Raw genomic sequence first — 46,082 nt, forward strand, 5'->3', positions numbered from 1 at the left:
CCTAGATGAGTGATTCCGTGAAGGTGGTGTGAGGCGGGTCGGTGTCACCGCGTGGGAGGAGGGTGTTCAAGATCAATGTGTGACGAAAGAACTGAACACCCTCCTGACCGCACTCTACGTGCTCATCGATGACCATGTCGTGCCGCCCCGCACCGGGCGTGGCCGCCGACCAGTGTTGACCGACAGTGAGCTGATCACCCTGGCCGTGGCCCAGGTGCTGCAACGTCACCACAGTGAACGCCGCTGGATCCGCCACATCCGGACCAACCCCGCATGGCGGGAGATGTTCCCCGCGATGCTCACCCAGTCCGGCTACCACAAACGCCTGAAAACAGCGCAACCATTGCTGTGCAAGGCGATCATGACCCTGGCCGCGTGCTGCCCGTCGTGGTTCGACGACCTGTGGATCACCGACGCCACCCCCGTGCCCTGCGGCATGTCCCGGGAAACGGTGAAACGCTCCGACCTGGCCGGACACGCCGGCTACGGCTACTGCGCGTCACACTCCCGGTGGTACTGGGGCCTCAAGCTCTACCTCGTCTGCGCCGGCGACGGGATGCCGATCATGTGGTGCCTGGCCACCCCGAAACTCGGCGAACGCGAAGTCCTCGCCGCCCTGCTCGAACGCGACCACCACCTCATCCGCGAAGGCCAAATCCTGCTGGCGGACAAAGGATTCGCCGGGAAAGCCTTCAAGAACCCGACCGAAGCCATGGGGCTTGACCTGCTGCGCCCCGACCGCAAGGACGAGACCTACCGCAACGGCAACCTCGGCGGCATCCGCCAACGCATCGAATCGGTCAACCAGACCCTCAAAGGCCAACTCGACCTCGAAGCACACGGCGGACGCACCCCCGCAGGGGTGTTCACCCGCATCGCCCAACGCCTGCTCGCCATGGCCACCGCCATCTGGCACAACTGGAACACCGGCCTGACCAGCAAACGATCACTGACCACCTACGACCACTAACACCAACTTCACGGAATCACTCATCTAGGTCTGCCTCGGTGCCTGGTCGGACCTCGATGTTCGAGCGGGGGGTGGTGGCGAGAGCGGCCAGGGGGATGACGGCTTCCTCGCGGATGCCCGCGCGCTCCCAGCCGCGCTTGCGGTAGGGGGCGGTGACGTACGGGTAGAGCGCGGAGATGGACACGCCCTGCTCGCGCATGGCGATCAGGGAGGCGTCGAGCATCGCGCCCGCCGCCCCGCGCCCACGGGCGTGCGGGGCCACGGCGACGCTGGCGATGCCGCCCATCGGGACCGCGTTGCCGCCGAAGAACTGCCGGTAGTGCCAGGTGTTGGTGAAGCCGACGAGCGCGCCGTCCAGCTCGGCCACCACCGCCGAGAAGCCCTCCAGGTCGTCGGCCCAGGACGTGTCGACCTCGCGGGGGCCGCCGAAGGCCAGCCGCCGCAGCCGGTAGGCGTCGGCGGCGTCCTCGGTGCGGAAGGGGCGGACGGTCACCACGTGAAGAACCCTTGACCGCTCTTGCGGCCCAGTTCGCCCTTCGCGACCTTGTCGCGCAGCAGTCGCGGCGGGGTGAAGCGGTCGCCGAGCTCGCGCGTCAGGTGTTCGGCGATCGACAGCCGCACGTCCAGGCCGACCAGGTCGGTCAGCCGCAGCGGGCCCATCGGCCAGCCGTAGCCCAGCCGCATCCCGGTGTCGATGTGCTCCGGCGACGCCACGCCCTCCTCGACCATGCGGATGGCCTCGAGCCCGACCGCGACGCCGAGGCGGCTGGTGGCGAAGCCGGGGGAGTCGCGCACCTCGATGACGGTCTTGCCCAGCGCCTCGGCCCAGCCGCGCACCCGCGCGAGCCGTTCGGCGGGCAGCCCGGCGTGGTGCACCAGCTCGACGAGCGCCTGCACCGGCACGGGGTTGAAGAAGTGCATGCCGAGCACGCGCTCGCCGGGCAGCCCCCCGGCCAGCGCGGTGATCGACAGCGACGAGGTGTTCGACGCCAGCACCGCGTCCGGGCACGCCTTCGCGACCTCGCCCAGCACCCGCTGCTTGAGCGCGATGTCCTCGGGCACGGCCTCGATGACCAGGCCCGTGTCGGCGGGCAGGTCCGCCAGGTCCACGACGGTGGTGAGCCTGCCGAGCAGGTCGGCCGCGGTGGCGCCCTCGGGCAGCTTGCCCCGGTCCTGCGCCTTGCCGACGCTGGCCGCGACCGCCGCGCGCCCGGTCTCGGCCCGCGCCGCGTCCGCCTCGGCCAGCACCACCGCGCTGCCCGCGGCGAGGAAGACGTGCGCGATGCCCGCGCCCATCGTGCCCCCGCCGATCACCGCGACCCGCGGTGGAACCGCCAGCTCGTCACTCACCGCTGAGTCCTCCTCCGTTGGCTGCGCACCTTCTTAGCAGCAGCCGCGCCGGGAGGCCGTGTGAGTATTGCGGCATGCGGATCATCCTGCTGCGCCACGGCGAGAGCCTGGGCAACGTCGACGAGCTCGCCTACTGCCGAACCCCCGACCACGCCCTGCCGCTGACGCCGCTGGGCGAGGAGCAGGCCGTCGCCGCGGGCGAGGTGGTGCGCGGGCTGCTCGGGTCGGAGCCGGTGGCCGCGTACGTCAGCCCGTACCGCAGGGCCGTGCGCACCTTCGAGCTGCTCGGGCTGGACTCGGTCACCCGGTACGTGCCCGAGCCGCGGGTGCGCGAGCAGGACTGGGGCAACCTGCAGGACCCGACCGAGCAGGCGGAGCAGAAGAAGCTGCGCCACGAGTACGGGCACTTCTTCTACCGGCTGCCGCACGGCGAGTCCGGCGCGGACGTCGACGACCGGGTGGCCAGCTTCCTGGCCGAGCTGCGGGACCGGGTGGCCCGCGAACCGGGCCACCCGGACACCGTGCTGATCGTCTCGCACGGGCTGACCACCCGGCTGCTGTGCCGCCGGGCCTTCTCCTGGTCGATCGACCTGTTCGAGTCGCTGTCGAACCCGGTGCACTGCGACATCCGGGTCCTCACCGCCACCGGCGACCAGTGGTCGCTCGACAGGCCGTTCGAGCAGTGGCGCGCCTCGCCCGACGGGACGACCCAGGCGCGACCGCGGGACCGTCAGAGGTAGCCGCGCTTGTAGGCCGCCACCAGCCGCCGGGGCACCATGAGCTGCTTGCCCTCGACCGTCCGCACCGGGACCAGGTCGGGCACGGCGGCCTTCCACTGGGCCCGGCGGCTGCGGGTGTTGGACCGCGAGGTCTTGCGCTTGGGGACGGCCATCAGCGCTTCCTCCCGTACCGCTGGTAGAACCGCTCGACCCGGCCCGCGGTGTCCATGACCCGCTGGTTGCCGGTCCAGAACGGGTGCGAGTCCGACGTCACGTCGACCACGATCAGCGGGTAGGCGTTGCCGTCCTCCCACTGCACGGTCCGCTCGGAGTTCGCCGTCGAGCGGGTGAGGAACTGCTTGCCCGTCGACTGGTCCTGGAAGACCACGGGGCGGTAGTCGGGGTGGATTCCTGGTTTCACATCTGCTCCCGGTCTGGTCGTCGGTGGCTCGTACGTCACCTGTAACGACAACCATTGCCAATTTCTTCCCGCCGAGGCTACCCTCCTGTCGACCGTTGTTGAAAACGATTACCACTGTCAAGGAGGTCACATGTCGGCGATCTGCCAGGTCACCGGCCGGACTCCCGGCTTCGGCAACCGGGTATCGCACTCGAACCGGCGCACCAAGCGGCGGTTCGACCCGAACATCCAGAGCCGCCGCTACTGGCTGGCCTCGGAGCGGCGGTGGATCACCCTGCGGGTGTCCACCAAGGGCATCAAGGCCATCGACAAGAACGGCGTCGAGTCCGTCGTGGCGCGGCTGCGCAGGCAGGGGGTGCGGCTCTGATGGCCCGCAACGACATCCGCCCGATCGTCAAGCTGCGCTCCACCGCGGGCACCGGCTTCACCTACGTCACCCGCAAGAACCGGCGCAACGACCCCGACCGCTTGGTGCTGCGCAAGTTCGACCCGGTGGCGCGCGAGCACGTCGACTTCCGCGAGGAGCGCTGATGGCCAAGAAGTCCAAGATCGCCGCCAACGAGCGCAGGAAGGTCGTCGTCGCCCGGCACGCCGAGCGCCGCGCCGAGCTCAAGGAGCTGATCCGCAAGCCGTCCACCCCGGACGACCAGCGCGAGGCCGCCGTGCGCGAGCTGCGGCGGATGCCCCGCGACGCCAGTGCGACCCGGGTGCGCAACCGCGACGTCGTCGACGGCCGCCCGCGCGCCTACTACCGGGCGTTCGGGCTCTCCAGGGTGCGGCTGCGCGAGATGGCCCACCGCGGCGAGCTGCCCGGCGTGTCGAAGTCGAGCTGGTGACCGCCGTGCCCAACCCCTCCGCGAGGCGGCTGCCCGGCAAGCGCAAGCGCAACCCGCTCAAGCTGGGCGAGGTCGTCGACTACAAGGACGTCGAGCGGCTGCGCACCTTCATCTCCGACCGGGGCAAGATCCGCGCCCGCCGGGTCACCGGGCTCTCCCCGCGCCAGCAGCGCCAGGTGGCCACCGCCATCCGCAACGCGCGGGAGATGGCCCTGCTGCCGTACCCGCGTCCCGGCCGGACGTGAACGCCGCGCTCGGGCGGGACGCCCTTCTCCCGCCCGAGCAGGCGGAAGGCACTACTCCGAACGGGTCACGACGGTACGGCCTTGTAGCCTGCGCGCGACTGTGTTGCATAGCACGAACCGGCCTCGTGGGCGGTGTTCGGGGCGGTGGGGCGGACGGTGTTGGATCGGGGCGGTTGGGCGCGCGACGGCGCGGGGCGGCGTGGCGTCGGGCCAGGTGGGACTGGTCCCGCGCCGGACGAGGACGCCGCGGCCGAGGCGCTGCGGGTCGACCGCGAGGTGCGGATGCTCATCGACGCGGGCCGCACCGAGGCCGCCAACGCCCTGTTCGACCAGCTCGTGTCCAAGGTCCCGCCCAATCTCGCCCCCTGGACCAGGGCCGCGGTGCTCACCCGGCGCGCGGTCGCGGCGTGGCGGCTGCGGCGCATCCCGCTGGCGCTGGAACTGGCCGCCGAGGGCTGGAGCGACATCGACGTCGAGCACCCGCGCGGGTCGTTCGCCGCGGACACCCTGGGCAGGCTCGGCTACCTGCTCGAGGGCATCGGCCACCGGCGCGCCTCGCTGGAGATCACCCGGCTCGCGGTCGCGGTGGCCCGCTCCGGCGACGACGTCGAGGTGCTCGCGCACGCCCTGCAGAACCTGGGCGGCACGCTGAACTTCCGCGCCTGCGACCTGCCCGCCGACGACGCCGAGGTGGTGTTCCGCGAGGCGCGCGAACTGCTCACCGAGGGCTTGGCGCTGGCCCCCGACGAGCGCATCCACCTGGCGCTGACCGCCGCCCTCGGCGCCTCGCTGGCAGGCCTCGACGACCTGGCGCAGGCTGAGCGCACCGCCCGGCGCACCCTGGAGGTGGGCGGTGCGGAGGACAACCGGTGGGCCATGTCGGTGGCGCACTGGGTGCTCGCCACCGTCCGCCGCAAGCAGGGCCTGCTCGCCCAGGCCGTCGAGTTCGGCCGGGCCGCGGTGGACGACGCCGAGGCGGTCCAGGACCCGTCGCTGGTGCAGCGCTACTCCCAGGACCTCGCCGACACCTGCCACGCCCACGGCGACACCGAGGGCGAGGCCGACGCGCTGCGCCGCAACATCGGCGCCCGCCGCACCGCCCAGGAGACCCTGCAGGAGGGCCTGGCCCAGGCCCTCGACCAGCGACGGCTGGCCATCCGCGCCCAGCGGCTGGCCACCGCGGCCCAGGAGGCGGCCGAGCGCGACCCGCTCACCGGCCTGGCCAACCGCCTCGGCCTGGAACGCGCCGCGCCGCACATGCTCAACCACGCCAAGTCCGCCGCACGCACCCCCTGGCTCATCCTCATCGACGTCGACTGGTTCAAGGCCGTCAACGACGCCGCGGGCCACGCCGCCGGGGACGCCGCCCTCCGCGAGATCGCCACCGTCCTGCGCGCCGAGTGCCGCGTCGGCGACCTCATCGCCCGGTGGGCAGGCGACGAGTTCGTCGTCCTGCTGACCCACCCGACCCAGGAGGACCTGGTCATCGGCCCCACGGTCGCCGAACGCATCCGCGCCGCAGTGGACTCGCACGACTGGACCTCGGTGCTCGGCGCGGTCCAGCACCCCACGGTCAGCGTCGGCGTCGCGACCGGGCGGCTGGCCTTCGAGCGCCTGTTCGCGAGCGCTGACCACGCCCTGTACGAGGCCAAGCGCAAGGGGCGCAACCGGGTTGAGCACTACGGGGCCTGACGGGCCGCTGCGGGCTGGGGATCGCCGCGGAGTTGTCCACAGGCATGATCGACTTCGGGGTCAAGACGGGGTTTCGCCGGTAGGATGGGCTGAGGGGCCGCCCCCAGTGGAGTGGTGGGGTTTGGTGTCGCGCGGGGTGCTGCGGCGTGGGGGTGCTCTGGCGTTGGGGTGGGCAGGCTGGGATTGGTGGCGCGGGGCGGTGATCGCGCGTTACGGGGTTGGGCGGCGTTTGCTGGTGATCAGGCCTGTTGTGGCGGCGACCAGCCAGACCACGCCGAGGGCGATGAGCAGGCCGGTGGCGTAGTCGCGGTCGTGCAGGCCCGGGTTGGTGGGTACCCCGAAGGGGTGCCACAGCAGGGGGATCGCGAGCAGGACCAGTACCGCTGTCGCCGCGGCCGCGGCTTTGACCGCTGTGTGCCAGGCCGGTGGCAGCACGCGGGTCAGGAGCAGGGCGGTTCCGCCGACGATGGGGGCGACCACGGCGTCGTGCAGGACCGGGCCGCCGACGAAGATGGCCAGGCTTTGCCAGGTGTCGCGCCAGGAGGCGGTGGCGAAGTCGACGGCCAGCCAGCTGCCCCAGGCCAGGGCGGCCAGGCCGAGTGCGAACAGGGCGGCCCTCATGCGATCACCTCGATCCGGGTGACCCACTTGGTCTGCAGGACGCCGGGCCTGCTGGGTGCGATGACCCGGCACGGGTAGCCGTGGTCGGGGCTGAGCTGTTCGCCCGCCACCCGCAGGGCCAGCAGCGTTCGCTCGTCGCGCGTGTGGGTGCCGGGCAGGACGCTCCTGCTGTACAGGCCCGCCTTCTCCAGCGACGTCACGCGCACGTCCGCGCCGGGCTCGGCGCCGCAGCGGCGCAGCAGTTCGGCCACCCGCACCCCGCCCCACTGCGCCGACGCGCTCCACCCCTCGACGCAGGCGATGGGCAGCTCCTCGGTGGCCTGCGGCAGCGCGGCCAGCTCGTCCAGGGTGAACGTGCTGGTCCGGTCCCCGGCGACGACCTCCAGCCGCCACCCGTCCGGGACCTCGATGCCCGCCGCGGCCGCCGTCCGGTTCACCGGGAGGTCCGCGGTGGAGCGGTGGGCGAGGACCGAGACCCGGCGCAGCAGCGGGATCGTCGCCCCCGCCGTGGCCACGAACGCCACGCCCGCGGTGAGCGCGGTGGTGCGCAGGAAGCGCCTGCGATCGGGGTTCGGGGCCGCGGGCTCGTAAGCGCGCTTGATGATCGGCAGCTTCACCGCCACGTGCACCAGGACCGAGCCGATGGCGATCCACGCGACGGCGTAGTGCGCGGTCGGGAAGTAGAAGCCCCACAGGTAGTTCTGGGCGATGTTGAACAGCCCGGTGAACAGCTCGAAGAACGCCGCCCCGATCAGCACCAGGATCGACAGGCGTTCCAACCCGTGCAACGCCGACCGCACCGCGGGCCGCTCGAACAGCTTCGGGTAGACGCTCCACAGCTTGGCCAGCAGCAACGGGATCGCCACGATGCCGGAGAGCACGTGCGTGCCCTGGGTGACCCGGTAGAGCCAGGCCGGGCCGCTCGGCCAGGCGAACCACGGCTGCGGGTGCTGGATCAGGTGGCTGAGCAGACCGGTGAGGAAGCACAGCCCGAAGGCGATGCCCAGCCAGCTACCCACCCGGGCGGCGACCCGCTCGTGGTGCGCCGCTGAGGCGAAACGGGGCATGCGCTCAGACCGCCAGCGCGGCCACGGCGCGGGCGAACCGGCCGCCGGGGTGTCGCGCGGCGACGCGCAGCGCGTCCCCCATGGTGTCCACATCGTACAGCATGGGCAGCTCCCGCAGGCGCACGCCCGCGTCGGCCAGCGCCGCGACGGTCAGGTCGCCGGTGTCGGCCCGCGACATCGGGACCGTGGCCAGCGCCTTGGCCTGCCTCGGGTCGCGCAGGCCCAGTCCCCACCAGCCGCCGTCGAACGCCCGGCCGAGCGCGCCGTCGCTGTCGCGCAGCGCGTCGAGCGCCTCGGTGAGCAGCTCGGGGCTGACCTGGGGGGTGTCCATGCCGATCTGGAACACGGCCTCGTCGGGGAAGGCGTCGGCGAGGTCGGCGTGCGCGCTCGCCAGCCGCTCGGCGAACCCGTTGCCGTGCTGGTCGAACACCGTGCACCCGGTGAGCAGGTCCATGACCTCCGCGCCGCGCTGGGCGCGGCGCAGGTCGCCGGTCATCGCCACGACCGGGTGCGCGCCGGGGGTGGCCAGCACGGCGTCGAGCGTGTCCAGCAGCGCCGCCGCGGCGATGTCCGCGGCCTGCTCCTCGGTGGCGGGTGGGGTCAGCCGGGTCTTCGCCAACCCGGGCACCGGGGCCTTCGCCACCACCAGCAGGCAGGTCATCGCGGTCCTCTCGTCTCGCGCAGCACGCGCAGCATGTCGCGGATCGCGCGCGCGGTCCCCTTGACCGACCCCGAGACCTTCGAGCGCGTGCCCTGCGTCCTCGGCCGGTAGGCCACCGGCGCCTCCCGCACGACCCAGTCCGCCTGCGCGGCGCGGATCAGCAGTTCCAGCGGGTACCCGAAAGCGCGGTCGGCCACCCCCAGGTCGAGCAGGTCGGCGCGCCGCACCGCCCGCGCCGGGGCGATGTCGGTGACGGGCAGCCCGCGCCCGCGCAGCAGGGCCGCCAGCACGGCGTTGCCCGCCCGCGCGTGCCACGGCCAAGCGCCCCGGCCGACCGGCACCCGCTTGCCGACGGCCAGCCGTGCCCGGCCCGCGACCACCTCGGCCACGAGCTTGGGCAGCTCCCGGGGGTCGAGCGAGCCGTCCGCGTCGAGGAAGCAGACGATCTCGGCGGTGGCGTGCTCGAGGCCGGTGTGCACCGCCGCGCCGTAGCCCTTGCGCGGCTCCACGACGACCTTCGCGCCGTGCGCCGCCGCGACCTCGGGCGAGCCGTCGGTGGACCCGTTGTCGACGACGATCGCCCGGTAGCCCTCCGGCAGCGCCGTCAGCACCCCGGGCAGCGCCAGCGCTTCATCGAGGCACGGCAGCACGACATCGACCCCACCGGCGTCCATGTGGCCAAAGTATGCCCGTTCGGCGTTCTCGGCTTGACGGGGTGCCGTCGTCACCCGGGTGTGCGGCGGCGGCGGTAGGTTGCCGGGCATGGTCGCTGATCCACCCGCCCCCGCCGAATCCAGCACAGCCGCACCGGCGCGGGCCGTCCGGGCGGACGTGCTGGCGGCGGTGGCGGCCCTCGCGCTCGTGGGACTGGCCGCCTGGGTCGGGTTCGCGTGGGACCTGCGGCTCTACGGGTCCGAGCACTTCCCCGGGGCCCCGGACACCTTCGGCGAGTGGCCGGTCCTCGCGGAGTGGTTGCCGCACCTGGGGATCGGGACGCCGATGGCCGTCCTGGTCGCCGTCGCCGGGGTGACCTGGGGGCCGTCGCTGGCCGCCCGGCTGCCGTGGCGGTGGGCGCTGGGCGCGGGCTACGCGCTGGCCGTCGCGTGGACGTTCTCGCTGGCGCTCATCGACGGCTGGACGCGGGGCATCGCCACCCAGTTGACCTCGCAGGACGAGTACCTGGCCGCGGTCCCGGGGATCACCGACATCCCGGCGATGCTGGACTCGTTCGCCCGCCGCATCCTCGACTACCAGCCGGACTCGTGGATCACCCACGTCGCCGGGCACCCGCCCGCCATCACCGTCCTGTTCGTCTGGTTGGACCGGATCGGCCTCGGCGGCGGGGCGGTGGCCGGGGTGCTGTGCATCCTCGTCGGGGCGCTCGTGGCCGTCGCCGTCCCCGCGACCCTGGCCGTGCTGGGGGACCGGGAGCGGGCCCGCGCGGCGCTGCCGTTCGTCGCGCTGTTCCCCGGCGCCATCTGGATGGGCGTCTCAGCCGACGCGCTGTTCGCGGGGGTGACCGCGTCCGGCGTGGCGCTGCTGGCCTTCGGCGCCACCCGTTCGCGCTGGTGGGCGTGCCTAGCCGGCGGTGTTCTGCTGGGGTACGGCATCTTCCTGTCCTACGGGCTGATACTCATGGGTGTCGTCGCGCTGGCCGCCGTGCTGGCGGCGCGAAGCTGGAGGGCGCTGGCGTGGGCGCTCCCGGGGGCGGTGGCCGTGGCACTGGTCTTCCTGGCCGCCGGGTTCTGGTGGCTCGACGGCTACCACCTGGTCGTCGAGCGGTACTACCAGGGCATCGCGTCCGCGCGCCCCTACGGCTACTGGGTGTGGGCGGACCTGGCGTGCCTGGTGCTCGTGCTGGGGCCCGCCACCGCCGCCGGGCTGCGCCGCGCCACCGTCTCCGGGTTCCTGCGGCCGTGGCCGTCGGCGACGGTGGCGATGGCGCGGGCCGGGGTGCTGGCGGTGATCGCCGCCGACCTGTCCGGGCTGTCCAAGTCCGAGGTCGAGCGGATCTGGCTGCCGTTCGCGGTGTGGGTGGTGGCCGCCTGCGCCCTGCTGCCCGCCAAGTCGCACCGGTGGTGGCTGGCCGCCCAGGCCGCGCTGGCGCTGGCGGTCAACCACCTGTTCTTGACCAACTGGTAGGTCAGGCCCGCGGCGGCTCCCGCAGCGGGGCGGTCGCGAACTCCTCGACCCCGGCCTCGAAGCCCACCTGCGCCTCGAACCCCAGCACCTCCCGCGCCGCGGCGGGGTCGGCCACGACGTGGCGCACGTCGGCCGGGCGCGCCCCGCCGACGATCCTGGGCCGCGGCCCGGCGCACGCCCTGGCCAGCTCCCTGGCCATGTCGCCGACGGTGTGCGGGGTGCCGGAGCAGATGTTGACCGGCGTCAGCGCCCCCTCGGTCCCGGCCCGCTCGCAGGCCAGCACGTTGGCCAGGGCCACATCGGCGACGTGGACGAAGTCGCGCCGCTGGTTGCCGTCCTCGAGCACCGTCGGCGCCTCGCCCCGTTCCAGCGCCGACCGGAACAGCGACGCCACCCCGGCGTAGGGGGTGTCGCGGGGCATCCGGGGGCCGTAGATGTTGTGGTAGCGCAGCGCCCACACGTGCCCGCCGGTCTGCCGCGCCCACGCCGAGGCCAGGTGCTCCTGCGCCGCCTTGGTCGCCGCGTAGGTGCTGCGCGGGTCGATCGGCGCGTCCTCGGGCACCAGCTCCGAGACCAGCGCCGCCCCGCACACCGGGCACGGCGGCTCGAACTCCCCGGCGTCGACCGCCGCCTGCCGCCGCGGCCCCGGCCGCACGATCCCGTGCTCGGGGCAGGAGTACCGCCCCTCCCCGTAGACGACCATCGAGGAGGCCAGCACCAGCCTGCCCAGCCCCGCCTCGTGCATGGCCGCGAGCAGGACGGCGGTCCCGTAGTCGTTGTGGCTGGCGTAGACGGGCGCGTCCGACGGGTCGACCCCGTGCCCGACCACCGCCGCCTGGTGGCACACGACGTCCACCCGGTCCAGCAGCGGCCGCAGCACGTCGACCTCGCGCACGTCGCCGACCACCAGCTCGTGCTCACCCACCCACGCCGGAACCCCACCGTGCGCCTGCGGCAGCAGGTTGTCCAGCAGCACCACGTCGTGGCCCCGCTCACGCGCCAGGTCGGCCACGTGCGACCCGACGAACCCGGCTCCCCCGGTGATCAACACTCGCATGCCCGCAGACGCTATGCCCACGCCCGCCATCGCGCTAGACGGGTGAACCTGCCACCCCGCGACCGCCCCAGGGCGGCTAGGTTGGTGCCATGGAACGCAACGCGCAGCGGCTGGGTCGGGCTCTGGTCGTGATCGTGGACGACCGGGTGGCCCACCAGGAGCACGAGGACACCGTCGGTCCCCTGGTCACCGAACTGCTGGAGGAGGCGGGCTTCATCGTCGACGGCGTGGTCCCCGTCGAGGGCGAGACCGTCGCCATCCGCAACGCGCTCAACACCGCCGTGATCGGCGGGGCCGATCTGGTGGTCACCGTGGGCGGCACCGGCGTGTCTCCGCGCGATGTCACACCGGACGCGACCCAGGGCGTGCTGGACCGGCCCATCCCGGGTATCGCGGAGGCGCTGCGGTCGTCTGGTCTTGCGGCTGGGGCTGTTGACGCTGGGGTCTCCCGGGGGTTGGTCGGGGTCTCGGGTAGCACGCTCGTGGTGAACCTGGCGGGATCGCGTTCCGCTGTTCGGGACGGTATGGCGACGTTGTCTTCGCTGGTGCCCTATGTGATCGGTGAGCTTTCGGGTCTTTAAGAGCCGGATTTTTGGCTTGGGTGGCTCGTGGGGGTGGATCGGCTTGCCCGGGCCCCTGCGGCGATCATGCGCTTGGGAGGGGAAAGGAGGGGCTGAAAAGACGCCCCTCCCACGCAGCCGGCTGAGCACATGATCGCCTCCCCCGGACAAGCCGATCCACCCCAACGAGCAGTAGACGTTGCCGGCTGGCGGTTTTCGGGGTGGGCACGCTGCCGCAAAAGCGGAGCTGGGCGGCGGTGTGGTGGGTGGGCGTGCTGCTTTGAAGCTGGTGGGTGGGTGAGCGCTGAGTTGTCAGCCGCCGTGGTGGGGTGGGCGGTTCTCCTCGTACCAGGTGTCGTCGTCCTTGGGGCGGGGGGTGGGCTCCGGGCGGTCGTCGCTGGTCGTCTCGGGGAGGACGTCGCCGAAGATCTCCTCGAGGGTGGGCCTGCGGCGGGGGTGGGGTCGGGGGTCCGGGGTGTTCATGGCCTCACTCGGTCTCGCGGCGCAGCGGGGGGAGTTGGGTGGTCTGGGCGCCGGGGGCGGTGGCGGTTTGCTGGCGCAGGAGGTCGCGGATCTCGGTGAGCAGTTCGACGTCGGTCGGCTGGGCGGGGCCGGGCTCCTCGCCGCGCCTGCGGCGCTCCTGGAGCCTCTTCATCGGGGTCACGATCAGGAAGTAGACGACGGCGGCGACGAGGACGAAGTTGATGACGGCGTTGATGACCGCGGCGAAGTCCAGGAAGGTCTTGTCGTTCGACGTGATGATCTTGAATCCGAGGCCGTCGGCGAAGTGGGTGCCGCCGACGGAGTTGATCAGGGGCTGCATCAGGTTCGAGGTGACCGTCGTGACCACGTCGGTGAAGGCGGTGCCGATGATCACGGCGATCGACAGCTCGACGACGTTGCCGCGCATCAAGAAGTCCTTGAAGCCCTTCAGAACACTCATGCTGGTCTATCCGTCCATTCTGCTCGGTGGTATCCCCGCGGCCTAGCGGAGCGTAACGGCGACTGGACCCCGCAACGTGGCCGCCGCGACCAGTCGCGCCGTCTCCGGCGGGACCGCCAGCAGGACCAGCGGCCCGGCGTCGTCCTCGTCCGGGCCCGACCGCACGGTCAGCACGACGACGTCCTCGGCCACGGCCACCGGCGGCGCGCCGGGGTCCGGCTCGGGCACGACGTCGACCCGGGCCCCCGGCCGCAGCAGTCGGGCGACCGCGGGGTCCGCCGGGCGCACCGGCACGGCGGCGCCGGGGCCGGACGCGTCCAGCAGCCGGGCACCGGTGATCGGCTCGCCCCGCGCGGCCGCGCCGGTCAACACCCGACCGGCCACCTCGGCGGGATCGGTCAGCGCGTCGTCCGGACGCAGGTCGGGCGGGGCGCGGACGACGCGGACGTCGGTCGGCGACAGTGCCGCTCCAGCCGACAACGGTACCGCGCTCACCAGGTAGGGCACGGCCTCGGTCCCGTCGGCCGGGGACAGCGCGATCAGCACCGCGGCGGCCACCAGGCACAGCGCGGCGGCCCGCCGCAGGGCTGTCCAGGGCAGGCGGGCGCGCAGCGCGGAGAAGGCGGACATGGGGGGCTCCCTACGTCGGATCGGCTTGTGCCATCGACGTTAGGGAGCCTGCGGGGGCTCGGCCAGGGGGTCGGCCGAGCTGTGGATGGATCAGGCGCTTGTGGACAACTCGGCCGCGCGCGGCTAGGAGGCCTTGGCCGGGCTGGCCGACGCCGTGCTCGTCGACGAGCCGGACGATGTCGAAGCCGACGAGCCCGATCCGGTCGACGAGGACGCGGCCGAGTCCGCCGACTTCGTGGCGGTCGAGGAGGACTCCGAAAACTTCTCGGTCTTCTCGGTCTTCACGGCCTTCTCGGACTTCGCGGCCTCGCCCGTCGCGGGCGTCGTCGAGCTCGACCGGCTGTCGTTGCGGTAGAAGCCGCTGCCCTTGAACACCACGCCGATGGAGCCATACAGCTTGCGCAGCTTGCCTGCGCACTCCGGGCACTCGGTCAGCGAGGCGTCCGAGAAAGACTGCACCGCCTCGAAGCGGTGCTCGCATGCCGTACAGGCGTACTGGTACGTGGGCACGGGCGCTATCCCTCCAACACTGGCACTCATCAGGTGAGAGTGCTAACACATGATTCTGCGACACCATCCGCCCGGCGCGCAAACATAGTGGCGGCACGTCACATCAGCCCAGCTTGAGCAGCCCTCGACCGGGGGTCAGCACCGCGGTCATCGTCACGTCGTGCTGCTCGGCGGGCAGCACGTCGAACAGCTCCGGGTCCCGCACGACCGCCACCAGGGGCGTGTCCTGCGCCGCCCCGACCAGCGACCGGTCGTAGTACCCGGCGCCGCGCCCGAGCCGGGTGCCCGACCGGTCCACCGCCAGCGCGGGCACCAGCACCACGTCGGCGATGCGCAGCGCCATCTCGCCCAGCCGCTCCCCGATCGGCTCGCGCAGCCCGTAGGGCCCCGACCGCAGGTACTCCCGGCCGTCGTACCAGGCCCAGTCCAGCGGCCCCCGGCCGCTGACGATCGGCAGCAGCACCCGCACCCCGGCCTCGGCCACCTCGTCGAGCATCTGCACCGACCCCGGCTCCGACCCGATCGGCACGTAAGCGCACAGCGTCTGCCCCCGCCGGACCACCCGCCCGCTGGTCAACTGGGCTGTGAGCTGCATCGCCTCGCTGAACCGGGTGGCCGCGGGCACGCGCCTGCGGTGCGCGAGGAGGGCGCGGCGCCATTGGTCCTTGGTCCACGCGCGCGTCGCTTCGAGATCACTCCCAGGGCCGGACACACCAGTGAGGTTAGGCTCCCTGTCCATGAGCGCGTCCACCGCATTCACCACCGCCATAGTGCCCGCAGCAGGCCTCGGGACCCGTTTCCTGCCCACCACCAAGGCCGTCCCCAAGGAGCTGCTGCCGGTCGTGGACACCCCCGGCATCGAGTACGTCGCGGCCGAGGCCGCGGAAGCCGGGGCATCACGCCTGGTCATCGTCACGTCACCGGGCAAGGAGTCGGTCGCCGACTACTTCCGCCCGCGCCCGGAGCTGGAGGCCACGCTCGAGGAACGCGGCAAGACCGCGCTGCTGGACAAGGTGCGCCGCGCCCCCGGCCTGCTCGCGGTGGAGACCGCGCTGCAGGAGAAGGCGCTCGGCCTCGGCCACGCCGTCGGCTGCGCCGAGCCCAACCTCACCGACGCCGACGAGGCCGTGGCCGTGCTGCTGCCCGACGACCTGGTCCTGCCCACCGGCGTGCTGGCCCGGATGGCCGCCGTGCGCGCGGAGAAGGGCGGCACCGTGCTGTGCGCCTTCGACATCCCCAAGTCCGAGATCTCCGCCTACGGCGTCTTCGACGTCGAGGACACCGGCGACGACGACGTCAAGAAGGTCAACGGCATGGTGGAGAAGCCGCCAGCCGACCAGGCCCCGTCGACCTTCGCCGCGGCCGGCCGCTACCTGCTCGACCGGGCGATCTTCGACGCGCTCAAGCGGATCACCCCGGGCGCGGGCGGCGAGCTGCAGCTCACCGACGCCATCGCCCTGCTGATCGCCGAGGGCCACCCCGTGCACGTGGTCGTGCACCGGGGCGGACGGCATGACCTGGGCAATCCTGGGGGTTTCCTGCGTGCCGCCGTGGACTTTGCCCTCGACCATCCGGAGTATGGGCCCAGCCTCCGCGAGTGGCTGCGCGCGCGGATCGGCTAGAGGGACACAGGACGGCACGGGGTAGGCGATGAGGTCAGTCGACGAGCAACTGAGCCGGGCGCTGGCCGCCGCGGTGCGCCCGGCGCCGGTGCGGGTGGCGATCTCCGAGGCGCAGGGTCTGCTCTGCGCGGAGGAGGTCGTCGCCGAGCGCTCGCTGCCAGGGTTCGACCAGGCCGCGGTGGACGGGTACGCGGTGCGCAGCATCGACACCCAGCCCGCCAACGGCGGGGAGGTGCAGCTACCGGTCGTCGGCGAGATCGCCTCCGGGTCCCGGCAGCCGCGCAGGCTCCAGCCCGGCCAGGCGGTCCGGGTGGCCACCGGTGCCCCGCTGCCCACCCTCGCCGACGCCGTGCTGCCGCTGGGCTTCACCGACGGCCACCACGCCAAGGTCACCGTGCACACCCCGGTCCCTTCCGCGGCCTACGTCCGGCGGACCGGGGAGGACGTGCAGACCGGCGACGTCGCGGTGCGCCGCGGCTCGATCATCGGCTCGGCCCAGGTCGGCCTGCTCGCCGCCGTCGGCCGGTCCAAGGTGCTCGTCTACCCCAGGCCCCGGGTGTCGGTGATCTCCGTCGGCGACGAGCTCGTCGACGTCGACCGCACCCCGGGCCAGGGGCAGGTCTACGACGTCAACTCCTACGCGCTGGCCGCCGCGGCCCGCGACGCGGGCGCCGAGGTCAGCCGGGTCGGCATCGTCTCCAGCGACGTCAAGCGGTTGCGCGAGGTCGTCGAGGGCAGGCTGAACCAGTCCGAGATCGTGGTGATCTCCGGCGGGGTCGGCGGCGAGCTGGCCGAGGAGGTCCGCTCGGCGATCGCCGAGCTGGGCGACGTCGACATGACCAGGGTCGCCATGCACCCCGGCTCGGTGCAGGGCTTCGGCCGCCTGGGCCAGGACGCGGTCCCGACGTTCCTGCTGCCGGGCAACCCGATGAGCGCCCTGGTGGTGTTCGAGGTCATGGTCCGCCCGCTGATCCGCGCCACCCAGGGCAAGCGCAACCCGCACCGCCGCGTCGTCGGCGCCCGGCTGCTCTCGCCGCTGACCTCGACCAAGGCCCGGCGCGGCTTCGTGCGCGGGCAGCTCCTGCGCGACGAGACCAACGGCGAGTACCTCGTGCAGCCGCTCGGCCAGTCCGGCTCGCACCTGCTGGCGTCGCTGGCCGAGGCCAACTGCCTGGTCCTGGTCGACGAGGACACCGTCGAGATCTCCGTGGGCCAGGAGGTCCAGGTCAGCTTCCTCGCGCAGCGCGGGTAGCGCGTGCCGCACACGACGGGGTGGTCTCGGCGGAGGGGGCTGGGCCGGTGGTGAGCCAGCAGGCGCTGGGCAGGCACCCGGGCTGGCCCGCCACGCTGGGGCCGGTGCGCGTGCCGTCCGGCCAGGTGGCGCTGCGCGGGCCGCGCCTGCTCGACGCCGCCGCGTGGAGCAGGGCCAGGATGCGCGACCACGCCTACCTGGAGAACTGGGAGCCCACGACCCCGGGCACCTGGGCCGAGCGCAACGGCCAGTTCGCCTGGCCCTCGCAGTGGTCGGCGCTGCGGTCGCTGGCCAGGCGCGGGATGTCGCTGCCGTTCGTGATCACCGTCGACGGCGCGCTGGCGGGCCAGCTCACCATCGGCAACGTCGTGCGCGGGGCGCTGTGCTCGGCCTGGGTGGGCTACTGGGTCACCTCCGCGCAGGCCAGGGGCGGGGTGGCCACGGCAGCGGTCGCGCTGGCTGTCGACCACTGCTTCCAGCGCGCGGGCCTGCACCGGATCGAGGCCACCGTGCGCCCGGAGAACGCGGCCAGCCTGCGGGTGCTGGAGAAGCTGGGCTTCCGGCACGAGGGCCTGTTCCGCCGCTACCTCGACGTCGCCGGGGACTGGCGCGACCACCTCTGCCTGGCGCTGACGGTCGAGGACGCGCCCAAGGGCCTGGTCAACGGACTCGTGGCGGACGGCAGGGCGACCTTGGCGTGATCTCCGGCAATAACCCGAAGTACTTGTTTAATGCGGCCCGTTACGGGGAATGGTCGACCGGCGACAACCCGAACGGGCGAGTTACTCCGGCGCGCCTCCGTCGCACGTGTGACTGTTGTGACTAACGTGGCGTACGAAGTCCTCGGAGCAAGTCAAGGGGGGTGCCGGGCATGCCGACTTCACTGATCGTGGTCGCGTTGGTGGTCGCATGGCTGGTCGTGCTCGTCCCGATGGTCGTGCGCAAGCGGCAGGAGATCGCCAGGACCGCCGACTCCACTCTCGCCTCACGTGTGGTCCGCAGCGGGTCGGCGGTCGACGCCGCGCCCGAGACCGACAGCACCCGGGAGGACCTCGCCGTGGAGCGCACCATGGACCGGATCGAACCCGAGGAAGACGGCTTCACCTACACCGACGACTTCGCCGAGGACCCGGAGGAGTTCGCCGAGTCCCGCAGGCACCGCCCCGGCCGCGGCGGCTTCGACCCGGACGCCGCCGCGCGCGCCGCCAAGGCCAAGTACTCCTTCCGGCAGCGGGTCGTGCTCTTCACGATCCTGGCCGCCCTGGTGACCCTCGTGGCCGCCCTCGTCGCCTCCCCTGTCCTGTGGATCGCCCACGGCGCGGTCGACCTCGCCTTCATCGGCTACCTCACCTACCTGCGCCGCCAGGTGCGCATCGAGGAGGAGGTGCGCCAGCGCCGCTACGCCCGCATGGTCGCTGCCGTCGCTGTCCGCCGCTCCCACGCCCACCCGGTCGAACCCGACCTCGACGACACCGAGGACATCGACGACGTCGACTTGGAGTACGAGGAGCCCCGCCGCACCCCGGTCAAGGCCGTTCCCCGCCTCGTCCACCCCGGCGCCAACGCCGTCGACCTCGACGACGAAGACCCCTGGTTCGACGAGCTGGGCGACCCCGGTCTGCTGCCGTACCGACGGGCCGTGGGGGAGTAGGCACCCGCTTGTCGTCCGTGCTCGGGGGGCTGATACGCTCTTCGAGCACGAACAAGGGGCTGTAGCGCAGTTGGTAGCGCGTCTCGTTCGCATCGAGAAGGTCAGGGGTTCGATTCCCCTCAGCTCCACAACAGGTTGACTATGTGTTCTCGAAACCCTCGCCGCGTATTGGCGGGGGTTTCGCCTCTTCTACCCCACTTCAACTTTGGGGTGACCTCAGGTAGGCAAGCGCTATTTCCGTCGTCTCGGTCGCCCAAGTGTCCCAGGACAAGCCGTCGGGCCACAGGTGGGAGGTGGCGGCGCGGTGCACGCAGGAGCCGATGATGGTTCGGGCGACCATCGCGCAGGCCTGTGGGCCGTCCGGTCGGGGGATCTCCTTGGTGCACAGGTGTGCGGCAGCGGCGAAGGCCTGCTGGATGCCGGCCAGCGCCTCCATGCCGCGTCCGCGTCCGTCCGCGCTTTGGCCGTCCAGCAGTTCTGGGAAGATTCGGCCGTGGCGCGAGAAGGTGTGTGCCAGGGCCAGGGTGAAAGCTCCTATTGTCGCTTTCAGTTCGGGTGCCGCCGAGTGGAGTGCCTCCTCGACGCTGGTTTCCAGGTGTCCGAGCAGTTGGTCTTTGACGGCGTACAGCAGCCGCTCTTTGCTTGAGAAGCGGCGGTAGATCGCCCCCACCGACACCTCCGCCCGCTCGGCGACCGCCGCGATGGTGAACCTCTCGGACCCTTGAGTGGCCAGCACGTACTCGGCGGCGGCGAGGACCTTCTGCAAGGAAGCGCGACTGCGCGCTTGTTGAGGGGGGCTGAACCCCTGCTCGACACGCTGCTGACTCACCGTTCGCACACTACCTCTGGTTCTCAAGGGGCTTGGCCGTCGCGTCGATGCGAATGGTAATATGCATTCGCATCCGATCTCAAGGCGATGGGAAGGCCGCAAGTATGGTGAGCATCGAGGTGCGAGGCGCCTACGTCGATTTCCCGATCTTCGACGCTAAGACCCGGTCGCTGAAGAAGCAGGTCCTCGGCAAGGTCGGCGGCAAGATCGGCACAGGGGCGAAGGTCCCGATCATCGAAGCCCTGCAGGACATCACCCTCAGCCTCGGTGAGGGCGACCGGGTCGGTCTGGTCGGGCACAACGGCGCGGGCAAGTCGACTCTCCTGCGGATGCTGTCGGGCATCTACGAGCCGACGCGGGGTAGCACCAGGGTGGTCGGCAAGGTCGCGCCTGTGTTCGACCTCGGCGTCGGCCTGGACCCCGAGGTCTCCGGTCGTGAGAACATCCTGATCCGGGGGTTGTTCCTGGGTATGACCCGCAAGCAGATGGAAAAACGGATGGACGACATCGCGGAGTTCACCGAGCTCGGCGACTACTTGAACCTGCCGCTGCGCACCTACTCCGCTGGGATGCGGGTGCGGCTCGCCCTCGGCGTGGTGACAACCATCGACCCCGAGATCCTGATCCTCGACGAGGGCCTCGGCGCGATTGACGCCGCTTTCCTCGCCAAAGCTCGAGAACGTCTCGTTGACCTCGCTCGACGCTCCGGCCTTCTCGTGTTCGCGTCCCACTCCGACGAGCTGCTGGCCGAGCTGTGCACCACTGCCATCTGGATGGACGAGGGCCGGATCCGGATGACCGGCTCTCTGGGCGACGTCTTGGCGCACTACAAGGGCAGGGTCATGGCGGGCAACGCTTAGGGCGTGTCCGCGACGAGAGTGGCTGCGTGCACATCCTCGACGTACCGCCCCTCCACCATGAGCTGCTGGAGCCAGGCATCTCCGTCCCCGCAGGTAAATCGGTGGAAGACGTCCCGGAAGGCGGCGCGGACGCCTGGGGCCATCCGCGCTCCGTCGCCGCACACGTACACCTTGGCGCCGCGTTCCAGCAGCGCCCACACCTCCTCGGCCTCGGCGGCGATGCGGTGTTGGACGTACAGGTGGCCGTTCTCGGGTTCCAGGCTGAACGTGGGCCGCATCGACATCCAGTTCCGCCAGGTGCAGGTAGTCCAGCTCGCGCCCGTCTTGGCTGGCAGGACATTAAGCAGCGGTACCGCCGTTCGGTGATCGGACCGTTCTGGATCACCATCAGCCAGGCGGTCATCGCGCTGGGGCTGGGTCTGTTGTATTCGCAACTGTTCAACTCGCCTGTCCAGGTGTTCCTCCCGTATGTGGCAACCGGTTTCATCTTGTGGGGGTTCATCAACGGTTGCCTCGCCGAGGGGATGGAGACGTTCATCGCCAACGAGGGGTTGATCAAGCAGCTTCCGGCCCCGTTGAGCGTGTACATGCTGCGCACGGTGTGGCGGCAGACGCTGCTGCTGGCACATAACATGATCGTTTTCGTCGGCATCGTCGCCATCTTCTTCAGCGCACTGGACATCCCCTACTCGTTGGGTGATGCCAACGGTCTCTGTGCAGGTTCCGGGTTCTGCCACCCTGGATTGAGCTGGAGTGCGCTGCTCGCTGTTCCTGGCTTCGTCCTGCTGGCGCTCAACGCGGGCTGGGTGACGTTGCTGCTGGGCATCGTCTCAGCCCGGTTCCGCGACATCCCGCAGGTGGTCAACTCACTGACCCAGTTGCTGTTCTACGCCACGCCGATCGTCTGGCCGGTGGACCAGTTGCTGATGGGCGGTGCCCGGGACAACGTCTCGTGGGCGCTCCCGATCATCCAGCTGAACCCGCTGTACCACTTCATGCAGATTGTGCGGGCACCCCTGCTCGGGCAGACGTTCACGCTGGGCAACTGGATCGTGGTCGGCTCCGTTACCGTCGTTGGCTGGGCGCTCGCAGTCGTAGCCATGCGCAACTACCGAGACCGCGTCTCATACTGGGTGTGAAGCTCGTTGATCGAGCTGCCCACTATTCGCCGGGAGGATGGGCACTCGGCGTTCAAGCGTGGCGAAGGTGGTTGCGGCGGGCTTGGGCTTGGGGGAGGCGGGGGTCGTAGCGGGGGAGGGTGTCGACGAGGGTGGCCCAGACCTCCAGGTCGGTTGCGGCGGTGGGGGTGTGGGCGTAGGCCCAGAGGTCGTCGGCGTCGGCGGTGGTGAGGAGGGTTTGGCGGGTGGCGGCCTCTAGTTCGTTGCGCTTGTCGCGGATGAGGGGGGCTTCGCTGCGGGGGAGGAGGGGGCCAGCGGTGGCGGCGGTGGTGAAGTCGCCGGTGCGGAGTTGGGTTGGGAGGTCTAGGAAGTCGGCGGTGATGGTGGCGGCTATGCGGTAGGGGCGGGTTAGGACGATGCGGTCGCCCAGGGTGGCGCGGAGGCGGTGCATCTCGGCGCGCGCGGTGGTCGGGTTGCCCGCGTCGCCGTGCAGGGCCAGGGCCAGTTGGTCGGCTGTCATGCCCTCGGGGTGCAGGGCGAGCGCGGTGAGGATTTCGGCGTGGCGGGGAGAGAGGGGCTGTTCGCGGCCGTCCACTGTGGCCATGGGGTGGGTGGCGCCGAGGAAGCGCAGGCCCAGGGTCGGCTTGCCGCGCGGGCGGGAGCCGCGTGCCATGCGCAGCAGGTAGCCCTCGTCCAGTTGCTCGACGACGGCCTCGCGGCCGTCGGGCAGCGCCAGCGCCCCCGGGCGGGCGGCGAGGCGCTCCGGCAGCGGGCCGCAGGACTCGGCGGCGATCACCCGGCCGGTCGGGGACAGCAGCGCGGCGCCGCGCAGGCCGAGCAGGTGCGGCAGGTTGCGCTGGCGCAGTTGCTCGTCGCGGGCGGTCATCCGCAGCCGGAGCTGGCCCTCGGCGAGCTGGGCGGCGGCGGTGACCAGGGCCAGGGTCGCCGGGTGGCGGGTGCGCAGCGGGCCGGTGACGTCGATGGCGCCGAGCACCGCGCCGGTGTCCGGGTCGTGCACGGGGGCCGCGGCGCAGGTCCAGGCGTGGATGGTGCGCACCAGGTGCTCGGCGGAGTGGATCTGCACCGGGCGGCCCACCGCGAGGGTCGTGCCCATCGCGTTGGTGCCCATCGCGGCCTCGCTCCACCGGGTGCCCTCGGCCAAGCCCACCTCGTCGGCCAGCTTGCACACGTCGACCTGGCCCTCGCGCCACAGGACGTTGCCGTCGGCGTCGGTGACGATCATCAGGTGCATGGCCTCGTCGGCGATGCTGACCAGGGTGGAGCGCAGCACCGGCAGCACCTCGGCGAGCGGGTGCGCCGCCCGGTGGTCGCGCAGGTCGTCCTCGGACCACACGACCGGGGGGAGGTTCGCGTCGGGGTCGACACCGCCCGCGAGCGAGCGCTCCCAGGAGGCGGACACGACCTCGCGCGGCGCGGCGGGGGCCGGGTCACCGCTGAGCACGGCCTCGCGCACGCGCGCCATGAGGTGCGCGTACTCCTGGGCGTCTGTCATCTCCTCGATGATGCGGGCAGACAGCTTGATCCGGCAACCTGCCGCGTCAGTGCAACGTGAGTGCAACGTTGCCGCTCTTAACGTGGCGGGCATCACTCCTACCAACGACGCAGGAGGCGCGCGGATGACGGTGTACGCAGCACCAGGGACCGACGGCAGCGTGATCAGCTTCGAGTCCCGGTACGACCACTACATCGGCGGGGAGTACGTGCCACCGGCGAAGGGGCAGTACTTCGAGAACCCGTCCCCGGTGAACGGGAAGGTCTTCTGCGAGGTCGCCCGCGGCACCGCCGAGGACGTCGAGAAGGCCCTCGACGCCGCGCACGGCGCCGCCCCGGCCTGGGGCCGCACCTCGGTCGCCGAGCGGGCGAACGTCCTCAACAAGATCGCCGACCGGATGGAGGAGAACCTCGAGCTCCTCTCCGTGGCCGAGAGCTGGGACAACGGCAAGGCCGTGCGCGAGTGCCTGGCCGCCGACATCCCGCTGGCCATCGACCACTTCCGCTACTTCGCGGGCGCGATCCGGGGCCAGGAGGGCGGCATCTCCGAGATCGAGGAGGGCCTGGTTGCCTACCACTTCCACGAGCCGCTGGGCGTGGTCGGGCAGATCATCCCGTGGAACTTCCCCATCCTGATGGCCGTGTGGAAGCTGGCCCCCGCGCTGGCGGCGGGCAATGCCGTCGTGCTCAAGCCCGCCGAGCAGACCCCGGCCTCGATCCACGTGCTGCTCTCGGTCATCGGCGACCTGCTGCCCGCGGGCGTGCTCAACGTCGTCAACGGCTTCGGCGTCGAGGCGGGCAAGCCGCTGGCGAGCTCGCCGCGCATCCGCAAAATCGCCTTCACGGGGGAGACGACGACCGGCCGCCTGATCATGCAGTACGCCTCCGAGAACATCATCCCGGTGACGCTTGAGCTCGGTGGCAAGAGCCCGAACATCTTCTTCGACGACGTGGCCGCCGCCGACGACGCCTTCTACGACAAGGCCCAGGAGGGCTTCACCATGTTCGCCCTCAACCAGGGCGAGGTGTGCACGTGCCCGTCGCGGGCGCTGGTGCAGTCGGGCATCTACGACCGGTTCCTGGCCGACGTGACCAGGCGCACCGAGCTGATCGTGCAGGGCAACCCGCTCGAAACGGCCACCACGATGGGCGCGCAGGCCTCCAACGACCAGCTCGAGAAGATCCTCTCCTACATCGACATCGGCAAGCAGGAGGGCGCGAAGATCCGCACCGGCGGCGCCCGCGCCGAGGTCGGCGGCGACCTCGCCGGGGGCTACTACGTGCAGCCCACGATCTTCGAGGGCGACAACAAGATGCGGATCTTCCAGGAGGAGATCTTCGGCCCGGTGGTCTCCGTCGCCCGCTTCGACGACTACGCCGACGCCATCAAGACCGCCAACGACACCCTGTACGGCCTCGGCGCCGGTGTCTGGTCCCGCGACGGCAACACCGCCTACAAGGCGGGCCGCGAGATCCAGGCCGGGCGTGTGTGGGTGAACAACTACCACGCCTACCCCGCGCACGCGGCCTTCGGCGGCTACAAGCAGTCCGGCATCGGGCGCGAGAACCACAAGATGATGCTCGACCACTACCAGCAGACCAAGAACCTGCTGGTGAGCTACTCGGACAAGGCCCTCGGGTTCTTCTGATGGTCGACCGGGTCTCCCACACCCCGGAGGCGGCCGGCCTGCTCCGCCGCCTCCGGGAGTCCCACGGGCCGCTCATGTTCCACCAGTCCGGCGGCTGCTGCGACGGCAGCGCGCCGATGTGCTACCCCGCCGGGGAGTTCAAGACCGGGGGGTCCGACGTCCTGCTCCAGGAGCTCGAGGTCGACGGGGTCGACGAGCCGGTCCCGTTCTGGATGTCGTCGTCGCAGTACCAGTACTGGAAGCACACCGCCCTCACCGTGGACGTCGTCCCCGGCCGGGGCAGCGGGTTCTCCCTCGAGGCCCCCGAAGGCGTGCGCTTCCTCATCCGGTCGCGCCTGCTGACCGACGAGGAGTACGCCGAGCTGCACGGCTGAGACCGCCCCGGTGCGGCCCGGGTCGGGGCGCACCGACCCGCCGCACCGGGGCGCCCCCTCGACCAACCCCCGCCCGGGCCCGTCGGGAATTCCCCGCCGGGTCCGTTCGTTGTGCACGGGTGACGTGCGGCGATCCCCTCCGGACCGCCGTCGCCCAACCGGAGGAGGCACCACCGTGGCAACGGTCGAACTGACCACCGACAACTTCGACGAGGTCCTGGCCGGCGGCAAGACCGTGCTGGTCGACTTCTGGGCGTCCTGGTGCGGCCCGTGCCGCCAGTTCGCGCCCGTCTTCGACGCCGCCTCCGAGCAGCACGAGGACGTCGTCTTCGGCAAGGTCGACACCGAGGCCCAGCAGCAGCTCGCCGCCGCGTTCGACGTCCAGTCGATCCCGACCGTCGTCGCCGTGCGCGAGGGCGTCGTGCTCTACGCCCAGCCCGGCGCGCTCCCGGCCGCCGCGCTGGAGGACCTGATCACCCAGGTCAAGTCGGTCGACATGGCCGAGGTGCACGCCAAGGTCGCCGAGGCGAAGGCCGCTCAGCAGGACTAGCTCCCACCACCGCGAGCCCCGCGCACCGCCCGGTGCGCGGGGCTCGCGCTCGTCCGGAGTGCGTGCTCGCGCCGGGCGATCGCTACTGTGGGTGCAGGCGCGTCGCGGGGGCGTTCTCGCGCTGCGCGGCAGCCGATCGCGTGGTGCAGTGCTGTCCGAGGTGTTCGACACCGGCTGGAGGAGCAGGCATGGCCGAGTTGACCGTGGACGTCGCTGTGGTGGGTCTCGGACCCGGCGGGGAGGCCGTCGCCACGCGGCTGGCGGGTGCCGGGCTCGCGGTGGTGGGGATCGAGTCGCGGCTGGTCGGCGGGGAGTGCCCGTACTTCGCCTGCGTGCCGACCAAGATCATGGTCCGGGCCGCCGACACGCTGGCCGAGGCCAGGCGGGCCCGTGAGCTGGCCGGGTCCGTCGAGGTGGCCCCGGACTGGTCCAAGGTGGCCGCCAGGGTTCGCGACGAGGCCACCGCCGACTGGGACGACACCGCCGCCGTCGACCGGCTCGTGGCCTCCGGCGCGACCTTCCTGCGCGGCACCGCGAAGATCACCGCCCCCGGCGAGCTGACCGTCACCGGCCCCGACGGGGTCAAGACCGTCCGCGCCACCAAGGGCATCGTGCTCAACACCGGCACCGCGCCCGCTGTCCCGCCGATCCCGGGCCTGACCGATGGTCCGGTGTGGACCAACCGGGAGGCCGTGCAGGCCACCGAGCTGCCCGAGTCGCTGGTCATCATCGGCGGTGGTCCGGTCGGCTGCGAGTTCGCCCAGGTCTTCGCCCGCTTCGGGGTGCGGGTGACGCTGCTGCAGTCGGCCGCGCGCCTGCTGCCCCGCGACGAGCCCGAGGCGGGCGACCTGCTCACCACGCTGCTGGCCGCCGAGGGTGTGACCGTGCGGACCGGCGTCACGATCACCAAGGCGACGCACGCAGGCGGCTCGGTGACCCTGGAGGTCGAGGGCGGCGAGCCGGTGACCGCGCGGAAGGTGCTGGTCGCCGCAGGCCGCAAGACCGACATGGCCGCGCTCGGCGTCGGCGCCTACGGCCTCGACGAGTCCGCCAAGGGCCCCTCGGTCGACGGCCGCATGCGCGCCGCGGACGGCCTCTGGGCGATCGGCGACATCACCGGCAAGGGCGCCTTCACCCACATGTCGATGTACCAGGCGGGCATCGCGGGCGACGACATCCTCGGCCAGGCGGGCGAGGCCGACTACCGCGCCGTCCCCCGGGTCACCTTCACCGACCCCGAGGTCGGCGCGGTCGGCCTGACCGAGGCCGAGGCGCGCGACGCGGGTCTGAACGTCCGCACCGGCATCACCGACATCTCCGCCTCCTCCCGCGGCTTCATCCACAAGCTCGGCAACCAGGGCCTGATCAAGCTCGTCGAGGACGCCGACCGCGGCGTCCTCGTCGGCGCCACGGCGATGGGCCCCGGCGGCGGCGAGGTCCTCGGCGCGCTGGCGGTGGCCGTGCACGGCGAGGTCCCGGTGGCCGCGCTGCGCGGGATGGTCTTCGCCTACCCCACCTTCCACCGCGCGATCTCCTCCGCGCTCGACGACCTGGAGAACTGACCCCTTGCTGCACGACGTCCTGGACCTGCTGATGTGCCCGCACTGCGGAGACGACCTGCTGCTCCAGGACGGCACCGTGCGCTGCCCCGCCGGGCACTCCCACGACATCGCCAAGCAGGGCTACGTGAGCCTGCTGCGCGGCGCCGCCCCGTTCACCGGCGACACCACGGCGATGGTCGAGGCCAGGGTCGCGTTCCTGGGCGCGGGCCACTTCGACCCGATCACGCGGGCCCTGGTCGCGGCGGCGGCCCCGGGGCCGGGCTGCGTGGTCGACCTCGGCGCGGGCACCGGCCACTACCTCGCCGCCGTGCTCGACGCCTTCCCCGGCCGGGAGGGCGTGGCGCTGGACGTGTCCAAGCACGCGCTGCGCCGCGCGGCCAAGGCGCACCCGCTGGTGGGCGCGGTCGTGTCCGACGTGTGGCAGCCGCTGCCGGTGCGCTCGGGAGTGGCCGGGCTGGTGATCAACGTGTTCGCCCCGCGCAACGCCGTCGAGCTGCACCGGGTGCTGCACCCGGAGGGCGCGTTGGTCGTCGTCGCGCCGACGGGGGACCACCTCGGCGAACTCGTCTCCGCGCTGGACCTGCTGACCGTCGACGCCGACAAGCAGGAGGGCATCGATGACCGGCTCGGCGAGCACTTCGCGGTCCTCGCGCGCGAGACCGTCGAGTTCCGCATGTCGTTGTCGCACAAGGACGTCGAGGCGCTCGTCGGCATGGGCCCCAGCGCCTTCCACGGCCGTGGGGCCGTGGTGGGGCTGACCGAGCCGGTCGCGGTCACCGGCTCGGTCACGGTCACCCGCTACGCCCCGCGCTGACCCGGCCTCCTGCCGGTCCGCGCGAGCAGCCGCTCCTGCGCGGTCGCGTCCTCGGCGACCGCCAGCCTGCCCGCGAACAGCGCTGACGGCCCGTAGATCGCCTCGTGCTCGGGGAACGAGCCGATGACCTCGAGCGCCGCCGCCGCGAGCCGCTCGTCCAGCACCACCTCGTGGCCGAGCGAGACCCCGACGTCCCACCCGTGCACCAGGACGTCGAAGAAGTGCACGCCCAGCGCCTGCGCGCCACTCAACTCGAACGGCCCGACGGGGAAGGGCCTGGTCAGCACGGTCTCATCGGCGAACTGAGCGTGGAGCGCGGCAGCCGAGGAGTGGAAGTCCGCGCGCGGGTCACCGGTCCCGTCGAACTCCACCCCGAGGTGCCCGAGCGTCCGCCGGTTGTTCGCCACCATGTGCTCGACCACCCCCCGCACGGTCCACTCGGTGCACGGCGAGGGCAGATCCCACTGCCCGTCCTCGATGACGTCGATGAACGCGCCCGTCGAGGCGATCGCGGCCAGGTCCAGCGTCCGGATGTCCACATGTCCTCCAGGTATACGAACGATCGGTCATATAGTTTCAGCTCGAACCGCTCCCGTCTAGGGTTGCTCCCGTGGACGGACGGCTGGCGCGCGGCGAGGAGAGCAGGCGGGCGGTGCTGGCCCGGGCTGCCGACATCGCCTCGGTCGAGGGCCTCGACGGCCTGACCATCGGCAGGCTCGCGACTGAGCTGGGCCTGAGCAAGAGCGGGATCTTCGCCCTGTTCGGGTCCAAGGAGGAGTTGCAACTCGCCGCCGTCGAGTTCGCTGAGCGGGTCTTCCTGGAGCGCGTCGTGGAGCCTGCGCTGACTGAGCCGGTGGGGGTGGCCAGGCTGCGCGCGTTGATGGCCCGGTGGCTGGACTACTCGCGGTCCAGGGTGTTCCCGGGCGGGTGCTTCTTCGCGGCGGTGTCAGCGGAGTTCGACGCGCGGGAGGGGCGGGTGCACGACGCGATCACGGATGGCCAGGTGCGGTGGGCGGCGTTGGTGGAGCGGTTGGTGGCCGATGCGGTGCGGGTGGGGGAGTTGGAGCCGTTGACGGATGTGGCGCAGGTGGCGTTCGAGTTGGACGCGGTGTGCCGGGCGGCCAATGCGCGGGCGGTGTTGACGGGGTCTGAGGTGCCGTATCGGCAGGCCCGGGCCGCTATTGACCGTTGGCTGGGCTGAGCCGCTTTCGCGCGCTCGCTTCCTCGATGAGCGATCGAGAATCTGCCGCGGGGAGAGCGCTTCCTGAAAGTGCTTCCATCTGACGGAGGTATGGCTTCGCCTTCTCGCCCTCCAAGACGCCGCGCACATCAAGGTTGGCGTACCCGGACGGATTGGACGTTGACGATTCCTGTCGCAGGCGCACGGGAGTGTCACTGCCTGTAATAGTCACTTGGACGGGTTAATGCCCATTCGGTCGCAGAGACGGCGAACGATGTCGCCCTCGGCTCCCGCGCGCACCTTCCCTGGTGTCAGCGCCACGATCTCCCGGGCGAACGTGTTGGTGCGGATCTTCTGAGGTGTCAGCGCTTCCGCCAACTCAAGTGTTCGGATGCCGCGTGCGTAGTGCTTGCGCTCGGATGCAAGGGCTCTGCTCACGTCCAGCCAGTACGTCGCTCGCCTGGACTTACTGACCGCGCGCGGCTGCCAGCCTCCGATGTGCTCAACTGCCCGGAGACCTCCACCGAGTTCCAGGCCGATGGTGACCGACCAGATTTTGACGTTCTCCCTGCCGAAGTTCGTCTGCATCCACGGACTGACATCAGGACCAATCCCTTGGGCAAGGGCTGCCGCTTCCGCCAGGTGGGTCCGTGCCTGATCGGCGTCACCGTTCACGGCCCGAGCGAGCGCGGCGGTGAGGTTCGCCAGTCCACGCGTCTCCGCCCTTGCCTGGGGGGTGTCGGCCACCGTGAGCGCCAGCTCAAGCTGTCGTTGGCGGTTGGTGCCCGACAGCAATTGAGCACGTTGACAAGTCGCGTACGCCACCCAACCGTCGTCGCCCGTCGCCTCTGCCACCTGGTTGATCCGCTCTGCGGCCAGCGTCGGCAACCCGGCCACCCCCAAGTCGTGGGCGAGGTACGCACATGCCTTGTAAGCGCTGATCAGCCCGATCAGCGCTGCGGAACGGTCGACGGTGTCGGTGGCCACCAGGAGGCCGCGGATCAGATCGGGCAGCATCTCCGCTTGGGCCTCGTACTCGGCGTCCGGGCGGAGTCGACCGTTGAGCACCCCTAGCTCAGCGGAGAGCTGCCCCCACGGACGAGCCGCCTCTGGACCAGGGTTTTCGCCGACCCGCCAGCCAGTCAGCACGTCCCCAAGATCCGCCGTCATCGCCAGGACGGAGCGCGATGCCGGGTCGACGGAGTCGAACGGCTTGCCGGTGATCTCCAGAGAAGACACCCGTAGTGCCTTCGCGATGCGTTCCAACAGCTCACGGTTGTTGACCGGCCGTCGGCTGTTTTCGATCATGCTCCAGTACGACTGCGTGATACCTGCCAACCCGGCGGCGACGGTCATCGTTAGTCCGCGCCGCACCCGCAGCGCCTTGATGTGCTGTCCGATCCTGCGGTCGGCGGTCATCGCGTGCCCCCTCGTTGGGTGGCCTCGTCATGGTAGGTGCCAGTCGGGCGGGAGCGGTGCGGTCCGATGTCTGTGTGCGCCTATCTGCGCGAGCTGCCGCCCACCCGCGGGGTGACCGGTCTGGCCTTATCTCTCCCGCCGCACGTGATGACAGCCGGGGTCAGCGGAGGGGCTTGGTTCGGTCTGCGCCCTCGATGTCCTCTCGGCGGACGATCTGGGTGACCGGGCCGGACTGCTTGTGGCCCTCGCGGGCCAGCCAGTCGGTGAGTTCGCGGACCACGGTGGCGAGGGTGGGGCGGCGGCTGGGGTCTGCGTCCAGGGAGGCGTTGAGGAGCCTGCGGTGGGCGCTGGTGGACGGGAGGTGGGTCAGGGGGTCGCCCTTGGCGGCGGCCATGAGGGCCTGCATGGCGTTCTCCCGGCTGCCGCGCGGGGGCTTGCCGGTGAGGGCGTAGCTGACCGTGGCGGCGAGTTGCCAGGCGTCGGAGGCGGGGGTGGCGTTCTCGCCCGCGGCGGTCTCCGAGGCGAGGAAGTCGGGGGTGCCGACCATCATGCCGGTGGCGGTCAGGGTGGAGTCGCCCTTGGAGCGGGCGATGCCGAAGTCGATCAGGTGGGCGTTGCCGACCGGGTCGATGATGATGTTCGATGGCTTCACGTCGCGGTGCAGGACGCCCTTGGCGTGGGCGGCGGAGAGGGCGCCCGCCATGGTGATCCACAGGCGGGCGGCGGCCACGTCGTCGAGGGAGCCGCCGGTGCCGACCCGGTCGGCCAGCGGCTGGCCCTCGATGTACTCCATGACCAGGCCCAGGCCGTCGGGCTCGGAGACGATGTCGTAGACCCGGACGCAGTTCGGGTGGTGCACCGCGGCCAGCGCCCTGGCCTCGCGCAGCATCCGCTCCTCGGTCTCGGCGTCCGGCGCGTGCGCCATCTTCACCGCGACCGTGCGGTCGAGCTGGGTGTCCTGGCACAGCCACACCGTGCCGAACCCGCCGTGGCCCAGCGGCCGGACGCGGCGGAAGCGGCCGCCGGACGGCGTGACCGGCGGCGGGGCCGACCCGCGCGGGGCGAACGGCAGCGGCCCGGGGTCGGCGGCCAGCTTGGCCAGTGCCGCCCGGTCCGGCTGCGGCTCGACCCTGGTCGGGTTCGGCGGGCGCACCTGCTGCGACGGCGGCTGGTACGGGGGGATCTGCTTCGGCTGGTACGGCGGCGGCGGCTGCTGCTGGCGCTGCGACGGCTGGTAGGGCGGTGGCTGGCGCTGCGAGTGCTGCGGGGGCGGGACCTGCTGGCGCTGCGGGGGCGGCTCGGAGTCCGACGCGCTCTGGTACTGCCGCTCGATCGTCGACCAACTCGGCGCGCCGATCAAGTGCAGCGGAATCAGCCCCAGCACGCTGACCGGCAGGAACCCGATCCACAGCAGGGCCAGGGTGTTGGCCTCGACGGTCAGGCTGGCCACGGCCATCAGCGCGAACGGGATCCAGATCAGCCTGCCCGGCCACCTCGGCCCGCGGCGCAGCGCGGTGCGCGTCTGCAGCAGCACGAACAGCAGGCACAGCAGCGGCAGCACGACCAGCACGGCCAGCCGCAGCAGGTACATCGGGACGGTCTCGTACGGGTGGAACAGCACCTCGTAGGCGGTCGGGCGCTCGCCGAGGTAGGAGCCCTGCACGCCGATCCAGCAGTAGCTCTCGGACAGCGACGACGCCTCCTGGGCGCTCAGGCCCGTCGGCTCGCCCGCGAACACGGCGCGGTAGACCGAGCTGACCCCGTTGAACAGCAGCCACGGGATCAGGAACACCAGGATGCCGCCGACCGCGCCGATGACCGACAGCGTGACGGCGTTGTAGGTGTTGCCGGTGAACTTGCGGACCAGGGCGACCGTCAGCGTGCCCGAGACCGGCAGCAGTGCGACGATCGCGCCCGCGGTCGCGGTGGCCCACACCCAGTCACCCGGGCAGATGCCGGGGCCGAAGATGCTGTGCGCCAGGGACAGCAGCGAGGCGGCTAGCTCGAACACCGCGTCCACCAGCTCCTTTCTCGTTCCGGCCACGGCGGGGCGGTGTCGCCCCGTCATCAGGGTAAGTCCGACGCCTGCCGGGTGGCGGCGGTTATCCACAGGACGCGGGAGGGGGTGTCCAGGTTCCGCTAGTCGTCCACAGGCACATCGCGCGCCGCCCCCCGAGCGGCCGTCGGTGGCAAGGTATCGGGCAGGGGCGACAGCGCGGCGATCGGAGGGCGACCATGGGCGGGTACGCGACGGCGTTCGAGCGGAGCCGGAACGATCCGGAGGGCTTCTGGCTGGCGGCGGCCAAGGCGCTCGACTGGGTGCGCGAGCCGGAGAAAGCCCTGGACAGCGCCGCCGCGCCGTTCTACCGGTGGTTCCCGGACGGGGTCCTCAACACCTGCCACAACGCCCTGGACCGGCACGTGGCCGCGGGCCGGGGCGGGCAGACCGCGCTGGTGCACGACTCCCCCGTGACGGGGACCCGCGCGGAGTACACCTACGCGGAGCTGACCGACCTGGTCGCCCGGTTCGCCGGGGTGCTGGCCGGGCTCGGCGTGGCCAAGGGCGACCGCGTGGTCATCTACATGCCGATGGTCCCGCAGGCCGTGATCGCGATGCTGGCTTGCGCGCGGCTGGGCGCGGTGCACTCGGTGGTCTTCGGCGGCTTCGCCCCGCGCGAGCTGGCGGCCAGGGTCGACGACGCCAAGCCCGCGGTCATCGTGGCCGCGACCTGCGGGATCGAGCCGACCAGGGTGGTCGAGTACCGGCCGATCATCGCCGAGGCGCTGGCCATGGCCGAGCACCGGCCGCGGCGGGTCGTGCTGCTGCGGCGCGAGCAGGCCCCGGCCGCGCCGGACCCGCTCGACCTGGACTGGGACGAGGCGATGGCCGCGGCCGAGCCGGTCGGCTGCGTGCCGGTGGCCGCGACGGACCCGCTGTACGTGCTCTACACCTCGGGCACCACCGGCAAGCCCAAGGGCGTGGTCCGCGACAACGGCGGGCACGCGGTCGCCCTGGCCTGGTCGATGGCCAACGTCTACGACGTCGGGCCGGGCGAGGTGATGTTCACCGCCTCCGACGTCGGCTGGGTCGTCGGGCACTCCTACATCGTCTACGCCCCGCTGCTGGTCGGGGCGACGACCGTGCTCTACGAGGGCAAGCCGGTCGGCACCCCGGACGCGGGCGCGTTCTGGCGGGTGATCGCCGAGACGGGGGCCAAGGTGCTGTTCACCGCGCCGACGGCGTTCCGCGCGATCAAGCGGGTCGACCCGGACGCCGCCGAGCTGGCCGGGCACGACCTGAGCGGCTTCACGACGCTGTTCCTGGCAGGCGAGCGGCTCGACCCGGAGACCTACCACTGGGCGGGGGAGAAGCTGGGCGTGCCGGTCGTCGACCACTGGTGGCAGACCGAGACGGGCTGGCCCATCTGCGCGAGCCCGCGCGGCCTGGAGCCGATGCCGCTCAAGGCCGGGTCGGCCAGTGTGCCGCTGCCCGGCTACGACGTGCGCGTGCTCGGGCCGGACGGCGTGCCGGTGCCCACGGGGGAGGAGGGCGCCATCGCGATCCGGCTGCCGCTGCCGCCGGGGACGCTGCCGACGCTGTGGGGCGACGACGAGCGCTACCGCCGGTCGTACCTGTCCGCCTTCCCCGGCCACTACCTGACCGGCGACGGCGGGCACTTCGACGACGACGGCTACCTCCACGTCATGGGCCGAACCGACGACGTGATCAACGTCGCGGGCCACCGGCTGTCGACCGGGTCGATGGAGGCCGTGCTGGCCGCGCACCCGGCGGTGGCGGAGTGCGCCGTCATCGGGGTCGCCGACCAGCTCAAGGGCCAGCTCCCCCGGGGGTTCGTGGTGCTCAAGGCGGGCGTCGAGGTCGAGGAGGAGGTGCTGCGCGCGGAACTGGTGGCCGCCGTGCGCGCCGAGATCGGCGCGGTGGCCGCTTTCCGCGAAGTGGCGGTCGTCGACGGGTTGCCGAAGACGCGCTCGGGGAAGATCCTGCGCAAGACCATGCGCTCGATCGCCGACGGCCGCGACGAGCCCGCCCCGTCGACGATCGAGGACCCGGCCGTGCTCGACGCGCTGCGCGGGGTGCTGCGCGGGGGCTGAACCGGGACGAGGAGGAGGAGCGGGTGCACCGCAAGGAGGTCGACTCGACCGTCATCGCGTCGCTCGGCTACGACGCGATGACCAACACCCTCGAGGTGGAGTTCCACAACGGCAGGGTGTACCGGTACCTCAAGGTGCCCAAGGCCCTCTACTGGCGTTTCGCCTCCGCCAAGAGCCACGGCGAGTTCTTCGGCGCGGAGATCAAGGACCGGTTCGACGAGCACAAGGTGCGGTGACGTCTCCCAAGACCGGGGGATTGGCTCGGGCGGCTCGTCGGGGTGGGCTGGGGCAGGGCAAGCGGGGGTGCGGTTGGACAGGTCAGGGTGGTCGCGGGCACCCTTGGTCCAGGCACCGAGAGCCGAGAAGGAGCCATGGACCCACAGCAGCCCCCGCGCAGACCCACCCGCATCCTGCCCGTCGAGCAGCGGCAGGGGCCCGATCTCGCGGCGCTGGTCGGGCTCGGGCTGTTCGTGCCCGGATTCCTGAGCAGCCTGACCGCGCTCATCGTCATCGGGTCGTTGGTGTGGCCGTCGCAGGCGTGGGTGATCCCGGTGGTCTGGGTGCTGACCGGGGCCGTCGTGTTCATCCCGGCGGTCGAGGGGGTGATGGTGAAGACCCTCTTGGACATGCAGGAGCCGTCGGTGCGGGAGATGGCGAAGTTGGAGCCGGTGTGGGCCTCGGTCTGCCGGACCGCGGGGGTCAGCCGGGAGAAGTACCGGTTGTGGATCGAGGGGTCGCGGGGGCTCAACGCGTTCGCCGCGGGCGGGCACACCGTGGCGGTGACGCGGGCGGCGCTGGACCTGCCGCCGCACCTGCTCGAGGCGGTGTTGGCGCACGAACTGGGCCACCACCTGCACGGGCACGCCAGGGTGTCGCTGCTGGGCTGGTGGTACGAGCTGCCCGCGCGCGGGGTGATCCTGCTCGTCGGGCTGGTCGCCAAGGGGGTGCTGGCCGTCGGGCGGTTCTTCGCCAAGTACGGCGGGGTGGCGGTGGTGCTGGCGTCGGTGCTGCTGGTGCTGATCATGCTGGCGGGCGTGGTGTGGCTCAACCCGTGGCTGCTGCTGATCCCGGCGATGGCGCCGCTGGTGGCCTTCGCCACCAGGATGGGCGAGTACCGGGCCGACCGGGCCGCGGCGGCGCTGGGCTACGGGCCCGCGTTGCAGGACGTGCTCAAGGGCTTCCTCGCGGCGGCGGGTGGCGACCAGCGCACCATCCGGGCGCGGCTGCTGGCCTCGCACCCGGCGCACGTCGACCGCATCCGCAGGCTGCGCAACGGCTAGGGCTTGGTGGCGAAGGTCCTGCGGTAGTCCGTCGGCGGCACGCCCACCTGCTTCTGGAAGTGGTGGCGCAGCAGCGCACCGGAGCCGAAGCCGCAGCGCCGGGCGATCTCGTCGACCCCCAGGTCGGTGTCCTCGAGCAGCCGCCTGGCGTGCAGCACCCGCTGCGCGGTGAGCCACTTGTGCGGGGTGGTGCCGGTCTCGGCGACGAACCGGCGGGCGAAGGTGCGGTCCGACATGGCCGCGCGCCGGGCCAGGGCGCTGACCGGGTGCTCCTCGGCGAGGTTGGCCACCATCCAGGTCAGGATCGGTGACAGGCTCTCCGCCTGGCAGTCGGGCACCGGCAGGTCGACGAACTGGCGCTGCCCGCCGTCGCGCTGCGGCGGCACGACCATCCGCCGGGCGATGGCCGTCGCCGCGGCCGAGCCGACCTCGCGGCGGACCAGGTGCAGGCAGGCGTCGATGCCCGCGGCCGTCCCGGCGCTGGTGATGACCTGGCCCGCGTCGACGAACAGCACGTCCGGGTCGAGCACGGCCCCGGGGAAGCGGTCGGCGAGCAGGGCGGCGTGGCGCCAGTGCGTCGTGCACGCCACGCCGTCGAGCAGGCCCGCGGCCCCCAGGACGAACGCGCCGCTGCACACCGACAGCAGGGTGGCGCCCCTGGCGTGCGCCCGGCGCAGGGCGTCGAGGACCGCGGGCGGGTACTCGTCGCGGACAGTGCAGGCGGGGACGCCGATCAGGTCGACGTCCTCGAGCGCGGACAGGTCGAGGTCGGGGACGACGCGCAGGCCGCTGCCGCTCATCCGCAACGGCTGCCCCGCCGCCTCGCCGACGACGCGGAAGTCGACGAGCGGGACGCCCTCCTCCCGGCGGTCGATGCCGAAGACCTCGCAGAGCACGCCGAACTCGAACGCGGCGAAGTCATCGATGAGCAGGGCTGCCGCGGACCGGAGCATGGGCGGAGCGTAGATGGCAGGATCTTGTGGGGCAAGGTCAGTACTGCCACTTTTGGCAGGATCTCGTGTGGCGCAGGATTACTGCCATGATCAGCGCCCTGCTCTTCCTCGCCCTGTTCGCCCTGGTCCTGTGGCTGCTGAGCCGCGTGGACGCCGACCTGACCCGTGCGCCGATGGCGGGTCCGACCCACCTCGACCGCGACGCCGCCCGGCTGGTCGCCGAGCTGCGCGCGCAGCGGCCCCACCCCGTCGAGCAGCCAGCCCCGGCTAGCGCCAGGAGGGCAGCCACCGTTCGGCCTGCCAGTGGCTCTCGGTGATCGAATCCCCGTTGAGGACCGGCCACAGCCAGGCGAAGTTGGCCACGACGAGGCCCACGTACAACGACACGGCCAGCAGTCCGGTGCCGCGCCGCTCCACCCCGGCGCGCGCGGCGCCGAGCACCTGCCCCAGGCAGAGCACGATCATCAGCACCAGGAAGGCCGCCATCGGGGTGGCGTAGAAGAAGTACATCTGCCGGTCCAGGTTGGTGAACCAGGGCAGCAGGCCCGCCAGGTAGCCGACCAGGACCGCGGCCCAGCGCCAGTCCCGGCGGCCCAGCACCCGCCACAGCCCCCAGGCCAGCGCGGGCAGCGAGAGCCACCACAGCGCCGGGGTGCCGATCAGCATGGTCGCCGCCACGCACCGGGACTCGCCGCAACCGGTCGTGCTGCCGTCGTAGTAGTAGAGCATCGGCCGCAGGCCCATCGGCCACGTCCACGGCTTGGACTCCCACGGGTGCTGCTCGGCCGGGTTCGTCTTGAGCCCCGAGTGGAACTCCAGCACGTTCACCGAGTACTTCACCAGCGACCCGAGCGCGCCGACGACCACCGAGACCGGGTCGCTGCCCGTGGTCTCGACCAGGTGCCGGTCGATCCCGGTCTCCGAGCCGAACCACGCCCACCACGTCGACAGGTACGCCAGCACCGCGATGCCGACGATCGCCACCAGGCCGGGCACGGTGTCGCGCACCAGGGCCCCCACCCACGGCCGCCGCACCCCGGCCGCCCGCCGGGCCGAGACGTCGAACATCACCACGAGCAGGCCGAACGCGGCGATGTAGTACAGCCCCGACCACTTCGTCCCGCAGGCCAGCCCGAGCAGCACACCCGTCGCCGTGCGCCACCACCGCGCGCCGACCCTGGGCCCGTACGGGCTCTCGTGCGCCCAGCCCTCCGCGACGGCGATCGCGAGCCGGGAGCGCACCTGGTCGCGGTCGACCAGCAGGCAGGCGAAGGCGGCGAGGACGAAGAACGCCAGGAAGATGTCGAGCATCCCCATCCGCGACTGCAGGTGCGAGACCCCGTCGGAGATCAGCAGGACGCCCGCGATCGCGCCGAGCAGGGTCGAGCGGGTCAGCCGCCGGGCGATCCGCACCACCAGCACGATCATCAGCGCCCCGGCCAGCGCGGCGGTGAACCGCCAACCCCAGCCGTTGTAGCCGAACAGCCACTCGCCGAGGGAGATCAGCGTCTTGCCCAGCGGCGGGTGGACGGTGAGCCGGTAGCCGGGGTTGTCCTCGAACCCGCCGTTGCGCAGCATCTGCCACGCCTGCGGGACGTAGTGCTTCTCGTCGAAGACCGGGGTGCCGTTGTCGGTCGGCGTGCCCAGGTTCTGGAACCGCACCACCGCCCCGATCACCCCGATGACGGCGGTGACCAGCCAGCCGCGCAGCCGGTCGGCGGGCATCGGCCTGCCCAGCACCCCCTCGCGGGTGGGCGTCGGCGGCTCGCCCCGGTGCTCCGGCCCGCTCGTCCCGGTTGGCCTGTCCTCGACTGCGACCGCGCTCACGGCAGGGATCGTAGGCGGACCGGTGTTCGGTGCGTGTCGCGGACGCGGGCCCGCCGGGGGCGTGGTGGTGGGTTCCGACCGTGCCCGGCAGGCGCGAATCAACTGATCGTGTAGTTGTTTGCGCAGCTCAGGATGGGTAACAAGGGAAGGGCGGTAGCGGGTGTCTCCCTCATCGGGGACCCGGATGAGACGGGGTGCGCGGTGCCTCCTGGTCGGCCCACGATTCGGTCCCGGCAGGTCGCGGGCGAACTGCGCAGGCTGCGCAAGCAGGCCGGGATGACCACCGGCGAGGTCGGCCAGCGGTTGGGGCTCTCCCAGGCCAAGGTCAGCCGGGTCGAGACCGGCAGCTCCGGGCTGCGCCTGCTCGACGTCGAGGCGATGCTCGGCCTCTACCGGGTCCCCGCGCCCCGGCAGGTGGAGATCCTGGAGCTGGTCCGCCAGGCCGCCGAGCCGGGGTGGGCGCTGGTGCACGGGCGCGGCCTGCCCGAGCAGTGGCGGACCCTGGTGGACTGGGAGTCCAAGGCGGTCGCCCTGCGCAACTACCAGCCGCTCATCGTCCCCGGCCTGCTGCAGACCGCCGATTTCGCCCGCGCCGTCATCCGCGGCACCGCGCCCGGCCCGCTCTCGCCCGCCGAGCTCGACGGCAAGGTCGCCGCCCGGCTGGCCCGGCAGGCGATCCTCAGCCGCGAGACCCCGCCCGTGCTGCACGTCGTCCTCGGCGAGTGGGCGCTGCGGGTGCCGGTCGGCGGCCCGGTCGTGCACGCCGGGCAGCTCCGGCGCCTGCTGGAGATGTCGCGCAGGCCCAGGGTGGTGCTGCAGGTGGTGCCCGGGACCACCGACGCCCACCCCGGCCTCGAGGGCTCTTTCCTGATCATGGACTTCCCCGCCGACCCCACCCTGGCCTACACCGAGCACCGCTCCCGCTGCGCGTTCCTCGACGACCCGGAGGAGGTCGAGGGCTTCCGGCTGGCCTGGCAGCGCATCCTCGCCCACGCCTGGACCCCGGAGCGCTCGCGGGCGTTCCTGGAGGACCTGGTTGCGTAGGGTCTGACGGGTGCGCACCGAACTCGTCGCCCGGATCACCGGCGCGGGCTCGCGCAACGGCTGCGCGGGCGGTGTCCACGCCACCGACCTGGGCATCATGTGGGAGTCGGGGGGCCGGGTGCTCATCGCCTTCGGCGACACCTACGGCCCGGCCTGGTGCGGCTCGGGCGCGGGCCCCAGCTCCGACCCGGACTGGCGCTGCAACGTGCTCGCCGTGGCCGACGACGACCTGCGCTTCCAGTCGATCACCGGCCAGGTCCTCGCCCGCGACGACACCTCCACCGAGGAGACCGTCATCCCCTGCTCGGGCATCGAGCTCGACGGCGTCCACTACCTGCACTACATGTCCGTGCGGAACTGGGGCGCGCGCGGCAAGTGGTTCACCAACTACGCGGGCATCGCCCACTCCACCGACGACGGCCAGACCTGGCACAAGCCCCGCCGGGCCTGGTGGGTCAACCGAGCCGAGGGCGACCACCCGTTCCAGATGGGCGCCTTCGCCCAGACCGACGGCTGGCTGCACCTGCTCGGCACCCCGAACGGCCGCTGGGGCGCGGCGTCCCTGGCCCGGGTTCGCCCCTCCGACGTGCTGGAACCCGCCGCGTACTCCTACTGGACCGGCCACACCTGGGCCGACCGCGACCCGTTCCGCGCGGTCCCGGTCATGACCGGCCCGGTGGCCGAGCTGTCGGTGGTCTTCAACGAGCACTTGGGCCTCTGGGCCGCCCTGCACCTCGACGAGTCCCGCTCCGCGATCGTCCTGCGCACCGCCCCCGACCTGACCGGCCCGTGGTCGCCGCCGTCGGCCGTGGCCTCCGGCACCGAGTACCCGGGCCTGTACGGCGGCTTCCTGCACCCGAAGTCGCGACGGGGACCGGAGCTGCTGTGGACCATGTCGCGGTGGGCCCCCTACAACGTCTATCTCATGCGGACAGACCTCTCCTGATCTCGGCCCCGAGTTCTCGCGGGGATCCAAGACCGCTCAGCGGCGCACAACGCCCAGCGCGAGCGTCTGCCCCCCCGGCGGCAAACCGGTGGGCGGCCCTCCGGGGCCCACCTCTAGGCTCACCAGCCATGAGCGCCCCCGTGTTGACCGCGGTGGCCTGGCCCTACGCCAATGGCCCCCGCCACATCGGTCACGTCTCCGGCTTCGGTGTCCCGTCCGACGTCTTCTCCCGCTACATGCGGATGTCCGGGCACCCCGTGCTCATGGTCAGCGGCACCGACGAGCACGGCACCCCCATCTCGGTCCAGGCCGACAAGGAGGGGCTGAGCGTCCGCGAGCTCGCCGACAAGTACAACCGGGTGATCGTCGAGGACCTGCAGGGCCTCGGCCTGGGCTACGACCTGTTCACCAGGACCACCACCGGCAACCACTACCGCGTCGTGCAGGACCTGTTCTCCGCCCTGTGGAAGAACGGCTACATCACGCCCAAGACCCAGATGGGCGCGGTCGACCCGAACACCGGGCGCACGCTGCCCGACCGCTACATCGAGGGCACCTGCCCGATCTGCGGGTACGACGGCGCCCGCGGCGACCAGTGCGACAACTGCGGCAACCAGCTCGACCCCGCCGACCTGAAGAACCCGCGGTCGCGGATCGACGGGGCGGTGCCCAAGTTCATCGAGACCGAGCACCTGTTCCTGGACCTGCCCGCGTTCGCCGAGGCGATCGGCGGCTACCTGTCCAGCCGCACCGAGTGGCGGCCGAACGTGCTCAAGTTCAGCCAGAACCTGCTCGCCGACATGCGGCCGCGCGCGATCACCCGCGACCTGGACTGGGGCGTGCCGGTCCCGCTCGACGGCTGGCGCGACGCCCCGATGAAGCGGTTCTACGTCTGGTTCGACGCGGTGATCGGCTACCTGTCCGCGAGCGTGGAGTGGGCGCGGCGCACCGGTGACCCGGACGCCTGGAAGGCCTTCTGGACCGACCCGTCGGCCGAGGGCTACTACTTCATGGGCAAGGACAACATCGTCTTCCACTCGCTCATCTGGCCGTCGCTGCTGCTCGGGCAGAACGGCAGGGGCGACAAGGGCGGCGAGGAGGGCTCGTTCGGGCGGCTGAACCTGCCGACCGAGGTCGTCTCCAGCGAGTACCTGACGATGTCCGGGTCCAAGTTCTCCACCTCGCGCGGCACGGTGATCTACGTGCGCGACTTCCTCAAGGAGTTCGGCCCCGACACCCTGCGCTACTTCATCTCGGTGGCGGGCCCGGAGAACCAGGACACCGACTTCACCTGGGACGAGTTCATCCGCCGGACGAACTTCGAGCTGGCCAACGAGTGGGGCAACCTGGTCAACCGGTCGGTGTCGATGGCGCACAAGAACGTCGGCGCCGTCCCCCGCCCGGTCGCGCCCACCGCGGCCGACGAGCAGCTCAAGGCCCAGGCCAGGGCGGCGTTCGAGACCGTCGGGGCCAACCTGCGCCGGTCGCGGTTCAAGGCGGCCGTCGGCGAGGCCATGCGCGTGGTCGGCGCGGCGAACAAGTACCTGTCCGACGAGGAGCCCTGGAAGCGCAAGGACGACCCGGAGCGCCGCGACACCATCCTGCACACCGCGCTGCAGGTCGTCTCCGACGCCAACACGCTGCTGACCCCGTTCCTGCCGCACTCGGCGCAGAAGGTGCACGAGGCGCTGGGCGGCACGGGCGTGTGGGCGGCGCAGCCGGAGATCCGCGAGGTGTCCGACCTGGACGTCGCCGACCGCCAGTACCCCGTGCTCATGGGCGACTACGCGGGCGAGGCGGCGAAGTGGGAGTCCCGCGAGATCGAGGTGGGCAGGCCGCTGGCCAAGCCGAGCCCGCTGTTCGCCAAGCTCGACGCCGAGCTGGGCGAGACCGGCCCCGAGTGGGCCCCGATCGCCAAGTGAGCGGCGCCGGGTCCAAGATCATCCGACGCTGGGGACCCCCGGTTTCCACGCTACCGCGAGGGGCGGGCGGCCGGGGGAATCCATCCACAGGCCTGGGGGACCCCCGGTTCTCGATTCTACCGGCGGGGGCTGACAGGTTCGGGGAGTTGTCCACAGGGGAGGTGGTCGGGTGACCCCGCGCAAAGGTGAGCGGCCGCCGGTGCCCGACCGGCTGCCGGTGCCGTCGGTCGACGCCCACACCCACCTCGACGCGTGCGGGGCGACCGACGCGGCGTCGGTCGCCGAGGTCGTCGACCGGGCGGAGGCGGCGGGCATCACGCGCGTGGTCACCGTCGCCGACGACCTGGCCTCCGCGCGGTTCGCCGCCGACGCCGCCGAGTGGGACCCCCGGGTCTGGGCGGCCGTCGCGCTGCACCCGACCCGCACGTCGACCTTCACCGACGCGGACAAGGCGGAACTGGAGGCCCTGGCCGCCCGTCCCCGCGTCGTCGCGGTGGGGGAGACCGGGCTGGACTACTACTGGGACTACGCGCCTGCCGCGGCCCAGCAGGAGGCCTTCCGGTGGCACATCGACCTGGCCAAGCGGGTCGGCAAGCCGCTGATGATCCACGACCGCGAGGCGCACGAGGACATCCTCAAGGTGCTCGACGAGGAGGGGGCGCCGGAGACGGTGGTCTTCCACTGCTTCTCCGGTGACCTCGACTTCGCCCGCCGGTGCGTGGACAAGGGATTCGTGCTGTCGTTCGCGGGGGCGGTGACCTTCAAGAACGCCGCCGCGCTGCGGGAAGCGGCAGCGTTCGTCCCGCTCGAGCAGATGATGGTGGAGACCGACGCGCCCTATCTGACACCGCACCCGTACCGGGGCAGGCCGAACGAGCCCTACTGCGCGGTCTACACGATCAGGGGACTCGCGGACCTCCGCGGGCTCAGTGTGGCGGAGATCGCAAGCGCGGTGTCGACTACCGCTGAGCGCACGTTCCGGTTGCCCACCGCTACATCCGACCTTTCGTCGCGTGAGGCGTTGCGTTGATCGGACGAGACAAATACTCCAGTCGTGTTGTGACAGGCCTCATAACCTTGCTGGAAGTGTTTGCGCAACCTCCCGGGGCTCGTTACTGTCCCGTGACCGTACTTGCCGGGGGTGTGAATCCCCTGGTTGAACGCCCGGAGCTTCGCCAGCACCGTCGGGGTGGCTGGCTGCGGGTAGTCGAGACGAACGAATGCGCGTGCGCGCGCCCGATAGCTGAGAGGGAGAGGGCCATCGACATCACCGCTGACCCGATCCCATCTCGCGAGGGCCCCCGCCCCCGCCTTCTGGAGGAAACGACCCTGTGAGCGGCTTTCATACCGACGGCCCCCGCCGTCCCGGGCACGACGGACACGCTGAGACCGACTGGTTCGCCCCGGTCAGCACCGCCGAGCGCCCCGACCAGATCGACGACCACGCCGAGGACTTCTCCGCCTGGCGTTCGCAGTTCCCCGATTCCCAGGCCTCCGGCGCCAACTTCCCGGACGACGCCCTGGACCCCGGTTACTCCGGCTCGCTGAACATCACCGACTCCGACGTCCGGTACGCCCTCGGCCCGCAGGCCGACGAGATCATGGCGACCGCCGGGGTCGACATCGATGAGCTGATCCGGCTCATCAACGCCGAGACGACGGTCCTGCCGTCGCTGGCGGGGATCGACGACGAGGACGACGTCGACGGCCCGCAGCCGCTCAAGGTCCGCGCGGACGGCGAGGCCCCCGGCCTCATCGCCGCGGTCCGGCGCTGGAAGGGCACGTTCCTCAAGGCCACGATCGCGGCCGTGCTGGTCTCCCTGACCGGCGGCGGCGCGGCGGCCATCGCGATGAACAACACGGTCACCGTCGACGTCGACGGCAAGGCCACCGAGGTCAGCACCTACGCCGACACCGTCGCCGAGGTGCTCGAGGAAGAGGGCATCGAGCTCGGCGCCCACGACTCGGTCAGCCCCTCGCCCACGGCCGAGATCGCCGACGACGGCAAGATCGTCCTGCAGCGCGGCCGCCAGCTCACGATGACCATCGACGGCGAGACGCGCCAGGCCTGGGTCCGCGCGACCACCCTGGGCGAAGCCCTCAAGCAGGCCAACGCCCCGGTCCAGGGCTCCTGGGTCTCCGCGGGCGACGACGCCGAGGTGCCGCTGTCGGGCATGTCGGTCGAGATCAAGACCAACAAGAAGGTCACCCTCTTCGACGGCGGCAACGCCCCGGCGGACCTGCAGACCACCGCGGTCACCGTGGGCGAGCTGCTGCAGCAGCGCGGCCTGACCCTGGGCCCGGACGACGCCATCCTCCCCGGCGCCGACGTGAAGATCACCCCCGGCGCCGAGATCAAGATCAGCCGCACCGGTGTCACCGTGATCAACCAGGCCGAGCCGGTCGCCCCCCCGGTGCAGAAGGTCGACGACCCCGAGCTCGCCAAGGGCAAGGAGGACGTCATCGAGCCCGGCGCCCCCGGCGAGCGCATGGTCACCTACCGCGTGACCGAGAAGAACGGCCAGGTCGTCAAGCGCGAGGAGATCGGCTCCAAGGAGACGAAGGCCCCGCAGCCCAAGGTCGTCAAGGTCGGGACCAAGAAGCCCCCCCAGCCCGTCCAGCCGGTCATCTCCGACGGCTCGGTCTGGGACCGCCTCGCCCAGTGCGAGGCCACCGGCAACTGGGCCATCAACACCGGCAACGGCTACTACGGCGGCCTCCAGTTCAACAAGGGCACCTGGGACGCCTACGGCGGCGGCCAGTACGCCGCTTACCCCCACCAGGCCAGCCGCGAGCAGCAGATCGCCGTCGCCACCAAGCTCCGCGACAGCCGCGGCGGCTACGGAGCCTGGCCGCACTGCTCCAGCAAGCTCGGCCTCCCCAAGTAGCACCGCTCCCGCACACGGCCGTTCCCGGACTCCTGGGAGCGGCCGTTGTGCTCGCGTGGCCTTCGGCCCCCCGGTTTCCACGCTACCGCCAGGGTCAGACACTTCCGCCACGCCAAGGCCAAGTTGTCCACAGGCCACCCAACACGTCGCCCAAAGCCCCACCGCCGCCCCCCCAGCTCCAGCGCCCGGCCTACGGGAAGCTCCCAGCGCCCGACCCACCCAAAATCTCCCAGCGCCGTTCCCCGCCAAAGGCTGGATCGGGTGGTTCTGTGTGGTTGGGGGAGGCGATCATG

Annotated in this window: 52 protein-coding genes and 1 tRNA gene; 31 read left to right on the top strand and 22 right to left on the bottom strand. The window is 71.8% G+C overall.

Annotated features, from left to right (window positions below; all coding sequences use genetic code 11):
• The first annotated feature begins 79 nt into the window (after window positions 1-79).
• A complete protein-coding gene (locus GCL84_RS13220; protein ID WP_156755756.1) occupies window positions 80-970 on the top strand; it encodes an IS982 family transposase in 891 nt (296 codons plus the stop codon).
• Between the two features lie 16 nt (window positions 971-986).
• Here GCL84_RS13220 and GCL84_RS13225 read toward each other — a convergent pair whose 3' ends face one another.
• A complete protein-coding gene (locus GCL84_RS13225; protein WP_156755801.1) occupies window positions 987-1,463 on the bottom strand; it encodes a GNAT family N-acetyltransferase in 477 nt (158 codons plus the stop codon).
• Window positions 1,460-2,320, bottom strand: a complete 861-nt coding sequence (locus tag GCL84_RS13230) for a 3-hydroxyacyl-CoA dehydrogenase family protein (RefSeq protein WP_197523214.1) — start codon at window positions 2,318-2,320, stop codon at window positions 1,460-1,462. Before GCL84_RS13230 ends, GCL84_RS13225 begins: the two co-directional genes overlap by 4 nt.
• Window positions 2,321-2,394: 74 nt before the next feature.
• On the opposite strand from GCL84_RS13230, the gene GCL84_RS13235 reads away from it, so the two are divergent.
• Window positions 2,395-3,060: a histidine phosphatase family protein gene (locus GCL84_RS13235; protein WP_156755759.1), complete on the top strand. Its 666-nt coding sequence runs from the start codon at window positions 2,395-2,397 to the stop codon at window positions 3,058-3,060.
• Here GCL84_RS13235 and rpmF read toward each other — a convergent pair.
• Both rpmF and GCL84_RS13245 read right to left on the bottom strand, forming a co-directional pair.
• Window positions 3,051-3,212, bottom strand: a complete 162-nt coding sequence (gene rpmF / locus GCL84_RS13240) for a 50S ribosomal protein L32 (RefSeq protein ID WP_156755760.1) — start codon at window positions 3,210-3,212, stop codon at window positions 3,051-3,053. The two genes, GCL84_RS13235 and rpmF, sit on opposite strands and share 10 nt — an antisense overlap.
• Window positions 3,212-3,460 carry a type B 50S ribosomal protein L31 gene (locus tag GCL84_RS13245; RefSeq protein WP_156755761.1) on the bottom strand — a complete coding sequence of 83 codons (249 nt, stop codon included), beginning with the start codon at window positions 3,458-3,460 and terminating at the stop codon, window positions 3,212-3,214. The genes rpmF and GCL84_RS13245 overlap by 1 nt, the downstream gene beginning before the upstream one ends.
• Before the next feature lie 130 nt (window positions 3,461-3,590).
• Between GCL84_RS13245 and rpmB the strand changes: the two genes are divergently transcribed.
• From rpmB to GCL84_RS13270, 5 genes are all read left to right on the top strand, one after another.
• The gene (rpmB, locus tag GCL84_RS13250; RefSeq protein ID WP_156755762.1) at window positions 3,591-3,827 is read left to right on the top strand and encodes a 50S ribosomal protein L28; all 237 of its coding nucleotides are present in this window, start codon (window positions 3,591-3,593) and stop codon (window positions 3,825-3,827) included.
• A complete protein-coding gene (gene rpmG / locus GCL84_RS13255) occupies window positions 3,827-3,991 on the top strand; it encodes a 50S ribosomal protein L33 (RefSeq protein WP_156755763.1) in 165 nt (54 codons plus the stop codon). The genes rpmB and rpmG overlap by 1 nt, the downstream gene beginning before the upstream one ends.
• On the top strand, window positions 3,991-4,296 hold the full coding sequence (gene rpsN / locus GCL84_RS13260) for a 30S ribosomal protein S14 (protein WP_156755764.1): 306 nt from the start codon (window positions 3,991-3,993) through the stop codon (window positions 4,294-4,296). The genes rpmG and rpsN overlap by 1 nt, the downstream gene beginning before the upstream one ends.
• Window positions 4,293-4,541, top strand: coding sequence for a 30S ribosomal protein S18 (rpsR, locus tag GCL84_RS13265; RefSeq protein ID WP_156755765.1), 249 nt, complete (start codon window positions 4,293-4,295; stop codon window positions 4,539-4,541). Before rpsN ends, rpsR begins: the two co-directional genes overlap by 4 nt.
• Window positions 4,542-4,697: 156 nt before the next feature.
• Window positions 4,698-6,233 (top strand): GGDEF domain-containing protein, encoded by a 1,536-nt coding sequence (locus GCL84_RS13270; protein WP_235926210.1) that lies wholly within the window; start codon window positions 4,698-4,700, stop codon window positions 6,231-6,233.
• A gap of 210 nt (window positions 6,234-6,443) precedes the next feature.
• Here GCL84_RS13270 and GCL84_RS13275 read toward each other — a convergent pair whose 3' ends face one another.
• From GCL84_RS13275 to GCL84_RS13290, 4 genes are read right to left on the bottom strand one after another with little or no spacing between them, the layout of a single operon-like run.
• Window positions 6,444-6,854, bottom strand: a complete 411-nt coding sequence (locus tag GCL84_RS13275) for a hypothetical protein (RefSeq protein ID WP_156755766.1) — start codon at window positions 6,852-6,854, stop codon at window positions 6,444-6,446.
• Window positions 6,851-7,921, bottom strand: coding sequence for a molybdopterin-dependent oxidoreductase (locus GCL84_RS13280; RefSeq protein WP_156755767.1), 1,071 nt, complete (start codon window positions 7,919-7,921; stop codon window positions 6,851-6,853). Before GCL84_RS13280 ends, GCL84_RS13275 begins: the two co-directional genes overlap by 4 nt.
• Window positions 7,922-7,925: 4 nt before the next feature.
• A complete protein-coding gene (locus GCL84_RS13285; protein WP_156755768.1) occupies window positions 7,926-8,582 on the bottom strand; it encodes a TIGR04282 family arsenosugar biosynthesis glycosyltransferase in 657 nt (218 codons plus the stop codon).
• A complete protein-coding gene (locus GCL84_RS13290; protein ID WP_156755769.1) occupies window positions 8,579-9,256 on the bottom strand; it encodes a glycosyltransferase family 2 protein in 678 nt (225 codons plus the stop codon). The genes GCL84_RS13285 and GCL84_RS13290 overlap by 4 nt, the downstream gene beginning before the upstream one ends.
• Before the next feature lie 88 nt (window positions 9,257-9,344).
• Between GCL84_RS13290 and GCL84_RS13295 the strand changes: the two genes are divergently transcribed.
• Complete coding sequence (locus GCL84_RS13295) at window positions 9,345-10,724, top strand: hypothetical protein (RefSeq protein ID WP_156755770.1); 1,380 nt, start codon at window positions 9,345-9,347, stop codon at window positions 10,722-10,724.
• 1 nt (window position 10,725) lies between these two features.
• Here the strand turns inward: GCL84_RS13295 and GCL84_RS13300 are convergent, their stop codons facing one another.
• Window positions 10,726-11,781, bottom strand: coding sequence for an NAD-dependent epimerase/dehydratase family protein (locus GCL84_RS13300; protein WP_156755771.1), 1,056 nt, complete (start codon window positions 11,779-11,781; stop codon window positions 10,726-10,728).
• Window positions 11,782-11,870: 89 nt separating this feature from the next.
• Between GCL84_RS13300 and GCL84_RS13305 the strand changes: the two genes are divergently transcribed.
• Entirely contained in the window at window positions 11,871-12,362 is a 492-nt protein-coding gene (locus tag GCL84_RS13305) for a MogA/MoaB family molybdenum cofactor biosynthesis protein (protein WP_156755772.1), read from the top strand.
• Between the two features lie 291 nt (window positions 12,363-12,653).
• Here GCL84_RS13305 and GCL84_RS29245 read toward each other — a convergent pair whose 3' ends face one another.
• The 5 genes from GCL84_RS29245 to GCL84_RS13325 all read right to left on the bottom strand — a co-directional run bounded on the left by GCL84_RS29245 (window position 12,654) and on the right by GCL84_RS13325 (window position 15,136).
• Complete coding sequence (locus tag GCL84_RS29245) at window positions 12,654-12,824, bottom strand: hypothetical protein (protein ID WP_197523215.1); 171 nt, start codon at window positions 12,822-12,824, stop codon at window positions 12,654-12,656.
• A gap of 4 nt (window positions 12,825-12,828) precedes the next feature.
• A complete protein-coding gene (gene mscL / locus GCL84_RS13310; protein WP_156755773.1) occupies window positions 12,829-13,284 on the bottom strand; it encodes a large conductance mechanosensitive channel protein MscL in 456 nt (151 codons plus the stop codon).
• Window positions 13,285-13,326: 42 nt separating this feature from the next.
• Window positions 13,327-13,914: an SAF domain-containing protein gene (locus GCL84_RS13315; protein WP_156755774.1), complete on the bottom strand. Its 588-nt coding sequence runs from the start codon at window positions 13,912-13,914 to the stop codon at window positions 13,327-13,329.
• A gap of 123 nt (window positions 13,915-14,037) precedes the next feature.
• Window positions 14,038-14,424 (bottom strand): FmdB family zinc ribbon protein, encoded by a 387-nt coding sequence (locus GCL84_RS30955; protein ID WP_156755775.1) that lies wholly within the window; start codon window positions 14,422-14,424, stop codon window positions 14,038-14,040.
• A gap of 103 nt (window positions 14,425-14,527) precedes the next feature.
• On the bottom strand, window positions 14,528-15,136 hold the full coding sequence (locus GCL84_RS13325; protein ID WP_197523216.1) for a 5-formyltetrahydrofolate cyclo-ligase: 609 nt from the start codon (window positions 15,134-15,136) through the stop codon (window positions 14,528-14,530).
• 25 nt (window positions 15,137-15,161) lie between these two features.
• On the opposite strand from GCL84_RS13325, the gene GCL84_RS13330 reads away from it, so the two are divergent.
• The 5 genes from GCL84_RS13330 to GCL84_RS13350 all read left to right on the top strand — a co-directional run bounded on the left by GCL84_RS13330 (window position 15,162) and on the right by GCL84_RS13350 (window position 19,077).
• On the top strand, window positions 15,162-16,046 hold the full coding sequence (locus GCL84_RS13330) for a UTP--glucose-1-phosphate uridylyltransferase (RefSeq protein WP_156755777.1): 885 nt from the start codon (window positions 15,162-15,164) through the stop codon (window positions 16,044-16,046).
• Between the two features lie 28 nt (window positions 16,047-16,074).
• Window positions 16,075-17,298, top strand: a complete 1,224-nt coding sequence (gene glp / locus GCL84_RS13335) for a molybdotransferase-like divisome protein Glp (protein WP_156755778.1) — start codon at window positions 16,075-16,077, stop codon at window positions 17,296-17,298.
• 50 nt (window positions 17,299-17,348) lie between these two features.
• Window positions 17,349-17,999, top strand: coding sequence for a GNAT family N-acetyltransferase (locus GCL84_RS13340; RefSeq protein ID WP_235926212.1), 651 nt, complete (start codon window positions 17,349-17,351; stop codon window positions 17,997-17,999).
• Window positions 18,000-18,169: 170 nt separating this feature from the next.
• Entirely contained in the window at window positions 18,170-18,949 is a 780-nt protein-coding gene (gene sepX, locus GCL84_RS13345) for a divisome protein SepX/GlpR (protein WP_156755780.1), read from the top strand.
• 55 nt (window positions 18,950-19,004) lie between these two features.
• Window positions 19,005-19,077, top strand: a tRNA-Ala gene (locus GCL84_RS13350).
• Between the two features lie 71 nt (window positions 19,078-19,148).
• Here GCL84_RS13350 and GCL84_RS13355 read toward each other — a convergent pair.
• Window positions 19,149-19,778, bottom strand: coding sequence for a TetR/AcrR family transcriptional regulator (locus GCL84_RS13355; protein ID WP_156755781.1), 630 nt, complete (start codon window positions 19,776-19,778; stop codon window positions 19,149-19,151).
• A gap of 104 nt (window positions 19,779-19,882) precedes the next feature.
• On the opposite strand from GCL84_RS13355, the gene wzt reads away from it, so the two are divergent.
• Window positions 19,883-20,638, top strand: a complete 756-nt coding sequence (gene wzt / locus GCL84_RS13360) for a galactan export ABC transporter ATP-binding subunit Wzt/RfbE (protein WP_156755782.1) — start codon at window positions 19,883-19,885, stop codon at window positions 20,636-20,638.
• On the opposite strand, the gene GCL84_RS29250 is transcribed toward wzt, so the two are convergent.
• Window positions 20,635-20,916, bottom strand: coding sequence for a hypothetical protein (locus tag GCL84_RS29250; RefSeq protein ID WP_197523221.1), 282 nt, complete (start codon window positions 20,914-20,916; stop codon window positions 20,635-20,637). The genes wzt and GCL84_RS29250 overlap by 4 nt on opposite strands.
• Between GCL84_RS29250 and wzm the strand changes: the two genes are divergently transcribed.
• A complete protein-coding gene (wzm, locus tag GCL84_RS13365; RefSeq protein WP_407924389.1) occupies window positions 20,878-21,777 on the top strand; it encodes a galactan export ABC transporter permease subunit Wzm/RfbD in 900 nt (299 codons plus the stop codon). The genes GCL84_RS29250 and wzm overlap by 39 nt on opposite strands.
• Window positions 21,778-21,829: 52 nt before the next feature.
• On the opposite strand, the gene GCL84_RS13370 is transcribed toward wzm, so the two are convergent.
• The gene (locus GCL84_RS13370) at window positions 21,830-23,269 is read right to left on the bottom strand and encodes a helix-turn-helix domain-containing protein (RefSeq protein WP_156755783.1); all 1,440 of its coding nucleotides are present in this window, start codon (window positions 23,267-23,269) and stop codon (window positions 21,830-21,832) included.
• 124 nt (window positions 23,270-23,393) lie between these two features.
• Here GCL84_RS13370 and exaC point away from each other — a divergent pair, with 124 nt between their 5' ends.
• The 5 genes from exaC to GCL84_RS13395 all read left to right on the top strand — a co-directional run bounded on the left by exaC (window position 23,394) and on the right by GCL84_RS13395 (window position 28,217).
• The gene (exaC, locus tag GCL84_RS13375) at window positions 23,394-24,917 is read left to right on the top strand and encodes an acetaldehyde dehydrogenase ExaC (RefSeq protein ID WP_156755784.1); all 1,524 of its coding nucleotides are present in this window, start codon (window positions 23,394-23,396) and stop codon (window positions 24,915-24,917) included.
• The gene (locus GCL84_RS13380) at window positions 24,917-25,291 is read left to right on the top strand and encodes a DUF779 domain-containing protein (RefSeq protein WP_156755785.1); all 375 of its coding nucleotides are present in this window, start codon (window positions 24,917-24,919) and stop codon (window positions 25,289-25,291) included. Before exaC ends, GCL84_RS13380 begins: the two co-directional genes overlap by 1 nt.
• Window positions 25,292-25,466: 175 nt before the next feature.
• On the top strand, window positions 25,467-25,841 hold the full coding sequence (gene trxA / locus GCL84_RS13385; protein WP_156755786.1) for a thioredoxin: 375 nt from the start codon (window positions 25,467-25,469) through the stop codon (window positions 25,839-25,841).
• Between the two features lie 188 nt (window positions 25,842-26,029).
• On the top strand, window positions 26,030-27,403 hold the full coding sequence (locus GCL84_RS13390; RefSeq protein WP_156755787.1) for a dihydrolipoyl dehydrogenase family protein: 1,374 nt from the start codon (window positions 26,030-26,032) through the stop codon (window positions 27,401-27,403).
• 4 nt (window positions 27,404-27,407) lie between these two features.
• On the top strand, window positions 27,408-28,217 hold the full coding sequence (locus GCL84_RS13395) for a putative RNA methyltransferase (RefSeq protein WP_156755788.1): 810 nt from the start codon (window positions 27,408-27,410) through the stop codon (window positions 28,215-28,217).
• On the opposite strand, the gene GCL84_RS13400 is transcribed toward GCL84_RS13395, so the two are convergent.
• Window positions 28,202-28,756 carry a TIGR03086 family metal-binding protein gene (locus GCL84_RS13400; protein ID WP_197523217.1) on the bottom strand — a complete coding sequence of 185 codons (555 nt, stop codon included), beginning with the start codon at window positions 28,754-28,756 and terminating at the stop codon, window positions 28,202-28,204. The genes GCL84_RS13395 and GCL84_RS13400 overlap by 16 nt on opposite strands.
• A gap of 71 nt (window positions 28,757-28,827) precedes the next feature.
• Between GCL84_RS13400 and GCL84_RS13405 the strand changes: the two genes are divergently transcribed.
• Window positions 28,828-29,418, top strand: a complete 591-nt coding sequence (locus GCL84_RS13405) for a TetR/AcrR family transcriptional regulator (protein WP_235926214.1) — start codon at window positions 28,828-28,830, stop codon at window positions 29,416-29,418.
• Between the two features lie 207 nt (window positions 29,419-29,625).
• Here GCL84_RS13405 and GCL84_RS13410 read toward each other — a convergent pair whose 3' ends face one another.
• Both GCL84_RS13410 and GCL84_RS13415 read right to left on the bottom strand, forming a co-directional pair.
• Window positions 29,626-30,816: a helix-turn-helix domain-containing protein gene (locus tag GCL84_RS13410; protein WP_156755790.1), complete on the bottom strand. Its 1,191-nt coding sequence runs from the start codon at window positions 30,814-30,816 to the stop codon at window positions 29,626-29,628.
• Window positions 30,817-30,976: 160 nt separating this feature from the next.
• Window positions 30,977-32,860 carry a serine/threonine-protein kinase gene (locus GCL84_RS13415; RefSeq protein WP_235926215.1) on the bottom strand — a complete coding sequence of 628 codons (1,884 nt, stop codon included), beginning with the start codon at window positions 32,858-32,860 and terminating at the stop codon, window positions 30,977-30,979.
• Window positions 32,861-33,051: 191 nt separating this feature from the next.
• Here GCL84_RS13415 and GCL84_RS13420 point away from each other — a divergent pair, with 191 nt between their 5' ends.
• The 3 genes from GCL84_RS13420 (at window position 33,052) to GCL84_RS13430 (ending at window position 36,209) form a co-directional block, all read left to right on the top strand.
• On the top strand, window positions 33,052-34,929 hold the full coding sequence (locus tag GCL84_RS13420) for an AMP-binding protein (protein WP_156755792.1): 1,878 nt from the start codon (window positions 33,052-33,054) through the stop codon (window positions 34,927-34,929).
• Between the two features lie 23 nt (window positions 34,930-34,952).
• Window positions 34,953-35,165, top strand: a complete 213-nt coding sequence (locus tag GCL84_RS13425; protein WP_156755793.1) for a KTSC domain-containing protein — start codon at window positions 34,953-34,955, stop codon at window positions 35,163-35,165.
• A 135-nt stretch (window positions 35,166-35,300) separates the two neighbouring features.
• Complete coding sequence (locus GCL84_RS13430; protein ID WP_156755794.1) at window positions 35,301-36,209, top strand: M48 family metalloprotease; 909 nt, start codon at window positions 35,301-35,303, stop codon at window positions 36,207-36,209.
• Here the strand turns inward: GCL84_RS13430 and GCL84_RS13435 are convergent.
• Window positions 36,206-37,162, bottom strand: a complete 957-nt coding sequence (locus tag GCL84_RS13435) for a helix-turn-helix domain-containing protein (RefSeq protein WP_156755795.1) — start codon at window positions 37,160-37,162, stop codon at window positions 36,206-36,208. The two genes, GCL84_RS13430 and GCL84_RS13435, sit on opposite strands and share 4 nt — an antisense overlap.
• Before the next feature lie 86 nt (window positions 37,163-37,248).
• On the opposite strand from GCL84_RS13435, the gene GCL84_RS13440 reads away from it, so the two are divergent.
• Complete coding sequence (locus tag GCL84_RS13440) at window positions 37,249-37,479, top strand: hypothetical protein (RefSeq protein WP_156755796.1); 231 nt, start codon at window positions 37,249-37,251, stop codon at window positions 37,477-37,479.
• Here the strand turns inward: GCL84_RS13440 and GCL84_RS13445 are convergent.
• Entirely contained in the window at window positions 37,430-38,989 is a 1,560-nt protein-coding gene (locus GCL84_RS13445) for a dolichyl-phosphate-mannose--protein mannosyltransferase (RefSeq protein WP_235926216.1), read from the bottom strand. The two genes, GCL84_RS13440 and GCL84_RS13445, sit on opposite strands and share 50 nt — an antisense overlap.
• 201 nt (window positions 38,990-39,190) lie before the next feature.
• Here GCL84_RS13445 and GCL84_RS13450 point away from each other — a divergent pair, with 201 nt between their 5' ends.
• The 5 genes from GCL84_RS13450 to GCL84_RS13470 all read left to right on the top strand — a co-directional run bounded on the left by GCL84_RS13450 (window position 39,191) and on the right by GCL84_RS13470 (window position 45,789).
• Window positions 39,191-40,033 carry a helix-turn-helix domain-containing protein gene (locus tag GCL84_RS13450; RefSeq protein ID WP_197523218.1) on the top strand — a complete coding sequence of 281 codons (843 nt, stop codon included), beginning with the start codon at window positions 39,191-39,193 and terminating at the stop codon, window positions 40,031-40,033.
• A 10-nt stretch (window positions 40,034-40,043) separates the two neighbouring features.
• Entirely contained in the window at window positions 40,044-40,979 is a 936-nt protein-coding gene (locus GCL84_RS13455; protein WP_235926217.1) for a DUF4185 domain-containing protein, read from the top strand.
• Window positions 40,980-41,107: 128 nt separating this feature from the next.
• Window positions 41,108-42,901, top strand: coding sequence for a methionine--tRNA ligase (gene metG / locus GCL84_RS13460; RefSeq protein ID WP_156755798.1), 1,794 nt, complete (start codon window positions 41,108-41,110; stop codon window positions 42,899-42,901).
• A gap of 169 nt (window positions 42,902-43,070) precedes the next feature.
• The gene (locus GCL84_RS13465) at window positions 43,071-43,931 is read left to right on the top strand and encodes a TatD family hydrolase (RefSeq protein ID WP_156755799.1); all 861 of its coding nucleotides are present in this window, start codon (window positions 43,071-43,073) and stop codon (window positions 43,929-43,931) included.
• 301 nt (window positions 43,932-44,232) lie between these two features.
• Window positions 44,233-45,789, top strand: a complete 1,557-nt coding sequence (locus tag GCL84_RS13470) for a resuscitation-promoting factor (protein WP_156755800.1) — start codon at window positions 44,233-44,235, stop codon at window positions 45,787-45,789.
• The last annotated feature ends 293 nt before the right edge of the window (window positions 45,790-46,082 follow it).

The organism is Actinokineospora pegani (genome assembly GCF_009745975.1).
Taxonomy (GTDB): domain Bacteria; phylum Actinomycetota; class Actinomycetes; order Mycobacteriales; family Pseudonocardiaceae; genus Actinokineospora; species Actinokineospora pegani.

Coding starts and splice junctions, on each gene's coding strand:
- GCL84_RS13235 (WP_156755759.1), top strand. CDS start 2,395: ATGCGGATCATCCTGCTGCGCCACGGCGAGAGCCTGGGCAACGTCGAC.
- rpmF (WP_156755760.1), bottom strand. CDS start 3,212: ATGGCCGTCCCCAAGCGCAAGACCTCGCGGTCCAACACCCGCAGCCGC.
- rpmB (WP_156755762.1), top strand. CDS start 3,591: ATGTCGGCGATCTGCCAGGTCACCGGCCGGACTCCCGGCTTCGGCAAC.
- rpmG (WP_156755763.1), top strand. CDS start 3,827: ATGGCCCGCAACGACATCCGCCCGATCGTCAAGCTGCGCTCCACCGCG.
- rpsN (WP_156755764.1), top strand. CDS start 3,991: ATGGCCAAGAAGTCCAAGATCGCCGCCAACGAGCGCAGGAAGGTCGTC.
- GCL84_RS13275 (WP_156755766.1), bottom strand. CDS start 6,854: ATGAGGGCCGCCCTGTTCGCACTCGGCCTGGCCGCCCTGGCCTGGGGC.
- GCL84_RS13280 (WP_156755767.1), bottom strand. CDS start 7,921: ATGCCCCGTTTCGCCTCAGCGGCGCACCACGAGCGGGTCGCCGCCCGG.
- GCL84_RS13285 (WP_156755768.1), bottom strand. CDS start 8,582: ATGACCTGCCTGCTGGTGGTGGCGAAGGCCCCGGTGCCCGGGTTGGCG.
- GCL84_RS13290 (WP_156755769.1), bottom strand. CDS start 9,256: ATGGACGCCGGTGGGGTCGATGTCGTGCTGCCGTGCCTCGATGAAGCG.
- GCL84_RS13295 (WP_156755770.1), top strand. CDS start 9,345: ATGGTCGCTGATCCACCCGCCCCCGCCGAATCCAGCACAGCCGCACCG.
- GCL84_RS13300 (WP_156755771.1), bottom strand. CDS start 11,781: ATGCGAGTGTTGATCACCGGGGGAGCCGGGTTCGTCGGGTCGCACGTG.
- GCL84_RS13305 (WP_156755772.1), top strand. CDS start 11,871: ATGGAACGCAACGCGCAGCGGCTGGGTCGGGCTCTGGTCGTGATCGTG.
- GCL84_RS29245 (WP_197523215.1), bottom strand. CDS start 12,824: ATGAACACCCCGGACCCCCGACCCCACCCCCGCCGCAGGCCCACCCTC.
- mscL (WP_156755773.1), bottom strand. CDS start 13,284: ATGAGTGTTCTGAAGGGCTTCAAGGACTTCTTGATGCGCGGCAACGTC.
- GCL84_RS13315 (WP_156755774.1), bottom strand. CDS start 13,914: ATGTCCGCCTTCTCCGCGCTGCGCGCCCGCCTGCCCTGGACAGCCCTG.
- GCL84_RS13330 (WP_156755777.1), top strand. CDS start 15,162: ATGAGCGCGTCCACCGCATTCACCACCGCCATAGTGCCCGCAGCAGGC.
- glp (WP_156755778.1), top strand. CDS start 16,075: ATGAGGTCAGTCGACGAGCAACTGAGCCGGGCGCTGGCCGCCGCGGTG.
- sepX (WP_156755780.1), top strand. CDS start 18,170: ATGCCGACTTCACTGATCGTGGTCGCGTTGGTGGTCGCATGGCTGGTC.
- wzt (WP_156755782.1), top strand. CDS start 19,883: ATGGTGAGCATCGAGGTGCGAGGCGCCTACGTCGATTTCCCGATCTTC.
- GCL84_RS29250 (WP_197523221.1), bottom strand. CDS start 20,916: ATGCGGCCCACGTTCAGCCTGGAACCCGAGAACGGCCACCTGTACGTC.
- GCL84_RS13370 (WP_156755783.1), bottom strand. CDS start 23,269: ATGACAGACGCCCAGGAGTACGCGCACCTCATGGCGCGCGTGCGCGAG.
- exaC (WP_156755784.1), top strand. CDS start 23,394: ATGACGGTGTACGCAGCACCAGGGACCGACGGCAGCGTGATCAGCTTC.
- GCL84_RS13380 (WP_156755785.1), top strand. CDS start 24,917: ATGGTCGACCGGGTCTCCCACACCCCGGAGGCGGCCGGCCTGCTCCGC.
- GCL84_RS13390 (WP_156755787.1), top strand. CDS start 26,030: ATGGCCGAGTTGACCGTGGACGTCGCTGTGGTGGGTCTCGGACCCGGC.
- GCL84_RS13410 (WP_156755790.1), bottom strand. CDS start 30,816: ATGACCGCCGACCGCAGGATCGGACAGCACATCAAGGCGCTGCGGGTG.
- GCL84_RS13420 (WP_156755792.1), top strand. CDS start 33,052: ATGGGCGGGTACGCGACGGCGTTCGAGCGGAGCCGGAACGATCCGGAG.
- GCL84_RS13430 (WP_156755794.1), top strand. CDS start 35,301: ATGGACCCACAGCAGCCCCCGCGCAGACCCACCCGCATCCTGCCCGTC.
- GCL84_RS13435 (WP_156755795.1), bottom strand. CDS start 37,162: ATGCTCCGGTCCGCGGCAGCCCTGCTCATCGATGACTTCGCCGCGTTC.
- GCL84_RS13440 (WP_156755796.1), top strand. CDS start 37,249: ATGATCAGCGCCCTGCTCTTCCTCGCCCTGTTCGCCCTGGTCCTGTGG.
- metG (WP_156755798.1), top strand. CDS start 41,108: ATGAGCGCCCCCGTGTTGACCGCGGTGGCCTGGCCCTACGCCAATGGC.